The 54,392-nt window shown below is 40.5% G+C and carries 45 protein-coding genes, 2 tRNA genes and 3 riboswitches; of the genes, 38 read left to right on the top strand and 9 right to left on the bottom strand.

The annotated features are described in order from the left end of the window. The first annotated feature begins 108 nt into the window (after window positions 1-108). The 6 genes from N782_RS10565 to tsaD all read left to right on the top strand — a co-directional run bounded on the left by N782_RS10565 (window position 109) and on the right by tsaD (window position 3,287). Window positions 109-185, top strand: a tRNA-Met gene (locus N782_RS10565). A 114-nt stretch (window positions 186-299) separates the two neighbouring features. Continuing rightward, window positions 300-376, top strand: a tRNA-Asp gene (locus N782_RS10560). A gap of 260 nt (window positions 377-636) precedes the next feature. Then, window positions 637-1,095, top strand: a complete 459-nt coding sequence (gene tsaE, locus N782_RS10555; protein WP_036819354.1) for a tRNA (adenosine(37)-N6)-threonylcarbamoyltransferase complex ATPase subunit type 1 TsaE — start codon at window positions 637-639, stop codon at window positions 1,093-1,095. Next, a complete protein-coding gene (gene tsaB, locus N782_RS10550) occupies window positions 1,092-1,802 on the top strand; it encodes a tRNA (adenosine(37)-N6)-threonylcarbamoyltransferase complex dimerization subunit type 1 TsaB (protein ID WP_036819352.1) in 711 nt (236 codons plus the stop codon). Before tsaE ends, tsaB begins: the two co-directional genes overlap by 4 nt. Beyond that, window positions 1,795-2,241: a ribosomal protein S18-alanine N-acetyltransferase gene (rimI, locus tag N782_RS10545; RefSeq protein WP_036819349.1), complete on the top strand. Its 447-nt coding sequence runs from the start codon at window positions 1,795-1,797 to the stop codon at window positions 2,239-2,241. The genes tsaB and rimI overlap by 8 nt, the downstream gene beginning before the upstream one ends. Then, complete coding sequence (gene tsaD, locus N782_RS10540) at window positions 2,241-3,287, top strand: tRNA (adenosine(37)-N6)-threonylcarbamoyltransferase complex transferase subunit TsaD (protein WP_036819348.1); 1,047 nt, start codon at window positions 2,241-2,243, stop codon at window positions 3,285-3,287. Before rimI ends, tsaD begins: the two co-directional genes overlap by 1 nt. 835 nt (window positions 3,288-4,122) lie before the next feature. Here the strand turns inward: tsaD and N782_RS10535 are convergent. Beyond that, window positions 4,123-6,057 (bottom strand): ABC-F family ATP-binding cassette domain-containing protein, encoded by a 1,935-nt coding sequence (locus tag N782_RS10535; RefSeq protein WP_036819346.1) that lies wholly within the window; start codon window positions 6,055-6,057, stop codon window positions 4,123-4,125. A 287-nt stretch (window positions 6,058-6,344) separates the two neighbouring features. On the opposite strand from N782_RS10535, the gene moaC reads away from it, so the two are divergent. The 3 genes from moaC to N782_RS10520 all read left to right on the top strand — a co-directional run bounded on the left by moaC (window position 6,345) and on the right by N782_RS10520 (window position 9,116). Next, window positions 6,345-6,857: a cyclic pyranopterin monophosphate synthase MoaC gene (gene moaC, locus N782_RS10530; protein ID WP_036819344.1), complete on the top strand. Its 513-nt coding sequence runs from the start codon at window positions 6,345-6,347 to the stop codon at window positions 6,855-6,857. Further along, the gene (locus N782_RS10525; RefSeq protein ID WP_036819362.1) at window positions 6,854-7,516 is read left to right on the top strand and encodes a redox-sensing transcriptional repressor Rex; all 663 of its coding nucleotides are present in this window, start codon (window positions 6,854-6,856) and stop codon (window positions 7,514-7,516) included. The genes moaC and N782_RS10525 overlap by 4 nt, the downstream gene beginning before the upstream one ends. A 178-nt stretch (window positions 7,517-7,694) precedes the next feature. Continuing rightward, the gene (locus N782_RS10520; protein ID WP_036819342.1) at window positions 7,695-9,116 is read left to right on the top strand and encodes an MDR family MFS transporter; all 1,422 of its coding nucleotides are present in this window, start codon (window positions 7,695-7,697) and stop codon (window positions 9,114-9,116) included. 210 nt (window positions 9,117-9,326) lie between these two features. Here N782_RS10520 and N782_RS10515 read toward each other — a convergent pair whose 3' ends face one another. Together N782_RS10515 and N782_RS10510 are read right to left on the bottom strand one after the other, a co-directional pair. Beyond that, complete coding sequence (locus tag N782_RS10515) at window positions 9,327-9,524, bottom strand: YdiK family protein (protein ID WP_036819341.1); 198 nt, start codon at window positions 9,522-9,524, stop codon at window positions 9,327-9,329. Between the two features lie 7 nt (window positions 9,525-9,531). After that, complete coding sequence (locus tag N782_RS10510) at window positions 9,532-10,266, bottom strand: CPBP family intramembrane glutamic endopeptidase (RefSeq protein WP_036819340.1); 735 nt, start codon at window positions 10,264-10,266, stop codon at window positions 9,532-9,534. A 261-nt stretch (window positions 10,267-10,527) separates the two neighbouring features. On the opposite strand from N782_RS10510, the gene groES reads away from it, so the two are divergent. The 9 genes from groES (at window position 10,528) to N782_RS10465 (ending at window position 21,731) form a co-directional block, all read left to right on the top strand. Continuing rightward, on the top strand, window positions 10,528-10,812 hold the full coding sequence (gene groES / locus N782_RS10505; protein WP_036819338.1) for a co-chaperone GroES: 285 nt from the start codon (window positions 10,528-10,530) through the stop codon (window positions 10,810-10,812). Between the two features lie 117 nt (window positions 10,813-10,929). After that, the gene (gene groL / locus N782_RS10500; protein WP_036819336.1) at window positions 10,930-12,564 is read left to right on the top strand and encodes a chaperonin GroEL; all 1,635 of its coding nucleotides are present in this window, start codon (window positions 10,930-10,932) and stop codon (window positions 12,562-12,564) included. Window positions 12,565-12,872: 308 nt separating this feature from the next. Continuing rightward, entirely contained in the window at window positions 12,873-14,903 is a 2,031-nt protein-coding gene (locus N782_RS10495; protein ID WP_036819334.1) for a BglG family transcription antiterminator, read from the top strand. A 224-nt stretch (window positions 14,904-15,127) separates the two neighbouring features. Next, a complete protein-coding gene (locus N782_RS10490; protein ID WP_036819333.1) occupies window positions 15,128-15,589 on the top strand; it encodes a PTS sugar transporter subunit IIA in 462 nt (153 codons plus the stop codon). Beyond that, window positions 15,586-16,656 (top strand): PTS fructose transporter subunit EIIC, encoded by a 1,071-nt coding sequence (locus tag N782_RS10485; protein ID WP_036819332.1) that lies wholly within the window; start codon window positions 15,586-15,588, stop codon window positions 16,654-16,656. Before N782_RS10490 ends, N782_RS10485 begins: the two co-directional genes overlap by 4 nt. Before the next feature lie 21 nt (window positions 16,657-16,677). Beyond that, window positions 16,678-16,986, top strand: coding sequence for a PTS fructose-like transporter subunit IIB (locus N782_RS10480; protein WP_036819330.1), 309 nt, complete (start codon window positions 16,678-16,680; stop codon window positions 16,984-16,986). A gap of 30 nt (window positions 16,987-17,016) precedes the next feature. Then, window positions 17,017-18,300 carry a class II D-tagatose-bisphosphate aldolase non-catalytic subunit gene (locus tag N782_RS10475; RefSeq protein WP_036819328.1) on the top strand — a complete coding sequence of 428 codons (1,284 nt, stop codon included), beginning with the start codon at window positions 17,017-17,019 and terminating at the stop codon, window positions 18,298-18,300. Window positions 18,301-18,541: 241 nt separating this feature from the next. Further along, on the top strand, window positions 18,542-19,252 hold the full coding sequence (locus tag N782_RS10470) for an HAD family hydrolase (protein ID WP_036819326.1): 711 nt from the start codon (window positions 18,542-18,544) through the stop codon (window positions 19,250-19,252). Window positions 19,253-19,901: 649 nt separating this feature from the next. Continuing rightward, window positions 19,902-21,731: a hypothetical protein gene (locus N782_RS10465; RefSeq protein ID WP_036819324.1), complete on the top strand. Its 1,830-nt coding sequence runs from the start codon at window positions 19,902-19,904 to the stop codon at window positions 21,729-21,731. Window positions 21,732-21,914: 183 nt separating this feature from the next. On the opposite strand, the gene N782_RS10460 is transcribed toward N782_RS10465, so the two are convergent. Further along, complete coding sequence (locus tag N782_RS10460) at window positions 21,915-22,610, bottom strand: polysaccharide deacetylase family protein (RefSeq protein ID WP_036819322.1); 696 nt, start codon at window positions 22,608-22,610, stop codon at window positions 21,915-21,917. A gap of 157 nt (window positions 22,611-22,767) precedes the next feature. Between N782_RS10460 and N782_RS10455 the strand changes: the two genes are divergently transcribed. Together N782_RS10455 and N782_RS10450 are read left to right on the top strand one after the other, a co-directional pair. Next, window positions 22,768-23,436 carry an FHA domain-containing protein gene (locus N782_RS10455; RefSeq protein ID WP_052111293.1) on the top strand — a complete coding sequence of 223 codons (669 nt, stop codon included), beginning with the start codon at window positions 22,768-22,770 and terminating at the stop codon, window positions 23,434-23,436. A 468-nt stretch (window positions 23,437-23,904) separates the two neighbouring features. Further along, window positions 23,905-24,720 (top strand): alpha/beta fold hydrolase, encoded by an 816-nt coding sequence (locus tag N782_RS10450; protein WP_036819318.1) that lies wholly within the window; start codon window positions 23,905-23,907, stop codon window positions 24,718-24,720. Window positions 24,721-25,036: 316 nt separating this feature from the next. Here the strand turns inward: N782_RS10450 and N782_RS21825 are convergent, their stop codons facing one another. Beyond that, window positions 25,037-25,660 (bottom strand): hypothetical protein, encoded by a 624-nt coding sequence (locus N782_RS21825; RefSeq protein ID WP_202595688.1) that lies wholly within the window; start codon window positions 25,658-25,660, stop codon window positions 25,037-25,039. Window positions 25,661-26,207: 547 nt separating this feature from the next. On the opposite strand from N782_RS21825, the gene N782_RS10440 reads away from it, so the two are divergent. The 10 genes from N782_RS10440 to N782_RS10395 all read left to right on the top strand — a co-directional run bounded on the left by N782_RS10440 (window position 26,208) and on the right by N782_RS10395 (window position 37,904). Beyond that, the gene (locus N782_RS10440; RefSeq protein ID WP_036819316.1) at window positions 26,208-28,139 is read left to right on the top strand and encodes a fructose-1,6-bisphosphatase; all 1,932 of its coding nucleotides are present in this window, start codon (window positions 26,208-26,210) and stop codon (window positions 28,137-28,139) included. A 201-nt stretch (window positions 28,140-28,340) separates the two neighbouring features. Then, a complete protein-coding gene (locus N782_RS10435; protein ID WP_036819314.1) occupies window positions 28,341-29,192 on the top strand; it encodes a DegV family protein in 852 nt (283 codons plus the stop codon). A 450-nt stretch (window positions 29,193-29,642) separates the two neighbouring features. Then, window positions 29,643-30,155, top strand: a complete 513-nt coding sequence (locus N782_RS10430; RefSeq protein WP_036819313.1) for a pyridoxamine 5'-phosphate oxidase family protein — start codon at window positions 29,643-29,645, stop codon at window positions 30,153-30,155. Between the two features lie 148 nt (window positions 30,156-30,303). Beyond that, window positions 30,304-31,197, top strand: a complete 894-nt coding sequence (locus tag N782_RS10425) for a DMT family transporter (RefSeq protein WP_036819310.1) — start codon at window positions 30,304-30,306, stop codon at window positions 31,195-31,197. 234 nt (window positions 31,198-31,431) lie between these two features. Further along, entirely contained in the window at window positions 31,432-32,397 is a 966-nt protein-coding gene (locus N782_RS10420; protein ID WP_036819308.1) for an alpha/beta hydrolase, read from the top strand. Window positions 32,398-32,616: 219 nt separating this feature from the next. After that, a riboswitch (SAM riboswitch) is annotated at window positions 32,617-32,722 on the top strand. Between the two features lie 138 nt (window positions 32,723-32,860). Continuing rightward, window positions 32,861-33,895 (top strand): methionine ABC transporter ATP-binding protein, encoded by a 1,035-nt coding sequence (locus tag N782_RS10415; protein WP_036819306.1) that lies wholly within the window; start codon window positions 32,861-32,863, stop codon window positions 33,893-33,895. Further along, the gene (locus tag N782_RS10410) at window positions 33,864-34,526 is read left to right on the top strand and encodes a methionine ABC transporter permease (protein WP_036819301.1); all 663 of its coding nucleotides are present in this window, start codon (window positions 33,864-33,866) and stop codon (window positions 34,524-34,526) included. Before N782_RS10415 ends, N782_RS10410 begins: the two co-directional genes overlap by 32 nt. Window positions 34,527-34,549: 23 nt before the next feature. Then, a complete protein-coding gene (locus tag N782_RS10405; protein ID WP_036819296.1) occupies window positions 34,550-35,374 on the top strand; it encodes a MetQ/NlpA family ABC transporter substrate-binding protein in 825 nt (274 codons plus the stop codon). A gap of 287 nt (window positions 35,375-35,661) precedes the next feature. After that, complete coding sequence (gene rlmD, locus N782_RS10400) at window positions 35,662-37,158, top strand: 23S rRNA (uracil(1939)-C(5))-methyltransferase RlmD (RefSeq protein ID WP_036819295.1); 1,497 nt, start codon at window positions 35,662-35,664, stop codon at window positions 37,156-37,158. Window positions 37,159-37,304: 146 nt separating this feature from the next. Continuing rightward, window positions 37,305-37,904: a class I SAM-dependent methyltransferase gene (locus N782_RS10395; RefSeq protein WP_036819294.1), complete on the top strand. Its 600-nt coding sequence runs from the start codon at window positions 37,305-37,307 to the stop codon at window positions 37,902-37,904. Window positions 37,905-38,003: 99 nt separating this feature from the next. Here the strand turns inward: N782_RS10395 and N782_RS10390 are convergent, their stop codons facing one another. Further along, the gene (locus N782_RS10390) at window positions 38,004-38,894 is read right to left on the bottom strand and encodes a fructose bisphosphate aldolase (RefSeq protein ID WP_036819292.1); all 891 of its coding nucleotides are present in this window, start codon (window positions 38,892-38,894) and stop codon (window positions 38,004-38,006) included. 168 nt (window positions 38,895-39,062) lie between these two features. Beyond that, complete coding sequence (locus N782_RS10385; protein WP_338048258.1) at window positions 39,063-39,455, bottom strand: hypothetical protein; 393 nt, start codon at window positions 39,453-39,455, stop codon at window positions 39,063-39,065. A gap of 294 nt (window positions 39,456-39,749) precedes the next feature. Here N782_RS10385 and N782_RS20725 point away from each other — a divergent pair, with 294 nt between their 5' ends. Then, window positions 39,750-40,406, top strand: a complete 657-nt coding sequence (locus tag N782_RS20725) for a GGDEF domain-containing protein (RefSeq protein ID WP_052111292.1) — start codon at window positions 39,750-39,752, stop codon at window positions 40,404-40,406. A 167-nt stretch (window positions 40,407-40,573) separates the two neighbouring features. After that, window positions 40,574-41,662, top strand: coding sequence for an ethanolamine utilization protein EutH (gene eutH, locus N782_RS10375; RefSeq protein ID WP_084103053.1), 1,089 nt, complete (start codon window positions 40,574-40,576; stop codon window positions 41,660-41,662). A 134-nt stretch (window positions 41,663-41,796) separates the two neighbouring features. Here the strand turns inward: eutH and N782_RS10370 are convergent, their stop codons facing one another. Both N782_RS10370 and codB read right to left on the bottom strand, forming a co-directional pair. Then, window positions 41,797-43,062 carry a cytosine deaminase gene (locus N782_RS10370; protein ID WP_036819288.1) on the bottom strand — a complete coding sequence of 422 codons (1,266 nt, stop codon included), beginning with the start codon at window positions 43,060-43,062 and terminating at the stop codon, window positions 41,797-41,799. Between the two features lie 2 nt (window positions 43,063-43,064). Further along, a complete protein-coding gene (codB, locus tag N782_RS10365; RefSeq protein ID WP_052111291.1) occupies window positions 43,065-44,333 on the bottom strand; it encodes a cytosine permease in 1,269 nt (422 codons plus the stop codon). A gap of 602 nt (window positions 44,334-44,935) precedes the next feature. On the opposite strand from codB, the gene N782_RS10360 reads away from it, so the two are divergent. The 6 genes from N782_RS10360 to N782_RS10335 all read left to right on the top strand — a co-directional run bounded on the left by N782_RS10360 (window position 44,936) and on the right by N782_RS10335 (window position 54,098). Then, complete coding sequence (locus N782_RS10360) at window positions 44,936-45,697, top strand: serine hydrolase (RefSeq protein WP_036819287.1); 762 nt, start codon at window positions 44,936-44,938, stop codon at window positions 45,695-45,697. A 253-nt stretch (window positions 45,698-45,950) separates the two neighbouring features. Next, window positions 45,951-46,910: an AAA family ATPase gene (locus N782_RS10355; RefSeq protein ID WP_036819286.1), complete on the top strand. Its 960-nt coding sequence runs from the start codon at window positions 45,951-45,953 to the stop codon at window positions 46,908-46,910. Then, complete coding sequence (locus N782_RS10350; RefSeq protein ID WP_084103052.1) at window positions 46,864-48,177, top strand: DUF58 domain-containing protein; 1,314 nt, start codon at window positions 46,864-46,866, stop codon at window positions 48,175-48,177. Before N782_RS10355 ends, N782_RS10350 begins: the two co-directional genes overlap by 47 nt. Continuing rightward, window positions 48,177-50,378 (top strand): transglutaminase TgpA family protein, encoded by a 2,202-nt coding sequence (locus N782_RS10345; RefSeq protein WP_036819283.1) that lies wholly within the window; start codon window positions 48,177-48,179, stop codon window positions 50,376-50,378. The genes N782_RS10350 and N782_RS10345 overlap by 1 nt, the downstream gene beginning before the upstream one ends. A 28-nt stretch (window positions 50,379-50,406) precedes the next feature. Further along, window positions 50,407-50,508: riboswitch (purine riboswitch) on the top strand. 361 nt (window positions 50,509-50,869) lie between these two features. Continuing rightward, a complete protein-coding gene (gene guaA / locus N782_RS10340) occupies window positions 50,870-52,390 on the top strand; it encodes a glutamine-hydrolyzing GMP synthase (RefSeq protein ID WP_052111294.1) in 1,521 nt (506 codons plus the stop codon). An 87-nt stretch (window positions 52,391-52,477) separates the two neighbouring features. Next, a riboswitch (purine riboswitch) is annotated at window positions 52,478-52,579 on the top strand. 181 nt (window positions 52,580-52,760) lie between these two features. Beyond that, entirely contained in the window at window positions 52,761-54,098 is a 1,338-nt protein-coding gene (locus N782_RS10335) for an NCS2 family permease (protein ID WP_036819280.1), read from the top strand. The last annotated feature ends 294 nt before the right edge of the window (window positions 54,099-54,392 follow it).

The raw sequence follows: 54,392 nt of genomic DNA, 5'->3' as shown, positions 1-54,392 counted from the left end.
TCGGGGTTTCACCCCCGCAAGAGTAGGACGCCGCCATGCTTTCGTATCTATTTCTTCTTAAGAACATGAAGTTATGAGCATGTTCAGGATTTAGATTTTTAATATTACCGCGGGGTGGAGCAGTCTGGTAGCTCGTCGGGCTCATAACCCGAAGGTCGCAGGTTCAAATCCTGTCCCCGCAACCAAATTTTTATTTTCTTACTACGTCGATTAAACATCATTGTTAGAAAATAATAGTAGTGCTTTGGTGCAACCAATTTTTTTCTTACTACATATATAGTAGAGAATCACTTCAAAATGGTCCGGTAGTTCAGTTGGTTAGAATGCCTGCCTGTCACGCAGGAGGTCGCGGGTTCGAGTCCCGTCCGGACCGCCATTTTTTTAAAATGGATTACATATTCAATTGTTTACACAGCCTTAGGAATTTTCCTAAGGCTTTTCTAATGGACTTTTTTATCATTTAAGGCTTTGTACAGTAGGGTCAGTCTATGTCTAGCTTTACTGCCCAGCATCTAGTATGCTTCTGCTCATAACTCATCTGATAAAAAGAGATAAGGTAGAATTTTTCTTTTTCGCCTTGTTTTTGCTATGATATAGATTAGCATAATGGATTTTAAACGGAAGTTGGTGTTACGTATGAGCTCCAATTATACGATTCGTACCCAATCCCCTGAAGAGACAGCTAGCTTTGCAGAAAAACTTGCTTCCTTCTTACATGCTGGTGATGTTCTTACTCTAGAAGGAGATTTGGGTGCTGGTAAGACAACCTTTACGAAAGGGTTGGCCAAAGGGTTAGGTGTAAAACGAACCGTGAACAGTCCTACCTTTACGATTGTAAAAGAATATGAGGGTCGTCTGCCTCTTTATCACTTAGATGTTTATCGCTTAGAGGATAGTGATGAAGATATAGGTTTTGATGAATATTTTCATGGTGATGGGGTGTCTGTTGTGGAATGGGCACATTTTATAGCACCTTATCTGCCAACTCGTCGTTTGGATATTCGACTATCTTATAATGGAGAAACGGAACGTAAAATAGAATTGTCTCCGCTTGGAGAAGACTTTGAACGTGTTTGTGAGGAGTTAATGAAATGAATGTACTTGCCATAGATACTTCTAATCAGGCGTTAGGAGTTGCTTTAGTTAGAGAGAACGAGGTAATAGCGGAATACAGTACAAATGTGAAGCGAAATCATTCCGTACAGTTAATGCCAGCTATTGATCATTTGATGAAGGAAACCAATATGACTCCCCAGGACTTGGACCGCATTGCTGTAGCAAATGGACCTGGATCTTTTACTGGGGTTCGTATTGGTTTAACGACTGCGAAAACATTGGCATGGTCTCTTAGTATTCCTGTTGTAGCAATCTCGAGCTTAGAAGTTATTGCACGTAATGGACATTTCTTTGATGGATATGTTTGTCCTTTCTTTGATGCAAGAAGGGGAATGGTATATACGAGCTTATATGCTTCAGAGAATGGGGACCTAGTGCCAGTGGAAGATGAGGTAAATATGCTTTTGACTGATTGGATAGAGCGTGTCCGTAGTTATGAAAAACCAATTTTATTCTTAAGTAGTCAATTATCCATTCATCAACCTGTCATCAAAGAGCAACTTGGTAACCAGGCAGTTTGTCCACAGGATTTACCGGTGCATTTACCTCGTGCTGGAGAAATTGCGAAGCTTGCCATCTCTCGTGAACCTAGTTCTGTTCATGAGCTTACTCCTAATTACTTACGACTAGCAGAAGCTGAATCGAAATGGCTTGCTGCTCAACAGGAGAAGCAGAAAGATGAGTAATGCAATTGTACGGAGAATGGTCGATGAGGATATTGATAGTATTTTAACAATCGAGGAACAATGCTTCGCGACGCCATGGACTCGTGATGCATTTGATCATGAACTTCATGATAATCCTTATGCTTTATATTATGTAATTGAGATAGAAGGTACGATTATTGGATACTGTGGGTTGTGGTTAATTATTGATGAAGCTCATGTAACCAATATAGCCATCTTGCCTAGTTACCGTGGAAAACGCTTAGGTAATGCTTTGTTTAACGCCGTTTTGACACATGCAAGACAATTAGGTGCCATTCAACTTTCATTAGAAGTTCGAGTATCAAATGTTGTAGCACAAAAGATGTATCGTAGATTTGGGTTGATTCCAGGTGGGATTCGAAAAAATTATTATACGGATAATCATGAAGATGCTTTAGTAATGTGGGTGAAATTATAATGGAAAAAACAGCTCAATATGTATTAGGAATTGAAACAAGCTGTGATGAAACAGCTGTAGCAATTGTGAAAGATGGCAAAGAGCTTATTGCAAATGTCGTCGCTTCGCAAATTGAAAGCCATAAACGCTTTGGAGGCGTTGTTCCCGAGATTGCTTCTAGACATCACGTGGAGCAAGTTACGATGGTGTTGGAGGAAACACTTAACCAGGCGAATATGAGTATGGACGATATAGATGCGATAGCAGTTACAGAAGGTCCAGGACTCGTTGGAGCACTACTAGTAGGTGTAAATGCAGCGAAGGCGTTGGCATTTGCTCATCAGAAGCCATTGGTAGGAGTTCACCATATTGCAGGCCATATTTATGCCAATCGATTGGAACAGGAATTTGAATTTCCACTACTGTCCCTGGTCGTTTCAGGAGGGCATACAGAGCTTATCCTAATGGAGGAGCATGGATCTTTCGACGTTATAGGTGAAACACGTGATGATGCTGCAGGGGAAGCGTATGATAAAGTGGCGCGTACGTTAAAGCTACCTTATCCAGGAGGACCTCATATTGATCAGCTTGCCCATCAAGGGGAAGCTACGATTGACTTTCCTCGCTCCTGGCTAGGGGAAGGATCATTTGATTTTAGTTTTAGTGGTTTAAAATCTTCTGTTATTAATACGCTTCATAATGCAAAGCAAAAAGGGATTACCTATAAGGATGAAGATATTGCAGCGAGCTTTCAGGCAAGTGTGGTGGATGTACTGGCTACGAAAACCTATAAAGCTGCCAAACAATATAATGTCAATCAGGTGATTGTAGCTGGTGGTGTAGCAGCCAATAAAGGCCTTCGTGAACGCTTGAATGATCAATTCAGCGAGGAAGAAGGGATGAGTCTGCTAATCCCTCCATTATCTTTATGTACAGACAATGCAGCGATGATTGCTGCTGCTGGTAGTATTGCTTATGAGCAAGGTCACCGAGCAGGATGGGACCTTAATGGGAATCCTTCTTTAACGTTAGAGAAGTATGCTAGAAGAAGCACAGCTACAAACTAGATGAATGAAGATGCTGTTACTTTTGAAGTAACAGCATTTCTATTTGTACGTGGAAAAATGAAATAATCTTTGCTTGTGTATAACGTATGAAGCTAAAGAGATTATGCCTATATCCAACTCTAGCGCCAAGCTATTAATACAGTCTTGCTAACCGGGCGCCCTGAGCTTTTGCTTTTATCTAGGAAATTATAAAGTTCAATGCTTGAGTATACTGAAAAAGAGATGCGCCACGTCCAGCTCCAGCGCCCAGCGACTAGCAAACTTCCTGCACCTCCTTACGATAAGTCAACATCGAATCACTCATGTTTTCGTGTTGCCTTTATCTCCTACGGAATCAGGGGAAGTTCTGGGTTGAAGGAGGTTCGATTAAAATCGCTGCATCATGCAGCAACATCGAACTGACCTACGTCCTGTAGGCCCACATCACGTAGCAACATCGAACCAACCCACGTCGTGTGGGCCGGCTAAACGGGCGCTTACGCTTTTGCTTTTATGCATAGGATAAACGGCTTATGGGGGATAAGTTTTCAACAGGTTGTTCACAGATGTGTGGATAAGAATTTGTAGAGTTTTGTCATTGTGAGGTTGTGGATGTGTACAGAAATTGTGGATAAGTCTGTTGATAAATGTGGATAATGTGTATAAACCTGTGAAAAACCCACTATTTCAAAGATTAGTTGTGTAAAAAGTGGTGGATAACTTGTGTGTATTCACTTTTATCGCGATAAATCGACAATACATGCGCTTTCATGGGTATAAGTGTGCATATTCATCCACAATTGCATTCATGACAAATAAATCACCCTAGCCCATGATGTGGACTAGGGTGTGGATATTATTCCTCTTCTTGAAGCTGCTCCCATTCTTCCATGAGCGCTTCAATCTTTTGCTTGCACGTGTTGTTCTCTTCTGTCAGCTCGAGGGATTTCTCATGGTCTTGATAAATATCAGGCTGACATAATAAATCATCATTTTCTTCAATCTTCGCTTCGTGTTCCACAATTTCTGCTTCGATTTCTTCGATTCGTCGTTGTCGTTTTCTTGCTTCACGTTTTTGGGCTTTGTCTTGTTCATAGTCTAGTTTGTTATCAGATGTGGATTCTTGTAAATCTGGATTGGATTGTTGCTCAAACTCAGCAATTTCTTGTTCCTCTTGTTTCTTCTCTACATAATAATCGTAATTTCCGAGATAAAGGGTTGTGGAATCTCCTTGCATCTCTAAAATTTGCGAAGCGATTTTGTTGATAAAATAACGGTCGTGAGAAACGAAAAGAATGGTACCTGGATAATCCATTAATGCAGATTCCAATACTTCTTTACTATCTAAATCTAAGTGGTTGGTTGGCTCGTCTAATACAAGAACGTTAGACTTTTCTAGCATTAACTTTGCTAGCGCTAATCGTGCCTTTTCGCCACCACTAAGAGAGTTTACCGATTTTAGTACGTCTTCACCTGTGAATAAGAAATTACCAAGCACGGTGCGAACATCTTTCTCATCCATGTTAGGGTACTCATCCCATAATTCATGTAGCACTTCTTTGTTCGACTGAAGCCTGGCTTGTTCCTGGTCGTAGTATCCTATCTGTACGTTTGCGCCGTACTGTATCGTACCATCATTGGCTTGGAAGAAATCGGTGATCGTTTTGAGCAATGTTGTTTTTCCTACGCCGTTTGGGCCAACAAGCGCAAGCCGATCCAGGCGATTTACATCAAAGGTAACATTGGAGAAGACAGGCTTATTCATATCGTCATATTGGAATGTAAGGTCTCTAACCTTTAATACGTCATTCCCACTACGACGATTGATATCAAAAGAGAACTTAGCAGACTTCTCATCACCCGCCGGTTTTTCGACTGTCTCCATCTTTTCTAACTGTTTACGTTTGCTTTGAGCACGTTTTGTTGTAGATGCTCTGGCAATGTTCTTTTGAATGAAATCTTCCATTCGTTTCACTTCAGCTTGATGTCTCTCGTATCGCTTTAAGTCGCGCTCATAGTTGGCAGCTTTTTGATCAAGGTAGTTGCTGTAGTTTCCGAGGAATTTCTCAGAGGAATGGCGAGATATCTCATAAACAACATTCACGACTTTATCTAAAAAGTAGCGGTCGTGGGAAACGATAACGACGGCCCCTTCATACCCTTGTAGATATTGCTCTAACCAGTTTAGCGTATCAATATCTAAATGGTTGGTAGGCTCGTCCAGGATTAGAATATCAGGTTTGGATAAAAGTAGCTTACCTAGTGCTAACCTTGTTTTCTGACCACCACTTAGCGTTTCGATCTTGGTATTTAAATCGAACTCCTTGAATTGGAGGCCGTTTAAGACAGCTTTAATATCTGCTTCGTAATGATAGCCGCCCTCATTTTTGAAACGCAATTGTTTTTCATCGTAATCTTTTAATAGCTTTTGATAACGAGTTTGATCTTCTATTAGATCTGGATCAGCCATTTGCTGTTCCATTGTGCGTAATTCTTGTTCCATTTCACGGAGATGGGCGAAAACGTTAATCATTTCATCCCAAATCGTTTTATCCGATTCAAGGCCAGTGTGTTGTTCCAAGTAGCCTAATGTAGCTTCTTTAGGTTTATGGAGTTCTCCACCTTCATATGGAAGTTCTCCTGCCATTATTTTTAGTAGGGTCGATTTACCCGCACCATTTCGACCGACAATGGCAATCCGATCATTGGTGTGTACTTCTAATTTAATATTAGATAAAATAAGATCAGCGCCATAACGTTTTGTTATATTATTGGCTTGCAATAAAATCATGATCGTTCACCTCAATGAGTTAAGTGTATCTTATGCTTGGCGTTAGAAGCAAGATGATCGCTTTCATCATGCATGTCAGAATAATATACGATGAGGATCTTTTTTGGTACAATTTAGTGCATATAATAGATATAAATAATAGGCTACTTCGATCTTATCGAATGGAGTCTGTGCTTGTCACGAGGTAAAGACTGGGCGAGTGAGCTTTTTTAATAGAAAAGATCTAAGGCATCTTATCATCAAGTTGATTCTCCCCGCCTGCGCTCTTGGTATAAGGAGGTATTGATATGAGTGAGTTTACTCATTTTAATGAGCAAGGTCGTGCACATATGGTAGATATATCAGAGAAACAGGATAGTGTTCGTACTGCCATTGCATGTAGCAGTGTTTTGGTCGACGAAGAAATATTTCATGCCATTACAGAAAACAAACTAGAAAAAGGCGACGTATTGGGCGTAGCTCAGGTGGCTGGCATTATGGCAGCCAAAAACACTTCGAATTGGATACCTATGTGCCATCCATTGTCGTTAAAAGGAATCGACGTTTCGTTTGAATGGTCAGAGGAATCGAGAGGTCATCGTTTAACAATCCAAGCGAAGGTGAAAACAAAAGGGAGTACCGGCGTGGAAATGGAGGCGCTAACATCTGCGTCTGCCACGGCATTAACCGTATATGATATGTGTAAAGCACTTAATAAAGGAATGATTATTGGGGAAACGTACTTACTAGAAAAGACAGGTGGCAAATCTGGCGATTATCATAGATCGGCCGAAGACAAGGGGGAGGACTCATGGAAATAGATCAACATAAAATACCCCAGGCCACAGCCAAAAGGCTTCCACTATACTATCGGTTTATCAACAACTTACATAGTCAAGGGAAGCAACGAGTTTCTTCTAAAGAGTTGAGTGAAGCTGTCAAAGTAGACTCTGCTACCATCCGAAGAGATTTCTCCTATTTTGGTGCACTTGGGAAAAAGGGATACGGCTATAACGTGAATTACTTAGTAACGTTCTTCCGTAAAACATTAGATCAAGATGAAACAACGAAAGTAGCCCTAATAGGTGTCGGGAACCTTGGTACAGCATTCCTACACTATAATTTCACGAAAAATAATAATACAAAAATTGAAATGGCTTTTGATGCTAATGCTGAGAAAATAGGCAATGATATAGGAGGCGTCCCTGTCTATCATATTGATGAAGTAGAGGAACGCTTAAACGAGGATGTTTCTGTCGCGATTCTAACCGTGCCAGCACAAGCTGCCCAGGGAATAGCCGATCGTATGATTGAAGCGGGGGTAGTTGGGATTCTGAATTTCACGCCAGCACGAATCAATGTCCCAGCCCATGTACGGGTTCATCATATTGACTTAGCAGTAGAACTGCAAGCACTAGTTTACTTCCTGAAGCATTATCCAATGGATGAAGAAGAAGTGGAAGAGCCTGAAGAAGAATAATGTTTCACCAAAAGCTCGCATTTTGCGAGTTTTTTTGTTTGTTTAGCGAAAAAGAGCCTATTCATACTTTTCATAAGAATAAGCAATTGGGTAAACATTATATTATCTTTCCTATTTGAGCATATGGTATAGTAGAAAAATACTTCGAGTAGCGAAATAAAAGAGGAAGGGGGATACAATGAGTAGACTTCCAAAGAAATGGCTTGTTGTGGTCTCGGTTCTATTTGGAACCTTTACGGTCATTTTAAATAATAGTATGTTGAATCCTACATTGCCACGTTTCATTAAGATTTTTGATTCTGACGCGGTAAGTGTTGGTTGGATGCTAACCATCTTTATGGTAGCGATGGGGATGACCATGCCCCTGACTGGTTTTCTAGGAGACCGTTTTGGTAAAAAGAAAGTATATATTAGTGGACTTATTATATTTATGGTGGGTTCCATTTCAGGATCCTTATCGCCTAGTCTAGGCCTAGTTATCTTATCTCGTGCCATACAGGGAATAGCAGGTGGATTAATGATGCCCATTGCCATGGCGTTGATTTTTAATGCCTTTCCGAAGAATGAACGGGGACTCGCTGTAGGTGTCTACGGTGTAGCAGCTATGGTAGCTCCAGCAATAGGGCCTACGGTAGGTGGTGTGATTATTCAATACTTTGCCTGGCCGTTCCTGTTCTTATTTAACATTCCATTTGGTATTATAGGGATCATTTTATCCACGAAATTTCTAAAAGAAACAGAAAAGAATCCAGAACTCAAATTTGATTATATCGGATTTCTTCTCGTTACGATTGGTGTTGGGAGTGTCCTATACGCTCTTGGAAGAGGAAAAACACTAGAGGCATTAACGCAGTGGAGTAACATTGCTCTCATTGTAGGCGGTATAGTAGCGATTATTGCCTTTGTCCGCTTTGAAGATAAACAACAACAGCCGTTACTAAATCTTTCGGTGTTTAAGGTGCCTACCTATGCTATATCCACAATTGTAACAGGTTCCGCATCGATTGGATTATTCTCGGGAATCTTTTTACTACCGTTGTTGATTCAAGAAGTATATGGATTAAGTGAAGTGCTAACAGGATTATTATTCCTACCAGCAGCAGCTGCGAGTGGCATCTTTATGTCAGTAGGGGGACGCATATTGGACAAAAAAGGTCCAAAATGGGTCATTCCGATTGGCTTGCTTATACTGGCAAGTGCTACGACGGGATTAGGCTTCATTGGCTTATCTACCCCTTATTGGGTCATCTTAGCCCTCAATGCTGTCCGAGGCATGGGGTTAGGGTTCAGCAACATGCCAGCTACGACAGCAGGGATGAATGCTATTCCAGAACACCTCGTTGCCCAAGGCTCTGCCATGAACAACGTGCTACGACAGATAGCGTCCTCATTAGGCATTGTTTTCTTCTCTGTTTACTATGAAACAAGACGAGCACAAATTGCCGCTGGTCAGCCCAATATGACGGAAGCTACGCTACAAACGTTAAATGAGGCTTTCCTGGTTTCCACTGTGTTAGTGTTAATCGCCTTACCATTCTCCTTCTTTATGAAAGGTGTGCAAGATGATGAAGAAGAGGAAGAAGCAAAAGAAGCGCAATGACTGTGATGGTCATTGCGCTTTTTGTATGATGGCGTGGTTGGTATAAATGGTTTTGCGAATATATGGCGGTAATGGCGAATATCTTTAGTATTTCGCGAATATTTCAGGAATAACGCGAATAAACCATGAATTTTTGCGAATATCCTATCCCTTGGTATATGAAGAAAAAAAGACAGCCCCCTTTTGTTGAAGAGAGTCTGTCTAATCTGTTTATTTCTTTGAGTTTTTCATCTTAAAGTGCAATGTTACTAAACGGATGCATACTGCAAAATCAAATGTAGCAACGATGACTAGTAAAATCGTGATGAAATTCCAGATCGTCCCGTCTACACTTTGAATCGCAATATACGTGAAGATACCTCCCATAATGAAATAGAGGAAGGCCATCAAAAGAGGTGACGTTCGCATAAAGGATTTAGCCTCCAATAATTGTTTGAGCTTGTTCTAATTGCTTTTCCCATTGCTCAATTTGCTCTGGATCAATGGTAAATTGAATCAGTACTACAATTAAGTTCATTGCCATATGAGCAATGATTGGTACGATAATTCTCTTAGTTTGTACATATAAAAAGGCAAATACTAAGCCCATTGCAGTATATTTTATGGTGTGCATCAAATCCATGTGCACGACAGCAAAAATTAACGAAGAAATTAGTGCTGCAATAATGAAGTTAGTTTTCTTGTATATGGAGCCAAATAAAATCTTCCTGAATAAAAGTTCTTCAAGAATTGGCGCTAAGACTGTAATGATTATAATGAAGATTGGCATGCTTTTGGCGAAATTCATTAATTGTTGCGTGTTTTCTGATGCCTGAGGGATGCCAAGCCCCATTTCAATGAGTCCAGCTATAATTTGTGCTACATAGGCCAAAATGATACCTAATAAACTCCAGCCTAAAAGTTTACTTATTGGTAAATCTTTTCTTGTGAGGGAGGTTTCTTTCATATCAGGTCGAAGTAGTAATAGGATAATAATTAGAGCTGATGGAAAACTGATTAAATTCCATGTCACGATAAGTTGGCTTTTCTGATCGTCTGTAAGATTCTGAAGGTCGAAACCCCAGATTGCTCCAAGGAACGGAACCCCTACGAAACCAGAAAGTTGCATAAGTATATAGGTTAACATGACATACCAATATCGTCTTGGCAAAATACAACGACTCCTTTACACACACATTTCTTTCATTCTACGTATTGTAACACAAATTTAGACGAACTATTAAACGTTAGCACTCCGATTCTATAGAAAAAATAAAGAGGAAATTTTTATGGAAAAAATACATCTTTTTACTTGCAAATTTCTGAACAATTCATTATTATAATAAATGTGTTAGCACTCACACACAGAGAGTGCTAATAAATCAGATAACATGAGAAATCATATTGAAGACTAATGAGGAGGGTGTCTGATTTGTTAAAGCCATTAGGTGATCGTGTTGTAATTGAGGTTATTGAACAAGAAGAGACGACGGCAAGCGGGATTGTGCTTCCGGACTCTGCGAAAGAAAAGCCTCAAGAAGGTAAAGTTGTTGCTGTAGGTTCAGGCCGTGTAACTGACAATGGAGAAAAGGTTGCACTAGAGGTTTCTGAAAACGACCACATCATCTTTTCGAAATTTGCCGGCACAGATGTGAAATTCGAAGGCAAAGAATACTTAATTCTGCGTGAAAATGATATTTTAGCAGTACTTTCTTAATAAACTTAGACTGCTGCTTTTAGGGAGGAAAATGGGATAAGCCCATTCTCTACATAGCACAGCGAAATCGATAAATGAATATACGAAATACCTTACATTTCAAGGAGGTTATTTTTCATGGCTAAAGATATTAAATTTAGTGAAGAAGCGCGCCGTTCCATGCTACGTGGTGTGGACCGTCTGGCAGACGCTGTTAAAGTAACATTAGGACCAAAAGGACGTAATGTTGTTCTTGAGAAAAAATACGGTTCTCCCCTTATCACAAACGACGGTGTAACCATTGCGAAGGAAATTGAATTAGAAGACCACTTCGAGAATATGGGTGCTCAGCTTGTATCCGAAGTTGCTTCTAAGACAAACGAAATCGCTGGTGACGGTACAACAACTGCAACCGTACTAGCGCAAGCAATGATTACAGAAGGTCTTAAAAACGTAGCTTCTGGTGCAAATCCAGTTGGCGTACGTCGTGGTATTGAAAAAGCGACAGAGGTTGCGATTGAAGAGCTTAAGAAAATCTCTAAGCCTATCGAAGGCAAAGAGTCTATCTCTCAAGTAGCATCTATCTCTTCTTCTGACGAAGAAGTAGGTCAGCTTATCGCTGAAGCAATGGAGCGCGTTGGTAACGATGGCGTTATCACAATTGAAGAGTCTAAAGGCTTCAACACAGAAATGGAAGTAGTGGAAGGTATGCAGTTCGACCGCGGATATGCATCTCCTTACATGGTTTCTGACCAAGACAAGATGGAAGCGGTTCTAGAGAACCCATACATCCTAATTACAGATAAGAAGATCACAAACATTCAAGAAGTACTTCCAGTTCTTGAGCAAGTGGTACAGCAAAGCCGTCCACTGCTAATGATCTCTGAAGATGTTGAAGGCGAAGCACTTGCAACACTAGTTGTGAACAAACTTCGTGGTACATTCAACGCTGTATCTGTTAAAGCACCAGGATTCGGCGATCGTCGTAAAGCAATGCTAGAAGACATCGCGACAATCACTGGCGGTCAAGTTATCACAGAAGATCTTGGCCTAGAGCTTAAGAACACTACAATGGACCAATTAGGTCGTGCGAATAAAGTTGTTGTTACAAAAGATGATACAACAATCGTAGAAGGTGCAGGCACTGCTGAAACAATCGGCAACCGTGTAAATCAACTACGTTCTCAATTAGAAGAAACAACTTCTGAGTTCGATAAAGAAAAACTACAAGAGCGTCTTGCGAAGCTAGCTGGTGGCGTAGCAGTAATCAAAGTTGGTGCAGCTACAGAAACGGAGCTTAAAGAACGTAAACTACGTATCGAAGACGCACTAAACTCTACTCGTGCAGCAGTAGAAGAAGGTATTGTAGCTGGTGGTGGTACAGCACTAGTGAACATCTACAACCACGTAGCTTCTCTAGAACTATCTGATGACGAAGCAACTGGTGCGAAAATCCTTCTACGTGCACTAGAAGAGCCAGTACGTCAAATCGCTCACAACGCTGGTATGGAAGGATCCGTTATCATCGAGCGCCTTAAAGGCGAACAAGTTGGCGTCGGATTCAACGCAGCAACTGGCGAATGGGTGAACATGATCGAAGCAGGTATCGTTGACCCTACAAAAGTAACACGTTCCGCACTACAAAACGCATCATCCGTTGCGGCTATGTTCCTTACTACAGAAGCAGTAGTAGCTGACAAGCCAGGCGAAGATGACAACGGTGGCGGCATGCCAGACATGGGTGGCATGGGCGGAATGGGCGGCATGATGTAATACTTGGACCCCAGTCCAAATACCAACATCCCCATTCTTAACTAATAAAGCGATCAATCCAATTGTGGGTTGATCGCTTTTTTTATATTTATAAAAAAGATATTAATAAAATTCATATAAGTCTTGAAATGTTTCCTATCTTAACTTCCCTTAAGGTAGTGTGGGGTTGGACATACTATATATAACTTTTTATGTAAATTCTGTATAACAAAGCTACTATACCTCTTTTTAAACCTCATTTCAGATTAAGTGAGACCTTATTTTTTAAACCTGTAGGTGATATTCTATAAGTAGAAGAGGTGTTATATATGATTAGTGGAAGAATGATTCAAATCATGAAGTACTTAGAGGGGAAAGATGAGTCAAGTATTCGGGAATTAAGTCAGGAACTGGACTTCAGTGAACGGAAAATCCGCTACGATATAGACAACATTAATAGGCATTTAGAGACAAAGGGGTTAAAAGGGATTAGAAAGGAAAGTAAAGGGAGATTAGTTATTCCAGAAGACCTAACTTATAAAAATCTACAAGAGGAAGAAGAGTACTTTTTTAGCCAAGAGGAGCGAACTAGTATTATTTCCTTTCTTATCTTTTTTAATATCGAGCGCCTAAATTTGAATCAATTAACAGAGACGTTTAAAGTTTCTAGGACGACATTAAAAAATGATTTATCTATGCTCGAGTCTGATATGAAGAAAAAAGGAATTATTATTGAGTATGATCGAGGCTATAAGTTGATTGGAAATGAGACAAATATACTAAATGAGCGAGTGAGATTGTTCAGGGAGTATATAGAGTACTTTGATTCAGGTGAAGAGTTCTCTGATAGCTACTATCGTTTCTTATTAAACGAGATAAAGAAAGCGCTTAATCAAGTTGATTTGTTTGAAATAAACGATTGGACGAAAACATTCTTAAAGCAGATTGGCTGGGTGTTAAATGATGATTCGTATTATTGGTATTTAGCGAATATTTTTGTATTTACCTGGTATCTAAAAAATAAGGTAGACAACCCGCTTAAAGGTACGAATCTTATGTTTGGACCTTCGTTTGATATGAAAATTATCGAAGATTTAGAAGAGATTATACAATATAAATTAAATGAAGATGAATTAGAAGTACTAGTAGGTTTTGTATTCTTTACAAGTAAATATGCGAGCTTAAATGAAGAGCTAGACTTGATTACAACAGAAACAACAGTGAAAGAACTTATCTCTAATATGTCTGCTCGGTTAGAAATTCCGTTTGATCAAGATCCTATTCTTTATAAAGGGTTGCTGAATCATGTTGCTCCGTTATTACAACGCCTTCGTAGTAATGTGCAAATTTATGATGACGTGTTTAATGTAATCCCGGATGAGTATGAATACATTAGAGAAGAAGTGAGAAATTCAGTAAATGGCATTGAACTGCTGAATAAGATTAAAAATGAAAATGAACTAATACTATTAGCGATTCATTTTCTAGCAAGTACACAGCGAACCACCACATCACAATATAAAAATGTTTTGCTCGTATGTGGATTAGGATATGGTGCAATCACGATGATAAAGGACAAGCTAAATAGTACCTATCAAATAAATTATGTAGAAACGATTCCATTATATATGCTGAATGAATTCACTGATTGGGTTAATGTCGATTTAATTATTACGACATCAAAATTACACATAGATATCGATAAGCCAATTGTCCAGATTAATGCTGTCATGACGGAATCAGATTTTAAAAATTTAGAAAGTGCAGGATTACAAAAAAAGAATATCCTTACGAATTATTTCTCGATTAATAGAAGATTAGATTTCTTGGATGGGGAGACGAAAACAAAGGTAATGGATGTTATTAAAGAGGAGCTTGGTTATTCTCATGTTCGTATTCCAGAAAAATTATCCTTAAGTGATTTAATTGGAATCGATGCTATTCGGATAATCAATCAAGGCATGGAGTGGAAGGAAGCCATTAAATTAGGCGGTAAGATTTTGTCTGAAAATGGCTTTATAGATGATGCATATACGGATAACATCATAAAGATTCAGGATCAACTAGGATTTTATTCGGTGAAGGATCAGGAATTTGCCCTCTTACATGGGAATGATAGCAAGTTAGTAAAAGTAAGTAGTGTTAGCCTGTTAATCTGTAAAGAATCCATTTCCTTTGGCGATAAACAAGCGAAGGTAATCTTTTTATTAGCAAGCAAAGATAAAAAAGAACAAATCCCGGCTGTTACCGAACTTACCAAAATGACGTACCATACTGATTTTATTACCCAACTAGAACGAGCAGAAAATCCGATGGAGGCTAATCAGATTATAAGAGAGTATGAAAAGAAGATTAAATAATGAATGATGGAGATCAGGGACAATATGTTCCTGGTCTTTTTTTGATAAAAACGCCTCTACACAAACTCCCCCATTAATCTAAGTAGTATAAGGGATAACTTTTTGTAAAAAAATATTTCGAATTATTTGAATTGTTGAAGCGCTTTCACAGCATTTATGCTTAAGACATAGAAAAAACAACTTAATTTTTTATTAATACACGGAACATTAAGAGGGGGATAACAATGGACAAAACAAGTTTCGTAGATTTTCAAGTTGTCTCGAACATCAGTGGGACGAAAAAAGAAGAGGTGATTGAAACCTTAGTTAACAACCTAGATGAAAATAATTATCTAGCAAGCAAGGAAGTTTTCTTGCAAGACGTACTAGAAAGAGAAAACACGCTTCCTACTTATATAGGCTATGAAATTGGATTGCCTCACAGTCAAAGTGAAGGGGTGAATTATTCAAGTGTAACGATTGGTAGATTAGAAGAGGAGATTAAGTGGACAGAGGAGGGTGAGGAAGTTAATACTGTTTTTCTCATAGCTGTACCAAACAACAATGAAGACAATTTACATTTGAAGATCCTTTCTAAACTATCCAGATTGCTGATGCACGAAGAATTTAGAAATGAAGTGAGAAACTTAGATGAAAATGCTTTGATTGCTACACTTAATGAAAAAGTTAAGGGGGAACTAGAATGAACGCTCTTAAAAATTTACAAAAGCACTTAATGACCTCTACTTCTTATATGATTCCTTTCGTTGTAGCTGGCGGTATTCTATTCGCCATATCCGTCATGTTAAGCGGTGAGGCTGCTGTCCCGGATTCAGGATGGTTAGCGAAATTGAATCAAATTGGCGCTGCTGGTTTAACTCTATTTATCCCGATTTTGGGTGGGTATATTGCCTTCAGTATGGCGGATAAACCAGGTTTAGCTCCTGGTATGATAGGTGCTTACTTAGCTAATGAGATTGGCGCTGGTTTCATAGGAGGAATTATCGCTGGGTTTCTAGCAGGTTATGTAGTGAATGTATTAAAGAAAATCAAATTATCTCCATCTTTTAGGACAATTGGAACAATTTTTATTTACCCACTAGGTGGAACATTCATTGTAGGCTTTATCATTGTCTTTTTAATTGGCGAACCTATTGCAGTATTTATGGAATGGATGACAACTACTCTAAATAGCATGTCAGGAGCGGCCAAGGTCCCATTAGGAGGTATTTTAGGATCGATGATTGCTTTTGATATGGGTGGTCCAGTAAACAAAGTTGCTGCAACATTCGCGCAAACGCAAGTAGATACACTCCCATTCTTAATGGGTGGAGTTGGGGTAGCCATTTGCGTACCACCAATTGGTTTAGGGTTAGCTACTCTATTCTTTCCAAAGAAATTTACTAGTGTGGAGAAAGACTCAGGTATTGCTGCTCTCTTGATGGGAGGGGTAGGAATCACAGAAGGTGCCATTCCATTCGCGACAGCCGATCCGTTAAAGGTTATCCCATCACTTATGGCAGGTTCCGTAGTCGGTAATATTTCCGCATTCTTGTTCGGGGCACTAAACCATGCTCCATGGGGAGGACTTATTGTATTACCGGTTGTTGAAGGTCGGTTCGGTTATCTTGTCTCCGTATTGTTAGGAGCATGCACAACTGCTGTTGCATTATGGGTGCTAAAGAAAGATGCAGTACAAGAAGAATCGTCTACTAATGAAGAAACTGAAGAAGAGGATCTTGATGACTTAGAGATTACTATTGATCAACTATAAAAAGAAGGGGAGTTTAACATTATGCAAATTGTAGCGGTAACATCTTGTCCAAGTGGGGTTGCTCACACGTATATGAGCGCAGAATCTTTAGAGCTATCTGCAAAAAATTTAGGAGTTAACATGAAGGTGGAAACACAAGGTACTTCTGGTATAGAGAATCGCTTAGATTCAAGTGAGATTCAAGCTGCTGATTATGTGGTTTTAACCAATGATGTAGAGATTAGAGAGATGGAAAGATTTAAAGGGAAGAAAGTTGTAAAAATGAGTGTTGCTGACATCATTAAGAAATCGGACGCTCTATTGAAAAAGTTAAAAGCTACATCTGAATAAAATATTTTACTATATGGAGGGACATTTAAAATGAAATTACCAATAACAAAGGTAGTAGAAGGCATATTAGAATTAGAAAAAAAGGGCGAAAGTGGAACAATCCTGGGTATTGGACCAATGTCTAAAAATTGCCTACAAGCGGCACTTGAGCTATCTCACGATGATGATTATCCAATAATGTTCATCGCTAGTCGTAACCAAGTAGATGCAGATGAATTCGGGGGTGGCTATGTAAATGGATGGAACCAATTCACTTTTGCAGAAGCGGTAAGAGAAGTGGAAGAAAAAATCGGTTATGAAGGGCTAAGCTATATCTGTCGAGATCATGGTGGACCGTGGCAGCGTGATGAAGAAAGGAATAATCATCTTCCAGAGAAAGAAGCGATGGAGCGAGGTAAACAATCCTATATTGCAGATATGGAAGCAGGCTTTGACTTATTGATGATTGACCCAACGAAAGATCCATTTGAAGTAGGGAAAGTGATTCCGTTAGATGTGGTATTGGATAGAACAGTAGAATTAATTGATTTCTGCGAAATGGAAAGAAAAGCGCGTAACTTACCGGAAATTGGATATGAGGTTGGGACGGAAGAAACGAATGGTGGTTTAACTACCATGGAAACCTATGAAACGTTCATCCAACGATTGCATGCAGAGCTAGAGAAGCGCAACCTGCCAAAGCCAACACTTATCGTAGGGCAAACAGGTACATTAGTACGTAAGACAGATCAAATAGGAACGTTTAATTTTAAAAATGCTTATGATCTTTCTCAAATGGCGAAAAAGTATGGGGTTGGATTAAAAGAACATAACGGAGATTATTTGGATGATATTTCTCTGCTTGAGCATATTCCATCATCCATTACGGCTACAAATGTTGCGCCACAATATGGAACAGAAGAAACAAGAGCGTACTTAAAGCTAGCAGCTCTTGAAGAAAAATTGATGGAGAATGGTTTGGTTTCGGAAAAGTCTAATACAAAAGAAGTCTTATTGAAGCATGCGATAGCTAGTGGGCGTTGGAAAAAATGGATGGTTGATGAGGAACAAAAAAATCTATCTACACAAGAGATTATCGATAATCCTGAACTGTCGGAAGAAATATTAGATATTGCAGGTCACTATACGTTCAATAATACGGAAGTAAAAGAAGAAATAAATAAGTTATATGCTAATTTAAGCAAGAATAATGTAGATGGTCAGCGTTATGTAATAGATCACATTAAACGCCCAATTAGAGAATATGCAGAGTGCTACAATCTAAAAGGACTTACGACACGTATTCAAAATGTAGTAGCATCACATAGTGTGTAACCAAAATAAGAATAGTCAATCATTTGATTGGCTATTCTTAAATAGAATCTTTGAACCTATGATGTAAAAGCTATTTCATTATGTGGCTAGTTGTATTAGTAAGGTCGATTGATTCTATTATGATATAAAGAATATTGCTCCATTTGAGTCCTTACAGATATAGTTGAAAATAAGGCTTAGGGCAAATGCCTTAAGCTTTCTATTTGTTTACGTTCTCTGTGGTTAAAAGGAGGAGATATTCATGAACCTATTATTAGATGTAGATGATACATTATATGATCAATTAACCCCATTTGAAAATGCTTATCGAAGGGTTTTTAGTCATTACGATGTACCGATTGACCAGTTATTTATTAAAAGTAGATATTATAGTGATGAGGTTTTTGATTTAGTCAGAGATAGCAAAATGGATAAACACGAAATGCATATTTACCGAATTAGCAAAGCCTTTGCCCACTTGGGTTATACAATAACTAGAGAAGAAGCACAACTATTTCAATCATATTATGAGGAAATGCAACAGAAGATAGAGCTTGCTCCAGAGATGGAGGAACTTCTTAATGAAGCAAAATCGCAAGGATTAACATTAGGTATCATCACGAATGGTCCAGCAGATCATCAGGCAAATAAAATCAAGCAATTAAAAGTAAAGGAATGGGTGGAAGAAGATAATATTTTTATATCTGGTGAAGTAGGGATCTCAAAGCCTAACACAGAATTATTCCGACTTGTTGAGAAGGAAATGGGGATTGATCGCGAAAGAACCTATTACGTAGGAGACTCTTTTCGAAATGATGTCGTAGGTGCAAAAATGGCAGGCTGGAATGCGGTTTGGTTGAATAGGAGAGGTCATGATATACCTACAGACACTGAGTATCTACCAGATTATACGATAAACGGTCAATCGAGTCCGTTGTATCTGTTAAGGCGTATACAAGCAAAAGATTTTTAATGAGTATAAAAGTTATTATTTTATACATCGACCTAAAAGATTAGATGGAGTTAAAATTCACGTTAATTTAGATGGGCTTGGTCATAAAATTTTTGTTCTTTCAAACCTTGAGTTTAGTAGAAATTCAGTGTTTCCATGGCTTGGCTTGTGTAACAAATGAAAAAGTGGCTAACTATATTTGGAAACGAGGAGCGATGAAAATGGTACGTGTTCCTAAAGATGATAATCAAAGCGGAAGGTTCTGATGAGCAAGAAGTAATGGATGCAGTGTATGATAATAATTAAACAAGATGAACTAGGGGAATAGAGTAGGGCAAATCAAAAGATCGTGGTTGACTACCTACTTGTTTTTCTTTTTATGAAAAGTAAGTAGAAATCTAAGAAGCTTACTGTAAGACTAGCGAATAGTAAGCTTCTCTACTGATGATAGAAGTTTAAGTAATCCCCAGGGTTCAAATAACTAAATGCTAATCATAAAAAAGGCTTCTCATTAGTTTATTAAACTTTTGGGAAGTCTTTTTTAAAAGGAAGTGTGAAACATGTTAATAATCACTTCAACATAATGCAATTATTTGGGTGATTGCATATATCACTTCCTTTTTCTCCTGTCATAGACTAATCAAAATAGTGTTATTCAAGGAGGATGTGTGTGAAGAAAAATAAGCGAACGTCCCAAATTGATTGTAGACCTACTAATTTCCCGAATGGTTGTGCAGACATTTTCCCACATAAACTATGTAATAACCCAGTAATACAATTAGATAATCCAATTAATATTAGTTGTGAGGGACTTATTGCTGGTGTTCTCAAGTGTGATTTGCAACCTGTCTCCGGGGAAGTTGTGAAACTAAGCAGTTCTTTATCTGCTTTAACTTTTGATAATCCTAATCCAGTCACGGATAAACGAGGGCGTTTCTCTACTACGGTCTCGGTAGCAGATGGTACTCCAGTTCAGGGAGGGGTGACTATACAAGCTAGGGCCGTCGTTGATAGTAAGGAAGCTTCGGATACAATCATGTTAAGAGCGGGGTGTATTCAATGTACTGATCCAGTGTTAACGCTGAACCCTCAAGAAGGATTTCTTAGAAAGAGAGAGAACGCCTTGGAACAAATCATTACAGTAGGGTGTGGTGGAATTAACCTTGCGGGTAGGTTAGATTGTGAAGTGGAAGGACCATTAGCTGGTGTTCCAGTTCTTTTTTCTGTGGAAGGCAACACCCAAAACGTGTTGTTAATCCCAAATCCCGCTATAACAGACGCTAATGGTGATTACTCTACTTTGCTGGTTCCTTATTTTAGTGCTGATGAAACTGTTACGGTAAGAACCTCCGTTACGGTGGGAGGGAATACAGCTGTCTCTGACCCGATCACTTTACAGTTGGATTGCCGGGAATGCGATGCACCCATTATTGAGTTGGATAACCCTGGACCAATTAGCTGTGAAGCAACTATCACAGGACGGGTATTGTGTGATGAGGCACCTGTACCGAATATTGTAGTTTTTCTATCTAGTACATCCGACATATTAACTTTCCAGCCCTCTCTGGCAAAGACAGGGCCCGATGGGTCATTCTCTTCAGAGGTGATCGTAGAAGCGGGAACACCAGTTCAAGAGGGAGTGGATTATACGGCCAGTGCGACTATCCATGGTACATCGGTTTCCAATACAAATTTAGTTCGTGCAGGTTGTGTGACGTCTTGTACGAATCCGAGGTTGAGTTTGGATACACCGGAAGCTGTTGGATGTGAGGGAGGTGCCGTTACAGGGAGGCTTTTATGCGATGATGGTACTGTTCCAAACGAGCCTGTTTTCTTCGAAATAGACACGACAAGTGAAGATGTCTTCCTTGATCACAATCCCGCTATCACCAAAGAGGATGGTACTTTTTCGACTAACTTGGTCATTGGAGAAGTGGGCGTAGAGGAAACTATCACCATCACAGCGTCTACCACAGTAGGAGGAGAAACCGTCAGTGCTGGACCTAATACTGTTGAAGTTGATTGTCCTTCTCAGGATTGTCCGTGTAAATTTCGTTTAGACACGCAAGGAAATCCTCAACCTGGTGCTAACATAAGGATTACGCGCTTTGGACAACAACAGGATGTAACGGGGACATTGAATATTACGGTGGTGCAGTGTGGAGCTTCTCCGACTGGAGGGTGTAATCCGGCAGTTGACAACTTTAATTTTACATTTAACGCTCGAGGAGATACTTTTCAATTCACACGAGGAAGGAGAACAAGTATTTCTTGTAATGAGGAAGGAACGATTGCAAAGTTACAGGGGGAAGCACATGGTAGAATCAATAATGGGCCTCCGAGAACGTTTCAAGTAAGCATCACTGCTACGTTGGATGCAGTTACCGATGTCATTACATGGGAAATCTTTGCTGATGATTTAACTACTACTACCTTAGAAACAATTGTTCCATTTGTTGCACAAGGGTCTCCGCAAACATTTATTACGAGTTGTCCGTAGATGGCTTAATGGAGATATAAAAGATTCTTTTAGGTAAATATAAAAAATGGGGAGGATGCCTCCCCATTTTTTATATTGTCTACTAATTTCTAATCGAGTACGAATATATAGTTTTGTGTCATGCTAAGGGTATTTGCTTACGTTTAGAATAACTTTCTAAGTTTAACTGCTGACAGGCGCAGTTTATTGCTGTAATGTATTCACAGTTACAACCTCGTAGCCTTCTTCTGTTAAGTGGCGTAATATCCCCTTGAGTGTCTCCACGACTTTTTCGCTGTCGTCATACATGGGATGGAATAGGATGATGGAGCCAGGCTGCACATGTTCTATTACATATTGAATTTTATCGTTTGAAGTGGAAGCGTATGTATCTGGTTCTACGTCCCACATGATGGTTTCCATACCGATTTTGTTCAAATAGAAAGGTAAGCCGAATAGTTTTTTTCCAAATGGTGGACGGAAATCGATTTCTCCTTCGTATCCTGTATTCCGAATGAGTTTGGTCGTACTCTCCACCTCTTTTTTAATAAAGGAAGGGCTTTTCAGAACCATCTGCTCATGGGAATACGTATGGTTGCCTAGATCATGGCCGGCAGCAACAATCTCTTTACCAAGTTCAGGATTTTCCTCTAGAGCTTTTCCATTTACGAAGAAGGTCGTTTTGGCGTTGTATTTCTCTAGCAATGGGAGGACGTCTTGGATATTTTCGGTTGGGCCATCGTCAAACGTAAGTGCTACAAGCTTCTCATCTGTTTCTACTCTGTGTGTCAGGTCACCAAACAGCTGAAATGTTCTTGATTTGGATAACTTATATGTACCGAATAGTAATAGGATTAACACAAGAATAATGATTGCCGCTATAAGTAATTTCTTTATCATAGTATCCTCCTGTAACTCGATTTGCCTGAATGGAATCGGTATATTAGACTATAAATCTAAGTTCTTTTTAATCGTAGAAGAAACCTCACAAGCATACAATAGTAGAACTATGGTGATTGGATGATAGTTTAATTATAGTGACGTAGGAGAGAGTATGATGAGTTATTTGATTGTTCAGTTAGGCACACCGTTTGAGCAAGGTGCTATCATTCCTCTGACAAAATCTGAAACCATAATGGGGAGAAAGGTTCATCAGTGGCGACCAGATATTATATTCGAGAACATATTTGTATCGAGAAGACATGCCACCATTACAAAACAAGGCGAGCGCTATGTAATTAAGGATTTGGGCAGTAAACATGGTACTTATGTGAACAACAACCGCCTAATAGATGCGAAAGAATACCATTTACAAAATAAGGATCAAATCCATCTTTCTGACGGTGTGATTAAGCTTACCTTCACGACCGAGCTTATCGATCAAACTTCTGACTTTACAGCGCTGCAAGACATGCCGGATACAAACCGTGGATTAGAGCTCGTACCCAATTTCCACCAAGTGACTGTAAATGGTGCAACCGCCTCCTTCTCACCAAAAGAATATCGATGTATCGAACCACTTCTTGAGAATATAGATCAATTCATTTCCAAAGACGACATTAAGAAAGCCGCCTGGCCCGAACGCTCCTTTACGGAAGGCGATGTGCCAGACGTAACAACAGAAGAACTGAATGCAGTGATCTACCGTATTCGCAAAAAGATTGATAACCACATTAGTATTGAGAATATCCGGGGTCTTGGGTATGTGGCATCGTTAAAAGAGTGAATTAATAAGGCACCTGTTCCTGGGAGACTTGCTCACGTAGTTCATATTTACTTGAACTTTAAAAGGAACGATTTAATACATGTTGAGTAATATCAGAGGCTTCTCACTAGTTAAACAAACTTTTGAGAAGTCTTTTTTATCCTTAATGAACCGGGTATTTTTCCTCACTAGTTAATTCAGGGGTTAACATGCAGCTTTAGTTGAAGGCATGAAGTGTACCATCTCTATGCTTTAAGTCATAATACTAGATACCTGGACTGATCAATCAAGAACTAATAGTATTTGGATATTAAGCTTATTGCTCATATACCAAATTGCATTCACCTCAATTCTCTTTAATATAGATAGAACCTCCAAAATAGAATTTGTGTTGAATGTATAATAAAAAAATAAGAAAATGATAGAATGAAGAAAAAGAAATCAGGGAAAAGTCCATGATGGTTGGTTTTAAGAAAGGTGTTTTTTGGAATGCTTGAATATAAATTATTTGGAAATGACAAATCAAGGGATTACATCATACTTCTGCACGGGATAGGTGGAAGTTCAAGTATATTCTATAAACAAATTAAAGCGTTGAGAGATTCATATAATATCGTGGCTATCCATCTTCCTGGTCATAAAAAATCGCCAAGTACAGTTAGTTATAATAAACCTTTTTCGTTTGAAGTTGCTGCCAAGGAAGTCGTTCGTGTATTGGATGAACTTCACATCAAAAAAGCCCATTTTATAGGAATTTCCTTGGGTTCTGTTATTATACATAGTATTTTATCGAAATCGCCAGAAAGAGTGAAAACAGCCGTATTGGGAGGAGTGATTACGAAACTGACTCTTGGTTCCAAATTCCTCCTAACCCTTGGAAGAATGATGAAAAATGTAACGCCTCATATATGGTTATATTCCTTATTTGCACATATATTGATGCCGAAACAAAACCACAAAGAATCTAGGAACGCATTTATAAGAGAAGCAAAAAGCATGAAACGGGAAGAGTTTTTAGGTTGGTACAACTTAGTCCAGTTTATTCGTTCGACAATGAATGGGATAAAGGAGAATGCATCAAGCGTACCGAAGCTCTACATTACTGGAGAAGAGGACCATATGTTTAAAAAAGGATTAAAAAGCGATATAAAACATCTTGCAAATGCAGAATTAGTGATATTGGAACGTAGTGGACATGTGGTCAACATAGATAAGCCTGAAGAATTCAATGCCAACGTTATAGCATTCATTCAGAAGAATAGAGGGGGATTAAACAGTAACAAACTATTGACTACTTCTATGTAAACAAGAGTGCAGGAGTAGTAATAAAATCGTTAAGACTAAGAGTGTTAATAAATTTTCTGTTCTGACTAACTTTATAAAGCTTTCCTTTTCGATCACCTGAAAATAGAGATCTTCATAAGAAGTATTCGAATAGAGTGACTTGAACTTAAGAGACCCCCACGAACCAACGCTTGTTCGTGGGGGCGTTTTTATACACCTCTGCTTCGGGGAGGTTGCAAGTGCTTCTTCGAAGAAAGAAGCACTTAGCTAGAAAAGTCCTTTTTTTACCCTAATGAATGTGAACTTAGTCACGATAAAAGAATGTACAACGTAAAGGTTACTTTCTTTTTAATATTCTTGAACGCTTCTTTTCTTCCTTATGGTTGGTAGGTTCTTCACTATAGGTGTCCTCTTCATGGGTATGATGTTCATCAGTATAGTCAGACGTGCCTTCATGATTATGATGATCATCAGAGTAGTGAGATGTGTCTTCATGATTATGATTAGAAGTTTCCTCATAGGTATGTTGATTGTCTTCATGATGAGAAGTGTCGTCATGTGTTTGATAATAATCAGGATACATGGATTTGTTTTCTGTATGATTGGACAGGAATGTGCGGTAAACTTTGTCTTGTAATTTCTCTGTCGCTTCTACAATTACGATGATTTTCCCGTCTTTTAAATGGTTTTCGTACTGCTTTGCGTCCTGCTCAGACATGCCTGCTCCAACGAGGGCACCGACAATTCCGCCTCCACCTGCGCCAACTCCAGCACCAGTGAGTGCGGACGCAATAGGACCGGCTGCAGCAACTTGCCCAATACCAGGGATGGCAAGGAGTCCAAGACCTGCAATTAAACCACCAATTCCACCTAATGCACCTCCGGAGATTGCGCCTAATCCTGCTCCTTTTCCTGCATTCTTTCCACGACCGCCATGATCAGATGTAACAGATGTGTCCATTTCACTTTCTAGGACATTTACTTTGCTCTTGTCTTTAGCAAATACAGAAATATCATCAGAACCATATCCATGGTGCTATAAGTCTGATATGGCTTTCTCAGCATGTCCTACTTTAGAAAAAACGCCACCAATAATTCGTCTATCCATAATAAATTCGTCCTCCTTCATTCATTCAACAGTATTCCATACCCCCAAAAATGAAAGGGTAATCTACACATAATGGGAAAGAAAGGAAATGGGAGATATTTCTTATTTCTTTGTGTATAGAGGAGTAAGGATTCAATAGGCATCTAGCATTATTTGGATTAACATATTAATGGCTTCTCGTTAGTTAACCCATTTTTGTTACATAAATTCGAGCTTTCAACAAAGATTGGGCAACAGATCTCCTGTATCCCCCTTTGATGTACATGAAGGAAATAAAGGAAATGAAATATAACTATTGAATCTATTATGTAGTAGGGAGTCTGATTTATAATTGAATCATTTAACGGAATTTTTGGTGAATGATTGATAATCGAACAGGATTGAAGGGGGATGGAGTAATTTGGATTCGAAACTATTGGATTTAGTAGCTCAACGGTATGATAGTGAGGAAGAAATCGTTACGGAGATTGCGAACCGGGAAGCTATTTTACATCTGCCAAAAGGGACAGAGCATTTTGTTAGTGACTTGCATGGGGAATATCAAGCCTTTCAGCACGTGTTAAGGAATGGTGCGGGAAAAGTAAAAGAAAAAATATGGGATATTTTTAAGGATGAATTAACTGATCAAGAAATTAATGAATTTGCCACATTAGTGTATTACCCGGAAGAAAAAGTGAAGTTAATCAAGGTTAATATGAACAATGAACAAGAGTTAAATCAATGGTACACCGAAACAATTGACCATATGATTAAGCTCCTCCCCTATGTTTCATCAAAGTACACACGTACGAAATTACATAATGCATTGCCGAAACAGTTTGTTTTTATTATTGAAGAGCTATTGTATAAGACCGGCGACCATCTTAATAAGGAAGAATACTATACTAAAATTGTTCAACAAATCATTTCCCTAGGACAAGCCGAGAAGCTTATAATTGGCCTTTCCTATACGATCCAAAGGCTGGTGGTGGACCACCTTCATGTTGTGGGTGATATATATGATCGCGGTCCTGAGCCGGATAAAATTATGGATACACTGATCAATTATCATTCTGTTGATATTCAATGGGGAAACCACGATGTATTGTGGATTGGTGCTTTTGCTGGGTCAAAAGTGTGCCTTGCCAATATTATTCGTATTTGTGCGCGCTACGCCAACCTGGATATTATTGAGGATGCATACGGTATCAATCTTAGACCTCTTGTTAATCTTGCCGAGAAATATTACGAGGATAATCCAGCTTTTAGACCGAAAATACAAGCTGGTGAAGAAATGGCTGACTATGAACAAGTACAAATCGCAAAAATCCATCAAGCCATTGCGATCATTCAATTTAAATTGGAAAGTCCGATTATCAAGAGACGTTCTGATTTTCATATGGAAAGAAGGCTTTTACTAGAGAAGGTGGACTATGATAGCAACGAAATAACGATTCGAGGTAATACGTATTCCCTGGACAATACGTGTTTTGAAACGGTCAATCCAAAACAGCCCGCAGCATTGTTGGAGGAAGAGGCACAGGTACTAGATAAGCTGCTATTTTCTGTCCAGCATTCCGAGAAGTTGGCAAGGCATATGAATTTTTTGATGAAGAGAGGCAGTCTGTATTTGAAGTATAACGGCAATTTATTAATTCATGGCTGCATTCCGTTAGATGAAGAAGGTAACATGGTAGGAATGAAAATAGGAGATACCACCTATGCAGGTCGAGAGTTATTGGATGTTTTTGAGTGGTACGTAAGACACGCGTTCGCACATCCCGAAGAAACAGACGATCTAGCAACAGATATAATATGGTATTTGTGGGCAGGAGAATACTCATCTCTTTTTGGAAAAAAAGAAATGACCACATTTGAAAGATATTTTATTAAGGATAAAAAAACGCATAAAGAGATAAAAAATCCGTACTATTATTTACGGGAAAAGCAAGAGATTTGTCGTACCATTTTAACGGATTTCGGTTTAGACCCTGCTCAAGGACATATTATTAATGGACATACCCCTGTAAAGGAAATTGAAGGGGAAAATCCTGTAAAGGCAGATGGGAAAATGATTGTGATTGACGGTGGGTTTTCCAAGGCTTATCAGTCCACAACAGGTATCGCTGGGTACACCTTACTTTTTAATTCATACGGCATGCAGATTGTTGCTCATAAACAATTCACGTCAAAAGAAGAGGTCCTGGAAAATGGTACAGATGTTTTATCTGTAAGAAGATTGGTAGATGAAGAACTAGAGCGGAAAAAGGTACAAGAAACAAATGTTGGCGCAGAATTAATGCAGGAAATCTCGATTTTAAAAAGCCTGTTGGAGCATCGTTATATGAATTAATTTTTTCAATGGTTACTAGCAAAATTCTTGAGGGCCAAAGCAGTTAGACTGTTTCCCTGCAGTAGGTATCAATTCCCCCGAAGCGTACATTTAAATTAGCAAATAAAAGTTATCATCATGTGATAAGGGTCATCCATGTATAATGAAAACATAATGTAGGAAGAATGAACTTTTTTTAAATAGAACCAAGGGGGAAATAGAATGGGTAGAATCATCTTATCGACCGAAAGTGGTGCCGATTTACCAGTTGATTTAGCCGAAAAGTACGAGATTCAAGTAGTTCCCATGCACATCATTATGGATGGAGAAGACTATTTAGATGGTCATCTACCGGTCCAGGATATTTATGACTATTATGAACGCACGAAGAAAATACCCTCTACAACCTCCACGAATGCTTATGAGTATCAGGAGTTTTTTTCAAATATAAGAGAGAAATTCCCAGATTGCATCATAGTACATATTGGTTATACCTCAAAAGCGTCTTCTTCCTTTCAAAATGCTGTCATTGCTGCGGAAGAATTTGAAGATATCTTTCTCATTGATGCTCTGAACGTTACTGGTGGGTTAGCCGCAATTGTATTGTATGCCGCAGAATTATTACAAAAAGAACCTGGCATTGAACCAGCACATTTAGTTGAAAAAATTGAGGCAATTGTTCCTAAATCGAGGCTTGCTTTTATCCCAGGCAGTCTTGAGTTTCTTAAAGCGGGAGGACGAGTAAGCAATATGGCTTCTCTGATTGGCACAATGTTGAAAATAAAGCCATGTATAGAGTTGAAGGATGGAAAGCTTATGTCTACTAAAAAGTACCGCGGGAAAATGAGTGGCGCTACGGAAAAAATGTTCAGTGATTACTTAAAGGAATTCAACATCGATAGAAAGCAGCTTTATTTTATCTACTCAAAAGGGCTAGATGAAAGGGTCAAGCGACGGATGGATGAAGTTGCTGTAGAAAATGGGTTCCACGATATAAGGTGGATCCAAGCAGGCGGTATGATTTCGACTCATTCTGGAGCGGGTGGCTTTGGGGTAGCAGGATTAGAAGAATAATGCTGGCGGGAGACGACATGCCAGTAGCTATTGATGGAAATTATATGAAAACGTAGGGATGAATGAAATGAGGAGAGTATCCTCTTTTATTGCTAAGGGGGTCTAGTGAAAATATACCGTTAACTACTTCAATAAATTAAACCGCACTTTAGTGACACACCATTAAAGGTATTATACATTCTCATCACTTGGCAGAATGATTTAACCTCGCCCAATAAGGGTTTTCGGGAAATATGCTTATAAAATGTAGCTGCAAATTTTGAGACTTCTCATTAGTTTTTAGAACTTTTGAGATGTCTTTTTTTTTTGCTCGAATTACAAGGTGGTATATTCTCTGTTAATGAACTGTCAAAAGCAAGCTTGTGTAAAGTGTAATGTTTTGTCTATCCGGGAAAAAGACGAAAAAGATGTTGGTTGACTGCTATATTTTTTGAAAAGGAGCGTATCTAAATGGCTAACGAAAACACAGAAAATCAGGAAACAATCAAGAAGATTAAGGACTTGATTAAAGATGAGAAGGTGGCGATGCTTACTACGATGTCACCTGAAGGAAAGCTCCTGTCCCGCCCGATGCAAACAAAAGAAGTGGAAATAGATAATGAAGAGATTTGGTTCATTACAGAAAAAGATACAGAGAAATATCGAGATATCGAACATAACCCTGCTGTTAACCTGGCTTACGCAGGCAAATCCTATGTATCGATTAGCGGCACAGCTGAATTTGTACAAGATGAGCAGAAAAAGAAGGAATATTGGAATAAGATCATCGAAAAAGTGCTGAACGCCTCTGCCGATGACCCGAATGTTGTACTAGTAAAAGTAACTCCAGGCATCGCCGAATACTGGGAGTCTGGATTGAACGTTAAAACCGCCAAAGAGTTTGTGAAGAAAATGGCCAGCAGCGATTCCATTGAAGAAAGCAATGAGTTGAAAGATACTGTGTACTTTGATGAAAACAAGTGAAGTGGGACGAGGGGACAGGTCCCTCGTCCCAGTTTGGGATGGAGGGACCTGTCCCTCCATCCCATCTCTCCTACAAAGTCCCTAATAGTTAGTGGGTTAGGTGTTTAATAGTTTAATCCGGTGAAGATATGGGAAATCACCTTAAAAAATGCGTGATTGGAGCTTTGAATTGAAACATTTCGGTGTAGGATTAGTAGTTCTGGCGGCTATTTTCTGGGGTGTGTCCGGAGGTTTGGCGGGCATATTAATGGAGAGAGATTGGGATCCTCTAGTAATCTCTTTTTATAGAGGAGCTGTTGGATTAGTTTGTTTATTTATATGGATGCTTTTTCGCACTAGATATTATTCTTATGGTAGTCTACGAAAGATGCTTTTTTGGTCATTGTTATCTGGAATAGGGGTCACCGGTAATTTTAGTTTTTATTTTGTGAGCATCTCTCATTCCGGTGTAGCGATAGCATCAACCTTGATGTACACTGCACCAATTTTTGTTTTCATCATATCTTTTATTCTTAAGATGGAGAAAGCGACCACGTTTAAAGTTGTTGCCATGCTTATTGTGATGGGTGGTATTGGATTATTAACAGGAGTCTACCAAAATGGATTAGGGCAGTTGAATATACTAGGTATTGTTACAGGGTTATTATCAGGCCTTTCCTATGCCATTTTCATTTTCGGTTTTAACTATGCCCTTAAGTACGGAGAGCCCCCAGCTATTTTAAGTACAGCGCTTTTAGCTTTTACGTTGATATTACTTCCATTTATTGATCGCGGGCAAGCTGTTTCTGTACTTTTTTCTGAAGATATCTTCATGTTCATAGTGCTTGGCTTAATAGGAGCAGGTATATCCTTCTTCTTTTATGTAAAAGGCTTAAGAAACACCTTACCTTCAGTGGCTTCTGTCGTAGCTATGGTAGAACCTGTGACAGCTTCTTTATTTGGGGTTCTGGTTTTAGGACAATTCCTTAACCCAACCCAAATCGCGGGGATGGTCATCATATTAATTACCATCACGATTTTAACCACAAAAAAAACCGAATGACCTACTTAGTTTCTCTATATCATACACAAAGGGAAGGAGGCTTAAGAGGCCTCCTTCCCTTTTTTAGCTTCAAAGTGGGATGAGGGGACAGGTCCCTCGTCTCAGAATGGGATGAGGGACCTGTCCCCTTGTGTCATAGTCTTCATGGGATGGTGGATAGGTTATTAGTGTTCTTTTTGTTTCCAAAAAATCCCCTAAAAGTAGTATGATTCATATTATAAGGGAGATGGAAATATGAAGAAAAAATTAAGCATAGGCATTGCTGTCGTTTTAATATTGTTGGTCATTGGTTTATTTGGCGCTGGTAACTATTTTTATAGTGTTGCCATTAATAGTAATAGTGAGAGTGTTGACTTGCATGGTGGAGGAGAGTCTGAACGTGCTGTGGCTGTAAGTTCCTTTGAAGAAGAACAAGAGAAGGAAGAAGCGATAAAACGTTGGACGGAGCAACAGGATTTTGAAAAGGTGGAGATAAAAACAGAGGATGACCTTACCTTACGGGCACGTTATTTAGAGAATGAAGAGGTATCAAACAAAACGGTCATTTTAGCGCACGGTTATAAGGGAAATAACGAACAGATGAAGGGAATTACAAAGTTCTATTATGAGCAAGGGTTTAATGTATTAAAGCCTGATGCAAGAGGACATGGTAAAAGTGAAGGGGACTATATTGGATATGGTTGGCATGACCGATTGGATATGGAGCAATGGGTTACCCTTTTAATAGAGGAAAAGCAGGCAGAATCTCTATATTTACATGGATTCTCAATGGGAGCTTCTACGGTATTAATGGCTAGTGGACAAGATCTACCAGCTGAAGTGCAAGGTATTATTGCAGATAGCAGCTATACATCTGTGAAAGAAGAGCTTTCCCACCAGCTGACTTACCTATACGACTTACCCTCTTTTCCTATCTTAGAAGTGACAAGTATGATTACGAAGGTCCGAGCAGGCTACTCCTTTGAGGAAGCATCAGCTCTTAAGCAAGTAGAGAAAGCTGAGGTGCCGATTTTTTTCATTCATGGGGCTGAAGATGAACTAGTTCCGACGGATATGGCTCATCGACTCTATGAAGCAGCTTCTGGTAAGAACAGATTGTGGATTGTTCCAGGTGCTAAGCATACAGAAGGGTACACGGTTGCGGAAGAAGAATATAAGGAGCGGATAACGCAATTTATTGAAAGTGTTTCTACACAGTAGGATGGGATGAGGGGACAGGTCCCTCGTCCCACTTTTTCATTGAATAAGAGTTTCACCCTGGATGTTGAGTGAGATGAAGGGACAGGTACCTCATCCCAGAGTTGGACGAGGTACCTGTCCCTTCGTCTCATACGAAAGTTCAGAATATTATTTACAAATGTATTGAAAAGCGTTAAAGTAGTAAAGCATAAGCAATCAAATAATTTATAATTATGATGGTCCTTATCAAGAGTGACGGAGGGATGGGCCTTTGATGTCACAGCAACCTTCCTATTGGAGTGGTGCTAAGTCCAGCAGAGTGTGTAATCATTCTGGAAGATAAGGAGTTTGCAAATATTTTAAGGTCAAACTCTCTTCCAAATGGGAAGAGTTTTTTATATGTGTACTTAAGATATAGGCGATGTTTTCGAAATGGTGCTTTATGGAAGGATTAGAACGAATGACTGGAAAGTGAGGGATACGAATGATTTCAATACAACATCTGAGCAAATCCTATACATCTAAAGAAGAGATTGTCGTGGGTGTGGACGATGTATCTCTAGAAATTCAAGGGGGAGAGATGTTTGGTGTTGTCGGATATAGTGGGGCAGGGAAGAGTACGCTTTTACGTTGTATGAATATCCTTGAAAGGCCGACAAGTGGGAAGGTTACTGTTGATGGAATCGATCTCATGTCTTTATCATCTAAGGAACTTCGAGAGGCGAGACAGTCTATTGGGATGATTTTTCAAGGTTTTCATCTAGCCATGTCTAAAACTGTTGTAGAAAATGTGAGTTTTGCTTTAAAGGCGTCAGGTGTTGGGCGGATCGAACGAAAAGAACGAGCGGAGGAGCTCCTTAATCTAGTTGGATTATCTGATAAAGCGAACCACTACCCAGCTCAGTTGAGTGGAGGACAGAAACAGCGAGTAAGTATTGCCAGAGCTCTAGCGAACAATCCGAAGGTTCTCCTATGTGATGAAGCTACTTCTGCTCTAGATCCAAACACAACCCAATCGATTCTTCAACTATTGAAAAAAATTAACCATGAACTGGGATTAACGATTGTGTTAATTACTCACGAGATGGAAGTCGTAAAGGAAATTTGTCATCGTTGTGCAGTCATGGAAGATGGAAAAGTGATTGAAGAAGGTAACACTTATGACATATTTGCTGCTCCGAAACACCAAGTAACGCAGAAGTTTATTCAAACAGTTCTCGATTTCACTATCCCAGAGGTCCTTTTAGAGAAATGTAAAGGTACGATTGTGAAGATGAAATTCACCGGAGAATCAGCTGAGGAAGCTGTTGTGTCTGATTTGCTGCAAGAACACAACATACGTGGAAATATCCTTCACGGAAAGGTTGACTATATTCAAGAGCAACCGCTTGGAACCTTTGTTATGGAGTTGACTGGAGATGAACATGAAGTAAGACAAGCTCTACAAAGCTTACACACAACTTTGGCAGAAGTGGAGGTGTTGAAAGATGGTCGATCAGTTGGTTCAATTATGGCCTGAGCTAAGTAATTCCTTTCTTGAAACGTTAATCATGGTAGGGATTGGATTAACGGTAGCGTTACTTTTGGGATTACCCCTCGGAATTTTGCTGTTTGTTACAGACCGAGAGTTGTTTCTAGAGAATAAGTGGGTGAAAGGGGGAACTGGTGTCATTGTTAATTTAGTTCGCTCTATTCCGTTCATTATTCTATTGGTCTTTTTATTTCCATTCACCGACTTTTTATTGGGAACGACGACAGGTCCTGTAGCAGCATCGGTATCTTTATCGGTAGCTGCGATTCCCTTTTATGCAAGGATTGTTGAGTCCGCGGCAAGAGATATAGATCGGGGTGTGATTGAAGCAGCTATTGCTTGCGGAGCCTCACCATGGTTAATTATAAAAGACATGATTTTACCAGAAATCAAGCCAGCTCTAATCAGTGGTTTAACAATTACGGCTATTAGCCTGATTGGTTTTTCAGCAATGGCTGGAACCATAGGGGGCGGTGGAATTGGAGATTTGGCCATTCGATATGGGTACTACCGCTATGACAACTTTGTGATGTTTACGACCGTCATCCTGTTAATTGTGATGGTCCAAGGAATTCAGTATATGGGAGATATTGTAGCAAAATCCGTTAAAAAGAGTTAATTAAAAATGAAGGGGAGATTGAGATGAAGAATATTGTAGGAGTATGGATTGCCATTTTAACATTAGCAGTTTTAGCCGCTTGTGGTGGTGGTGATGACAATGCTGATGCATCTGGAAAAAAGACGATTCAATTTGGGGCTACATCTGGCCCATATAGTGACATGGTGAACGAAGCAATCGCACCACTTCTTGAAGAGAAGGGATATGAGGTGAAAAATAAAGAATTCACAGATTATGTACAACCGAACAAAGCATTAGCAAATGGTGATTTGGATGCGAACTTATTCCAACATGGCGTGTATTTAGAGTCTTTTGCGAAAGAGCATGATTTAGAGCTTTCAGAGGTCATTATTGTTCCTACTGCGCCTATGGGAGTTTATTCGAATGAATTCAGCGATATAGAAAGTATTGAGAATGGCAGCACAATGGCTGTACCCAATGACCCTACCAATTTGGCTCGAGCTTTGTTGATTCTAGAAGATGAGGGACTAATAACAATGAAAGAAAATATAGATCCCCTTCGTGCATCTCTTCAAGACATACAAGAAAACACAAAAGAGCTGGAGTTTGTGGAAGTAGAAGCGGGCCAGCTACCGCGTCTGGTGGATAGTGAAGACCTTTCCATGGTACCGGGTAACTATGCCCTTGCAGCTGGAATGGACTTACTAAATGCACTAGCTTTAGAGGATATGCCGGACCAATATCGAAACCGAGTAGCTGTCAAAACCGAAGATATGGATGCTCAATTTGTTAAGGATATCAAAGAAGTAATCCAATCCGAAGAGTTTGAAAGCATCATAGATGAAAAATTCCAAGGCTTCGGTAAACCCAAGTGGATGAAGGAATGATATTAGTGGGATGAGGGGACAGGTCCCTCGTCCCACTTTTTCAATCTGTAGCCTCTTACCCAGAAAATGAAGAATGCCGTACCACTATTTAAAGTGGTGCGGCATTTCTTTTCGAGTAGAATTAACTCTAGGTGCCCTGTTGAGATGGGGGTGATGAGATGAAGGGACAGGTACCTCATCCCAGAGTGGGACGAGGTACCTGTCCCTCCGTCCCACATTTTACTCTATGCTGCTAGTAGGATATAATGGGGTGTCAAAGAAGAACGAACAAGGGACGGGAAGTGCCTATGACGAAACGAAAGAATAGTGGATATAAAAAATCCGGGAAAAAACCAAATAAATCAGAAAAGCCTTATGGTAAAAAGAATGCACCGCCTGGGAATCAAAAAGGTGGCCAAGGCCCATCTAAAGGTAAGAGTAAAGGAAACGATGGTCGACAGCGTGGTGGAAAAGCTGTAACTGCTGAGGTGACTTGCACAGGGCTGACCACTGATGGCAAAGGGATAGCGCAGTGGGATGGAAAGCAACTGGAAGTAGAGCATCTGTTGCCTGGTGAAAAGGCTGAGGTTATGGTGTCGAAAAGTGGTAAGTTTGTGAACGCGGAGTTGAAGCGGGTTATTAGCTCATCTGAAGACCGAGTTACGCCGCCATGCCCGTATTTTTATGAGTGTGGAGGATGTCAGATCCAACATATGAGCAATGATGCACAAACGCGTTTCAAGCAGAAAACGATTGATGCGCTTATGAAACCGTTTGGCAAGCCGGAGCCTATTTTGACGATGGATCATCCTTATGGTTATCGGAATAAGAACAATATGACCTTCGGATTGAATAAAGAGCGTAAGGTGATTGGTGGGCTGTATGCTCAGAATAGCCATCACATTATTCCGATGGATCGTTGTCTTATTCATGATCCGAAAGCGGACGAGATTGTGCAATCCATTAAGGATTATATGAAGAATACGAAAATGCAGCCGTATAATGAAGATACAGGACAAGGGTTCTTGCGCCACGTGCTCATCAAGGTTGGTAAGGTTAGCGGTGAGATTATGGTCGTGCTCGTAGCAGCATCATCTGTTTTCCAGGGTAAAAACAACTTTGTAAAAACGCTTCGCAAGGCTCACCCAGAAATTACGACCATGATTTTGAACGTAAATACGCGGAACGACAGTATGGTGCTTGGCAATCAGGAAAAAGTGCTGTTCGGGAAGGGAACCATAACAGACACCCTTTGTGGGCTAGAGTTTGAGATATCGGCGAGATCCTTTTATCAGATTAATCCCGTTCAGACGGAAAAGTTGTACTCAAAAGCTATCGAAATGGCTGAGTTGAGTGGGAACGAGACCGTGATAGATGCGTACTGTGGAATCGGTACGATAGGTTTGATTGCCAGTAAAAAAGCTGGAAAAGTCATTGGTGTAGAGGAAAATAACGATGCAGTGAAAGACGCCATCCGGAATTCCAAACGCAACGGTGTAAAAAATGCTCGTTTTCATCAAGGGGATGCTGGCGAGTTTATGGTGCAGATGGCGGCGCGAGGTGACAAAGCCGATGTCGTGATTATGGATCCTCCTCGGAGCGGTAGTGACGAAGCATTTTTATCAAGCGTTGTGAAGCTGAAGCCGAAGCGGGTTGTGTATGTATCCTGTAACCCCGAGACCCAAGCGCGTGATTTGAAGTATTTGGTGAAGAACGGCTATGAGGTGGAAGGAATTCAGCCAGTAGATATGTTTCCGCAAACGGTGCATGTAGAAGCTGTTACAAAATTAGTACGGAAAAAATAAGCAGAAACCCGATGGTGGGTTTCTGCTTTTTTTGGAATGGGACGAGGGACCTGTCCCCCCATCCCATTCCCCCCATCCCATTGTTTGTTCCTATTGGTATGGGGTGATATACTGGTGATACTTTATATACTGTAGGGGGTAGTTTGATGTCCAGGGAATTCTGGGATGAGAGTTTTTCGCAGGAAGGCTATGTATATGGAAAAGATGCGAATCAATTTGTTCAGGACAAGAGTTCGCGTTTACCGGAGAATAGTCATATCGGATGTTTTGCTGAAGGAGAAGGGCGTAATGGGGTGTACTTGGCTAAGCTTGGACACCACGTCACCATTCTTGATCAATCGGAAGCTGGATTAAGTAAAAGCAAAGAGCTTGCGGATGAAGCGGGGGTTCAGGTAGAGACTGTTCAATGTGACCTCACTACGGAAAATATACAGCCTAATCAATTCGATGCGGCTGTTATGGTCTTTGGTCACGTTCCCAAGCAGGATCAACCGTTCTTATTAGAGCAGATGTTTCGATCTGTTAAGCCTGGTGGAGTGATATTGTTTGAGGTTTATTCGGAAGAACAATTGTCCTATGGTACTGGTGGGCCACCTGCTAAGGAGATGCTTTTTTCTCCGGAAGATGTACTAGGTTGGATTAAACCTTACAAATGCCTTCACTTTTTCTATGGCGAAGCAGAGCGGAATGAAGGGGAAAGGCATAATGGTGTTGGGCATGTCATTCAGGCTATGGTGCAGAAGTAGCGGAGTCTTTTTATAAGTACAAAAAATAAGCAGGAACCCAAGATCGTTCCTGCTTTCATAAAAGAGCCTCTCAAAAGGTGAGAGGCTCTTTTTTAGCTTTTATTTTTTATTTACAGAAGCATCATAGATCTTATCTACAGCCAGGTTCATGGATTTGTTGAACTCTTCATCTGTTTGATTAGCGTTTAAGTCAGCAATCAATGCACGGGAGAAGCTTGCGATTAAGCCTTCATTTTCTTTTAGCTTTTCGTTTGCTTCTTCACGAGAATAACCACCAGAAAGAGCGACAACGCGCACGACACGTGGATGATCGATTAGTTCTTTAAAGGCGTTCGCTCTCGTAGGAATAGAAAGCTTCAGCATCACATTTTGATCTTCTGATAACTCGTTTAAGTGTTTTAGAATTTCATCTTTTAGGATTTCTTCAGATTTTTCCTTATCAGTGCTATGAATGTCTACCTCAGGTTCGATAATTGGAATGAGGTCATATTCCAAGATGCGCTTCGCAACGTCAAATTGCTGATCTACGACTTCTTTTATTGCCTCTGGGTTTGGTTCATGGATAACAGAACGCATTTTAGTACCGAAAATGTTGCGCTCGTTCGCGCGCTTAAGTGTCTCGTCCAGGTCATGAATCGGCTTCATTAACTGAACGCCATTTTCTTTTTCTGCTAGGCCTTTGTCGACTTTAAGGAAAGGTACGATGCCGTTGTCAGAAAGGTAATCAGCTGTATATTTACCTTCTATTTCACGGTCCATTGTTTGCTCGAACAAGATAGTACCAAGAATCTTGTCAGAATCAAATGCTGGGGCTGTCATGATCCTTGTCCGCATTTCGTGAACGCGGTCAAACATCTCATCTTCGTTGGCGTAAGCATCTTCAGGTACACCGTAATCTGCTAATGCTTTTGGAGTACTTCCTCCGCTTTGATCTAGTGCTGCGATAAATCCGTTTCCATTTTTCATTCTTTCGAAATGAGTTGTGTTCATGTTCACCACTCCTTATCTTAATGTAAAGAATCCATTGTTATCCTTCCCCATCTCTTCTAGAATAACACCTTATCCCTAAATATACATAGTAACAGGACTTGATTGTTGAAAATGTGGGGTGGACCGTAACGTATGACTATCCTAATGAGAGCTTCACGATAAAATTAATTACAATCCTTCTATAAGCATTCCATCAAGTTCACGGACCTTGTCGTAGGATTCAACCAGATGCTCTGGTGCTAATGTTCTTCCATATTCCCAGGCATTTTTCTCGATAACAGCTTGCAGCTCTGCTTTTTCGTCCTCACCACCATAAATGAGCGTACGTAAATCATGTTTGTTTTTCTTGAAGGTTACATAAAACCCCATCTCGCGAAAGAGGATGATTTTGACCAGGTTTTCCCCGGTTTCTTTAATATTTATTTTGTTAATATATCTGTTCACTTCAAGATAATTAAATTTAATTGTATTGGTAGTCACGTTGTAATTCATTGGTGAAGCTAATTCGTTATTGAATTCATAATTTATTTTCATATTGTGCTCTTGCAATGTATTTTTCACAATTTCCTCAATATCCCATATGTATAGCATCTTTAGTTGCGACCCTCTCTAGTTGTGATTGACTTAAAATTTTAGTATCTAGGCGATTAGTATAACAAAAGAGAAAAGGGCGGGACAATGAGGTGGGATGGAGGGACAGGTCCCTCCATCCCAAAAACGGCACAATGCACCAAAGTGGGATGAGGGACCTGTCCCTCCGTCCCAAAACTTAATAGTTGAAAAAAACGTGAAATTATGACAAAATACCTAGTATAATAGAACTAACAAATTTACCTTTCAAAGGGGATGGTTGGAATGAATGCTCACCGTCCAATGATTATTGGTCTAAGATATAAGGGAAGAATTATTAGCATTCTTCTAGTCATCTCTTTGTATATATTTTGGAGTGTGTACACGTACTCATTTCAAGGAAATTTGCCAAAGCTAGATGGACCAAGGTTCTGGGTGACTCTCATTGTTTCGGTTTTAGAAGGGATGTTAGCTTGGTGGATTGGTAAAAGGTTCGACCTTGTCCGATTTTATTCTGAAAGAGATTGTCTGACAGGAGCGTATAATCGAAGGTGGGTCTATACTCATTTTTATAAGTACGTCCATCATGTACACCAAGAAAAACATACACGTGTAACGCTAGTTGACTTGAATGATTTCAAATCCATCAATGATCAGTATGGTCATGAAATGGGTGATTTCGTTTTAACGGAGATTGCTGGTATTCTAAATGAAAGAGTTACGGGAACCGGGGTAGTATCGAGGTGGGGTGGGGATGAATTTTTAATGATTGAGGTTCTACCAAACCACTCTACCAAAGAGACTGATGCAATGGAGACCTTTGTTCTATCCAATGGATTGGAAGTGTCGGGAGCAAAGGGGATAGTGTATTGTAATAACGGCAATTGTGATTTAGATCAGTTAGTATCTGAAGCGGATAAAAAAATGTACGAGCATAAATAGAGACATGAATACAAAGCTTCTATCTTTTCAGGATGGAAGCTTTAGTAATGGTTTTATACCGTTCTAAAAGGCGGCCTACCCAACCAGCGTTACATTTTCATTTTCACATCCCATTAAATGATATACGATAGAAAAAAGTATCGAGGAACGGTTCGGAGGGATGATGGTTGTGGTTTAATGAAGGGTTGCTTATAGTCATGTGTTTATTTATGGTGATTGGTGCTGTGGATCATTATGTATTACATAATCGACTATCGCTAGGAGAACATTTTCGTGAAGCGTTTATGATGATGGGGCCGTTAGCGTTAGCCATGATCGGGATTATTTCCCTTGCTCCTGTGTTAGCGGAACTGCTAGCTCCTGTGGTTGTACCCGTTTTTGAGTGGTTTGGGGCGGATCCTTCGATGTTCGCTTCTATGATTCTCGCGATTGATATGGGTGCTTATCCGCTATCAAAATCACTGGCATCATCGGAGGATGCTGCTATATTTTCGTGGGCTTTCCTTGGGACGATGGTAGGTCCGACATTGGTTTTTACCATCCCGGTAGCGTTATCCGTTGTTCAACAAAAAGATCGGCCATTTTTCGCGAAGGGCATCTTGATAGGCGTGATGACCATTCCGGCTGGTGTTCTCACAGGAGGTGCTGTAGCGGGGTATGAATGGGGGTGGATGCTAACAAATTTAATCCCAACCATCATTCTTTCGTTTTTCATAGCAATTGGTTTGGCCTTTTTTACAAATGCGACGATTCGGGTATTCTCTATGTTTGGTAAGGGTGTTGAGTATGTCGTTATAGTTGGATTGGTCACGGTTACCATTCAGACGCTTACGGAGATTGAATTCCTTCCTGGGATTGCCCCGCTAAGTGAAGGGGCTATTATTGTTGCGAAAATTACCGTCACACTTGCAGGAGCTTATCCGCTAGTAGCTTTTATTAATCAAAAAGCGGAAAAACGCTTTTCAAGATGGGGGCAAAAAGCAGGGCTAAATGCTACCTCGATGACGGGCTTAATTGCTTCCCTCGCTCATGCTATCCCGATGTTAGGCACGATGAAGGATATGGATGAGAGGGGCAAAGTGATGAATGCGGCCTTTGCTGTTAGTGGGGCGTTTGTTGCTGGTAGTCATCTTGCATTTGTCGCTGGAGTGGAAAAAGAGATGATTTTGCCAGTTATAATAGGGAAGCTAACTGCAGGAGTGTTGGCTGTTGGCGTGGCTTTATTAGTAACGAAGGATTTGAAGCATAATGATTAAAAAATGCAACGAATGATTCTGGGGCTCACATGTTTAGCTACAGCGTCTACTTTCACCAAGTCCTCTCCATGGCAAAAATAACCCCGACGAGGCTTTGCTTAAGCCTGTCGGGGGTGAGTAAGATATGTGCGCTTTTATTTTCGAAAATCAATATCCTCTTCTTCATTCAAATGAATGCTCGTCTCGGCCGGCTTCGTTTCTGCCAATACGTTTCCGTGGCGCATGGAATAACGGACAGGGGTTTGGCGGCGGACGGCATCGAATTCATCCTCGGCATGGAGTAGGATGAAGTTCGCTGGCTTGCCTTCTTCAATGCCATATTCGTCTGCGATGTTCATAGCTTTGGCGCTATTGATGGTGATGAGATCAATGGATTTCACAATGTCATCGTAGCCCATGAGATGAGTGGCGTGGATGCCCATTTGCAGGACTTGTAGCATATTGCCTGTGCCTAGTGGGTACCAAGGGTCGAACACGTCGTCATGGCCGAATGCCACGTTTAATCCTTCATCAAGCATCTCTTTTACGCGCGTGATGCCTCGTCGTTTTGGATAGGAATCAAAGCGTCCTTGTAGGTGAATGTTAACAAGCGGGTTTGCGATAAAGTTGATGTTCGATAGTTTTAGTAAGCGGAAGAGCTTGGATACATACGCATCATTGTATGAGTGCATCGCTGTGGTGTGGCTGGCTGTTACTTTTTCTCCCATACCGGTACGATGTGCTTCTGCTGCGACAACCTCTACAAATCGTGATTGCTCATCATCGATTTCATCGCAATGAAAATCAATTAATCGGTCGTATTTCTGTGCTAGTTCGAACACCTTTTTCACGGATTCGACGCCATATTCTCTCGTGAATTCAAAATGAGGGATGCCACCAACAACATCTGCTCCTAATTGTAGAGCTTCTTCAAGAAGGGATTCCCCATTTGGATAAGACAAGATTCCTTCTTGAGGGAACGCCACGATTTGTAGTGTTACATAAGGCGCGAAATCTTCTTTCACCTCTAGCATGGCCTTCAGTGCTGTTAGGTCAGGGTCTGTCACATCCACATGAGTGCGGACGTGTTGAATGCCTTGTGCAATTTGCCATTTCAATGCTTTGGTAGCACGGTTTTTCACATCATCATGCGTTAACGATTCTTTTCGTTCAGACCAGCGCTCAATTCCCTCAAATAGTGTTCCGCTTTTGTTCCAATCAGGTTCCCCAGCTGTCAAAATCGTATCTAAGTGAATGTGGGGTTCCACAAAAGGGGGGAGGAGGAGCTGACCATTGGCTTCAATGATATGCTCCTCATACGTTGTGTCCAGTCCTACCCCGATTTCAGAGAACATTCCATTCTCAATTTTGATATCCATTAAGTCTTCAAAGCCTCGAATATTTGCTCGCTTAATAATCATGATTAACTACTCACCTTTGTTGGTTTGTATTGGGTTGATGGTTTCGTAGATAGGAATTCTCCAGCAAAATGGATGAGTATATAGGAAGCCGCTGCCCCGATAATGGCGTTAAGCGGTGCGATACCTGGTGCGAATTTTGCTAGAAGAATCGCTATCCCCCATGCAGAGAGGGCGGACCATCTCACCTTACTATATGCTTTCTGTTGTACGCCTTCATATTCCTTCCGACGTGCGATGAAATAATCGGCTAGAATGATTGCCCCTACAGGCGGAAGTGTGGATCCTAGAAAGGTTAGGAAACCGACGAAGTTGTTGTACAACCACATTGCTAGTAGGGTTCCCACCACTCCGTTGAAAAGAACGACTTTATTTTTCGTGATTTTGGTAATGTTTGAAAAGCCTAGTGCTGATGCGTACAGAGCATTGTCGTTTGTCGTCCAGATGTTCAGCCCGAGAACTAACACTGCTGGAATGATGAGCCCTTGTGTGAACATAACTTCAGAGATGTCCGCATTACCTGTGGCGATGGAGCCTATGGCACCGAATAAGAACATAAGGGAATTTCCGATGAAAAAGGCTATGACAGTTGTGATGAGCCCATGGCGCTTCGTTTTTGCAAAGCGAGCGAAGTCTGGTGTGAGTGTGCCTCCGCTAATAAAGGAACCGATGCAGATGGTTAGCGCAGCGGCCAAAGTAATGGAAGAGTCCGGTGTGTAGGACATCAATCCATTTATGCCTCCGACACTATCTGTAGCTTTGAATACAGAAAAACTACCAAGCACGGTGATGGCTGGTACTGCGATGAAGCTTAAGATCATGAGCGCCTTCATGCCAAAATAAGCTGTTACGGTCATGAGAATTCCGGCTACTGCAATGAGCAGGGTGGTGTCCATGCCAGTTGCTTTTTGAACAGGAAAAGCGAACATGGCAACGCCTACTCCGAACCATCCAACTTGGGTAGCACCTAGTAAAAGAGAAGCAAGGTACGATCCTTTTTCACCAAAAGCGCGGCGTGCAAGTAAATGGGTAGACAGGCCAGTGTCGGCTGCGATATAGCCGAGAAGCCCAGTGTATAGTCCGAGGATTAGGTTACCTGCCATTACTGTAACGATGAATTGGGTCATGGTAAGCCCTGCACCTAGCTCTCCCCCAGACCACATACTGGCCGAGAAGAAGGTGAAGCCTAGCATCACCATAAACATCTTCCAAAATCCGTTGCGGTTTGATTGTGGTACTGCTTGTAAGGAAAAATCGCGGTCTACTGTTTTCATGAAGAATACCTCCAGTAATTCAAAAAGGATTTGAAAAACTGGTACCAGTGCGTTGACTATGTCGTATTTTCCCATGCATGAATAAAAAAGGCTTCTTGTCAGTCGTTCCTGACAAGAAGCCTATACGTGTGCATATAAGAAAATAGACGAGCGCTACGCATTTACGTCTAATATCATATAAATTCCGACTTACCTTGTCAGCCTCACGGGACTGCATTTAAAGGTACCAGTATTCAGTTATTGGCATTATTACAGACACCCCAGCCATGTGTCAAGGTGGGACGGAGGGACAGGTACCTCGTCCCACTTTTATTGCATCAACAGTACGATACCAACTACTAACAAAACTATTACGCTAGTCAGCATAAGGATTTTAGTTAATCGATTTGCTTTATGGAATATTCTCATGAACATAGGTCGTCACCTCCATTTTTGTAAAGGAGAAGCGTATAGTCTCTATACGCTTGAGCATATAAAAAGGATTCGTTTGCAGAGAAAAATGGGACGAGGGACCTGTCCCTCCGTCCCAAAAGGGGCAGCTCTCCCGTCTCACTTTTTTGTTTCAGGTGTAGGGAATATAATGATGGAAAGAGGTGAAGCTGATGAATCTATCAAGTCTGGAGAAGAAAGTGACTAACATTGTATCAACACTAAATGCGAAGGCGAGTGTTGTGATTAGAACAAACTATGGCACGATAGCTATCAATGAAAAGGAAATAATGCCAGCTGCAAGTGTGATTAAAATTCCGATTATGATGGAAGCATTTCGCCAAGCAAGAACAGAAGGCGGCGATCTTTCAGCGCCTGTAACCATTCCGCAACATAATAAAGTTGGCGGAGCTGGAGTGCTACAATTTTTATCCCAGGATACGTTTTCCTTATACGATTTAGTAAAGCTGATGATTATCGTTTCAGATAACACAGCTTCCAATGCAGTGATACGTAGTGTTGGCATGGAGGCTATTAACCGTATGATAGAAGAGTTAGGCTGTTGGAACACGAAATTGAGAAGAGAGTTTATGAATCTTAAGGCTCAGGGACAGGGGTTTGATAATACGACAACAGCTGAGGACATGGTGAACCTCTTAGAACAACTAGCTCTTCATGATAGAGAAATGGTAGAGATTCTAAAAGGGCAGCAACTCACATCACAATTACCTGCCTATAATACATATGAGGACCTTGAAATTGCGAATAAAACAGGAGAACTAGATGGTGTGCAGCATGACGTTGGTATGTTTGTAGATTCCTATCAATCAGTGTATGTAGCCGTGTTACTAAATGAGGTAGGGGAGGCTGTTGAAGCGCAGAGAGCCATCGCGGATATTGGTCATCAGGTTATGCAATATATGAAATTGGGATGAGGAGCCCCCGATTGGGACGAGGGACCTGTCCCCCCATCTCACTCTCCCCTCTCAGCACATTCACTGGAAAAAATGGGACGAGGGACCTGTCCCTCCGTCCCAACCTTTCACACCAGTTTTCGCTAGAGTTTGCATGATTTTTCCTGTGCATCCTATTGCGTTTAAGTAGGCGTTTTGTAGTATAGTTGAATTATACGAAATTTTTGAATAACAGGGATTGAAAGTGCACCCATTTTAGGAGGAATCAATTTACATGTCCCAGCAAGCTTTTCTCTATCATTCGAAAGTACACGATCTTTTTAATAACATCCAAAAAGTGATGATCGGTAAAGAAGAAGTAACGACGTTAAGCATTGTCGCGCTGTTAGCTCAAGGCCATGTGTTGCTAGAAGATGTGCCGGGTGTGGGGAAGACCATGCTCGTACGAACGTTATCGAAGTCTGTTGATTGTGAGTTTACGAGAATACAGTTCACACCTGACCTTCTTCCTTCAGATGTGACAGGTGTTTCGATTTATAATCCGAAAGAAATGCAATTTGAATTCCGTCCTGGTCCTATACTTGGAAATATTGTGCTTGCTGATGAGATCAATCGTACAAGCCCAAAGACTCAGTCCTCTCTCCTCGAAGGGATGGAAGAAGGAAATGTAACCGTCGACGGAAATACAGTTGAATTAAAAAGACCGTTTTTCGTTATGGCGACGCAAAACCCTATTGAATATGAAGGAACGTATCCATTGCCAGAAGCACAACTGGATCGCTTCTTATTAAAATTAAATATGGGCTACCCAACAGCCCAGGAAGAAATGAAGATGCTTGGCATTGTATCTGGTGAACATCCGATTCATAACGTGGAAGCTGTCATGACGCAGGATGAATTAATCGGCTTACAAGAAGAAGTCCAAAACGTTTATGTCGATGAACATATTCGTCGTTATATAATCAATCTTGTAACGGAAACGAGACACCATCATTCTGTCTATCTAGGTGTGAGTCCTCGTGGTTCGATCGCCCTTATGAAAGCCTCCAAAGCCTTGGCCTTTATCCAAGGTCGCGATTATGTATTGCCTGACGATGTGAAGTATTTGGCTCCGTTCGTATTAAGTCACCGCCTTATCCTATCATCAGAAGCAAAGTTTGAAGGAATGACAACAGCAAGCCTAATCCATGAGCTATTGGAGAAAGTCTCAATCCCAGTGCATCGTGAAAAATAATATGAAAAATTATGCTGGTCTAATTGGGAAGCTGTTGTTTGTTGTTGTCCTTTTTGCCATTTTGTATTCCTATGCTATGTTTCAGGGTGGATTTGTGAGTTGGTTTTTATTCTTCGCCATGCTGCCATTTGTTGTGTACATGTTTGGACTAACGTTTTATCCCTTATCAAGTTGGGAATTTGAGCGTTCTTTTTCCAAGCAGATTCTTCAAACGGGGGACAAGGTGAATATCGAGTTAACGATTCATCGGAAAATTCCATTTCCGCTCTATTACTGCATTGTCGAAGAGTATCTTCCACCAACATTTGATCGTGTAGGCATGAAGGCAGGGGGCTATCAATATTTAGCTAACCCCACTGCCCTTACGGCGGAGCAAAAAATCAAGCGAGTGTCCTTCCCTTGGTTTAAGAGGAAAATTCGTTATCAGTATGCCTTTGATGATGTTCCGCGCGGAGAGCACCATTTTCATACCATTCGTGTGAAAACAGGAGACTTCTTCGGGTTTATTCGCAAGCAGCATTATTTCACAGTTCCGAGCTCCATTCTTGTGTACCCAAACCAGAGAGCTGTCGGGATCAGCAAACGAATGAACAGCTTTGAAGAGGGAGCGACTCCTACCTCCTCTCCAATGAAAAAAGATACGACAATCGTGACGGGGATTCGAGAATACACTCCAGGAGATCGTTTCTCATGGATAGACTGGAAAAATACTGCCAAGAAAAATAGTATGATGACAAAAGAATTTGAACCGCAAAAAAGCTCTGATGTTATGTTGGTGTTGGATGCCAGTCAGGTTGAATCCTCTAAGAGTCTAGCATTTGAGGGGAGTGTGGAACTGAGTGCGTCGCTCATTCAAGCGTACAAACGCATGTCCTCCCAACTCGGATTCATGATCCTTGGCGAGGAGCGGAAGCTATTTCCTTTTACAAAAGATGTGAACCAGCATAACAACATGAACCATTACCTGGCTCGAGTGGAAGCAAACGGGCAAATGTCCTTTCCCGAATCGTTGTTGCTTCAGCATAACTCCATGCCAAACAACCTGGTATTAATGATTGTGACGAATTCTCTCACCCCAGAGTTGAAAGGGACATTAACGAGATTGAAGCAAACGCATGCTCATATTGTGGTGTTCTACATTGATGCGAGTGAACGAGTTGGGCCAAATGAACAGCAGTTAGTCCGCGAATTGACGATAAGTGGAATTGTTGTCAATGTGCTTACGGAGAATGAGATGTCACAAAACGCATTTGAGGTGAACACCTAATGGATCGCATGTCTCTAGATCAGCGGGAGTGGCTATATCGGTTTATTGTCTATTTAGCTGGTTTCTTCCTTTTTTGGGAATGGTTACGTCCGCTTGAACAAATCACTGACACCCAGAGTGTTACGGTCTTTATTGTGTATGCAGCTTTTTGTTTCTTTTTATCATTTCTGCAACTGCCGTGGTTTTTGTCTATACCATTGAAAACGGTAGGCTTGGCCTTCATTCTTGATGGTTTGTTTATGCCACAGCGCTTCTTTAGCAAGTCTTGGTTTGCCTATTTTTATGAGCATATGCAGTATAATGTGCAAGTCATGCTCGATTACCAATGGTGGGAAATGACACCATTATTCAGAAGTTTATTGTTCTTGTTACTGCTATGGCTTATGAGTTATCTGCTTTACTACTGGTTCGTTGTTTCGAAACGGATAAACTTTTTTGTAATTCTAACGTTTATTTATCTAACGATCTTAGATACCTTTACGGTGTATGATGGAAAAGTTGCGATTATCCGTGCCTTCTTAATCTCCTTGATTGTCATGGGGCTATCCAGTTTTATTAAGGAATTAGACCGCGAATCCATTCAGCTAAAAGGAAATCGGGCTTATCAAGCGTGGCTTGTACCTTTAGTAGTCCTGGTCTTTGCCTCGACTGTTATTGGGTATGCAGCTCCGAAGCAAACACCACAATGGCCAGACCCTGTTCCTTTTATAAAAAGTGCCGCTAATAACGTAGGCGGTTCAGGGGATAAAGTCCAAAAAGTGGGATATGGTACGAATGATTCAAAACTAGGTGGCTCGTTCGTTCAAGATGATACACCTGTTTTCCAAGCAGCTGCCCAAGATAAGCACTATTGGAGAATTGAAACGAAGGATACCTACACAGGGAAGGGCTGGGTGAATTCAGATGATCCCAATGTTAAAGAATTCTCAAGTGAGTCTAATCTTCCCGTCGATACCTTTTCTTTAGAAAATGTAAAAACAGAAGAGCGAACAGCAACTATCGCATTACGAGATAATGCTACGTTTTCAAAGGTGGTGTATCCTTACGGTATCCAAAAAGTAACGCAGAGTGATGCGTCAAGTTTTGAAGTAAACCTTAAGACTGGTGTTATTCAACCATTCAACAACGGGAAGTCCATTCAGCTTGGTGAATATAAAGTAGAATACAATAATCCTTCTTACTCCTTCCAGCAGTTACAAGAGGCGAGTGGAGAAGACCCTCAATACATTGAAGATTCCTATGAACAATTGCCTGATTCGTTACCAGAGCGAGTGGTTAATCTCTCCGAAGAAATCGTGTCTGAAGAAGATAACCGCTATGATAAAGCCCGTGCAATTGAACAATATTTTTCAAACAATGGATTTGATTATGATACACAAGATGTAGCTGTACCAGGTGAAGATGAGGATTATGTAGCGCAGTTCTTGTTTGATACGCAAAAAGGATATTGCGATAACTTTTCATCTTCAATGGTTGTCATGCTAAGAGCTGTAGGAATTCCAGCTAGGTGGGCAAAAGGCTTCACTGGAGGGGAACAGATTGATTCCATCACCAAAGATGATACAAGCTACAATGTATATGAAGTGACAAGTGGAAATGCGCACTCTTGGGTAGAAGTCTACTTCCCTAACGTTGGCTGGGTACCATTTGAGCCAACAAAAGGCTTTGGTAACCATACGGATTTCTATCTAGAGGAGACAGAAGAGGAAGAAGATTCTGAGGTACAACAAAACCTTGAGGACAAGCTCAATGAACAGCAGCCAGAAAAGCCCGAAGTGAACCAAGAAGACTTGAACCCTGGTGGTAGCTCAAGCGAAGGAAAATCACTGTTTAGTAGAGTTACATTCTGGGTTGGTATAGTACTTCTAGCTGTACTTTCTATTGTACTCTATATTTATCGCTACCATTGGTTGATGTATTTCTACAAACGTCGTTTCCAAAAAGAGCCGAATAAAGAAAACTATGAAGCAGCCTATCATTTCCTTTTAAAGGCATTGGATGATAAAGGTGGCATGACGCGTTCGTCAGATCAAACGTTGAGAGAATTCTCTAAAGAAATTGATCGTCACTTTCAGTCCAATGAAATGGGGATTTTGACGCATCATTATGAGCGACTACTGTATCGTAATGATACGGAAGATCAACCTTGGGACAAAGTAACAGAATTATGGGAAAATTTAATTAAAAAGGCACTGTCTTGACCGGCCACGCTGGGGTTGTTAGAATGAGTTCAACTTAATTGAATACCTTCATATATACTCGATAATACGGTTCGAGAGTCTCTACCGGAGCACCTGAAATGCTCTGACTATGAAGGCAGAAGTCAAGCGCGTGGTGTATAACATCAAGGGATTTCTGTCTTCCTATGTCTTCATGTAGGGAGCGGAAGTCCCTTTTTTTTTTGAAAGTAAAGAAAGTATAAGTTTCTGGCGCATACACGTCTAGCTCCAGCGCCTACCCCCTCGGGGTCTTAAGTCAAGCCTCGCTGTGGCAAAAAGCGCCACTTCGAGGCTTGTCTTAAGCCTGTCGGGGGTGACCAAGGCGCCCTGAGCTTTTCTTATTGCATAGGGAATTATAAAAATCGATGATTGTGTATAACTAAAAAGTGATGAAGCCATGACCAGCTTCAACGCTTTTGTTCATAATATAGTTAATAGAAAAGGAGTGGGATTAGGTGGCACAAGTTAATGAAATGATTCTAGTATTAGATTTTGGTAGCCAATACAATCAGCTAATTACAAGGCGTATTCGTGAGTTTGGTGTATATAGTGAATTGCATTCCCATCGACTTACAGCAGAAGAGATTCGCGAAATAAATCCGAGTGGGATCATCCTGTCTGGTGGTCCAAACAGTGTTTATGAAGAAAATAGCTTTCGTTGCGACCCAGAAATTTTTGAATTAGATATTCCTGTGCTAGGAATTTGTTATGGTATGCAGTTAATGTCTCATCATTTTGGTGGAAAAGTGGAAAGTTCAAATGAGCGTGAATATGGTAAAGCTGACATTACGCTTAATGGTTCCTCGAAACTCTTTGCTGAAACACCAGAGAAGCAGGTTGTGTGGATGAGCCACCGCGATAAAGTCATCGCTCCACCGGAAGGATTTACGGTGGATGCTACAAACCCTTCATGTCCTGTTGCATCCATGAGTAATGAAGCAAGGAAGATGTACGGCGTTCAATTCCACCCTGAAGTTCGCCACACAGAGTATGGGAATCAACTTCTAAGGCATTTCGTTTTTGATATATGTGAGGCTGAGGCTGACTGGTCCATGGAAAGCTTTATCGATATTGAAGTGAACAAAATAAGAGAGCAAGTAGGCGACCGAAAAGTCCTTTGCGCTCTAAGTGGCGGAGTGGATTCCTCTGTTGTTGCTGCTTTGATTCACCGCGCTATTGGTGATCAGTTGACGTGTATTTTTGTAGACCATGGACTGCTTCGCAAACACGAAGGACAATCTGTAATGGATACATTTAGCGAAGGGTTCAACATGAATGTGATTAAAATTGATGCTCAAGACCGGTTCTTATCAAAGCTTGAAGGCGTATCAGACCCAGAAGAAAAACGAAAAATTATCGGTAATGAATTTATCTATGTATTCGATGATGAAGCGGACAAGCTGAAAGATATAGATTATCTTGCTCAAGGTACCCTGTACACGGATATCATTGAAAGCGGAACGGAAACAGCTCAAACCATTAAATCCCACCATAACGTCGGCGGACTGCCTGAGAACATGCAATTTGATTTAATAGAGCCGCTTAATACACTTTTCAAGGATGAGGTTCGTGCCCTAGGGACGGAACTAGGTGTACCCGATCATATCGTTTGGCGTCAGCCGTTCCCGGGACCAGGGTTAGCCATTCGTGTTATCGGCGAGATTACCGAAGAAAAGCTAGAAATCGTAAGAGAATCCGATGCTATCCTTCGCGAAGAAATAAAAAATGCTGGTTTAGACAGAGAAATCTGGCAATATTTCACCGTGCTACCTGATTTCAGAAGTGTCGGTGTGATGGGAGATGCTAGAACGTACGACTACACAGTAGGTATTCGCGCGGTCACATCCATTGATGGAATGACGTCCGATTGGGCAAGAATCCCTCATGATGTACTAGAAAAAATTTCGAACCGAATTGTGAATGAGGTCGACCATGTGAACCGCATTGTCTATGATGTAACCAGCAAGCCACCTTCCACAATTGAGTGGGAATAATCGAACAATTTTATTGTATTTTTAAAAAATGTTCGTGTTTTGTGTTGACGATTTCTGAAACGACTAGTACAATAGACTCTGTAATCATAAAAATCATACATGCACCGTCGTATAATATTGGGGATATGGCCCAAGAGTTTCTACCGAACTACCGTAAATGGTTCGACTACGAGGTGAATTATCGATGATTCCTTTCTATTGTATTTTAATGAGTAGGAAAAGTGGATAATTTACTTTGGACGTTTACTAGAGACTCCTGGCCATTATATGGTCAGGAGTTTTTTTCTTCATATAAACCTTTTGTTCTAGCTAAAGGTAAAGAAGAAAGATGCTTAGGTAAGAAACGACAGGTGAGAGGGAGGAATAATCGATGAAGAAGTTCTTTAAGTTTGATGAATTAGGCACGAATTTCCGTACAGAATTTATTGCGGGTCTCACCACATTTTTATCTATGGCGTATATTTTATTTGTAAATCCGAATACGCTAGCATTAGTAGGTATTGAGCAACTTCCAGAAGGAGTAACACGAATTGATAAAGGAGCTGTATTTACAGCGACGGCTATAGCTGCCGCGATCGGTTCACTCATCATGGGATTGTTTGCGAGGTATCCGATAGCCCTTGCTCCGGGAATGGGTCTGAACGCGTTTTTTGCTTACACAGTAGTATTGTCCCAAGGGATTAACTGGGATAAGGCGCTTGCTGGAGTACTTGTATCAGGACTTATTTTTATTGTATTAACGGTCTCTGGCTTGCGAGAAAAAATCATCAATGCGATTCCTTCCAACTTAAAGCTGGCAGTTGGAGCGGGTATTGGTCTCTTCATTGCATTTATCGGATTCCAGAATGCAGGTATTATTGCCAACAGTGATGCAACATTGGTTGAGCTAGGGAACCTATCAACCCCAACAACGCTATTAGCCATATTCGGGATTGCTATTTCTATTATTCTATTGGCCCTTGGTATTAAGGGTGGCATCTTTTATGGAATGGTGCTTACATCTATCCTTGGTATTATAACTGGATTAATTTCAGCTCCGTCAGGCTTTGGTGGGATCGTTGGTTCTGTCCCTTCTGTTGCGCCGACATTTGGCGTTGCCATTGAACAATTGCCTTCTGTTCTTGTATCAGGGGAAATGTGGATCGTCATCTTAACGTTCTTATTCGTAGACTTTTTTGATACAGCAGGTACATTAGTTGCCGTTGCTACTCAAGCTGGTTTGATGAAAAATGATAAATTGCCAAGAGCCGGTCGAGCATTATTTGCTGACTCAGCCGCAACAGTTGCAGGTGCAGTTGTAGGAACATCAACAACGACTTCCTACATTGAGTCTACAGCTGGAGTAGGAGCAGGTGGTCGTTCAGGATTTACCGCCGTCGTAACGGCAGGCTTTTTCCTTCTTGCTCTCATTTTCTCTCCATTGTTAAGTGTGGTAACGCAAGAAGTGACGGCACCAGCACTGATTATCGTAGGCGTGCTTATGTCATCTTCCTTGAAAAATATAGACTGGGATCAGTTTGAAATTGCCGTTCCAGCTTTTCTAACCGTGATTGCAATGCCCCTAACGTATAGTATTGCAACAGGGATTTCTATTGGATTCATTTTCTATCCGATTACAATGGTATTAAAAGGAAGAGCGAAAGAAATCCATCCGGTTATGTATTTCCTTTTCGTTGTATTCCTAATGTACTTTATATTCTTAAGTTAATAGAGATGAATGAACACCTCCATGACGGGGGTGTTCTTTTAATGTATATAATTCTTTTAAAAAAATATAAAAAATCCATTGCATTCAAAGGAAAGTGAATGGTACATTAGTAAACGTTGCGCTAACGACGGCAACAAAAAACACCATAAACGAAAGAGAAAAGCCAAAAAAACTTCAAAAAGTTATTGACGGCACTTTCGATAAAATGGTATATTTATTGAGTCGCTGTTTTGAGGCGACGACATAAAACAACGAAACATTTGATCTTTGAAAACTGAACAAAACAACTTGTAA

The organism is Pontibacillus yanchengensis Y32 (genome assembly GCF_000770635.1).
In the GTDB taxonomy this organism is placed as follows: Bacteria; Bacillota; Bacilli; order Bacillales; family BH030062; genus Pontibacillus; species Pontibacillus yanchengensis.
Note: the sequence above shows the minus strand (reverse complement) of the source record. Positions and strands in the feature narration are given on the sequence as shown.

What these genes read in the sequence shown, in the direction of transcription:
- tsaE (WP_036819354.1), top strand. Translation starts at nt 637, where the DNA reads ATGAGCTCCAATTATACGATTCGTACCCAATCCCCTGAAGAGACAGCT.
- tsaB (WP_036819352.1), top strand. Translation starts at nt 1,092, where the DNA reads ATGAATGTACTTGCCATAGATACTTCTAATCAGGCGTTAGGAGTTGCT.
- rimI (WP_036819349.1), top strand. Translation starts at nt 1,795, where the DNA reads ATGAGTAATGCAATTGTACGGAGAATGGTCGATGAGGATATTGATAGT.
- tsaD (WP_036819348.1), top strand. Translation starts at nt 2,241, where the DNA reads ATGGAAAAAACAGCTCAATATGTATTAGGAATTGAAACAAGCTGTGAT.
- N782_RS10535 (WP_036819346.1), bottom strand. Translation starts at nt 6,057, where the DNA reads ATGATTTTATTGCAAGCCAATAATATAACAAAACGTTATGGCGCTGAT.
- moaC (WP_036819344.1), top strand. Translation starts at nt 6,345, where the DNA reads ATGAGTGAGTTTACTCATTTTAATGAGCAAGGTCGTGCACATATGGTA.
- N782_RS10520 (WP_036819342.1), top strand. Translation starts at nt 7,695, where the DNA reads ATGAGTAGACTTCCAAAGAAATGGCTTGTTGTGGTCTCGGTTCTATTT.
- N782_RS10515 (WP_036819341.1), bottom strand. Translation starts at nt 9,524, where the DNA reads ATGCGAACGTCACCTCTTTTGATGGCCTTCCTCTATTTCATTATGGGA.
- groL (WP_036819336.1), top strand. Translation starts at nt 10,930, where the DNA reads ATGGCTAAAGATATTAAATTTAGTGAAGAAGCGCGCCGTTCCATGCTA.
- N782_RS10495 (WP_036819334.1), top strand. Translation starts at nt 12,873, where the DNA reads ATGATTAGTGGAAGAATGATTCAAATCATGAAGTACTTAGAGGGGAAA.
- N782_RS10490 (WP_036819333.1), top strand. Translation starts at nt 15,128, where the DNA reads ATGGACAAAACAAGTTTCGTAGATTTTCAAGTTGTCTCGAACATCAGT.
- N782_RS10485 (WP_036819332.1), top strand. Translation starts at nt 15,586, where the DNA reads ATGAACGCTCTTAAAAATTTACAAAAGCACTTAATGACCTCTACTTCT.
- N782_RS10480 (WP_036819330.1), top strand. Translation starts at nt 16,678, where the DNA reads ATGCAAATTGTAGCGGTAACATCTTGTCCAAGTGGGGTTGCTCACACG.
- N782_RS10475 (WP_036819328.1), top strand. Translation starts at nt 17,017, where the DNA reads ATGAAATTACCAATAACAAAGGTAGTAGAAGGCATATTAGAATTAGAA.
- N782_RS10470 (WP_036819326.1), top strand. Translation starts at nt 18,542, where the DNA reads ATGAACCTATTATTAGATGTAGATGATACATTATATGATCAATTAACC.
- N782_RS10460 (WP_036819322.1), bottom strand. Translation starts at nt 22,610, where the DNA reads ATGATAAAGAAATTACTTATAGCGGCAATCATTATTCTTGTGTTAATC.
- N782_RS10455 (WP_052111293.1), top strand. Translation starts at nt 22,768, where the DNA reads ATGAGTTATTTGATTGTTCAGTTAGGCACACCGTTTGAGCAAGGTGCT.
- N782_RS10450 (WP_036819318.1), top strand. Translation starts at nt 23,905, where the DNA reads ATGCTTGAATATAAATTATTTGGAAATGACAAATCAAGGGATTACATC.
- N782_RS21825 (WP_202595688.1), bottom strand. Translation starts at nt 25,660, where the DNA reads ATGGACACATCTGTTACATCTGATCATGGCGGTCGTGGAAAGAATGCA.
- N782_RS10435 (WP_036819314.1), top strand. Translation starts at nt 28,341, where the DNA reads ATGGGTAGAATCATCTTATCGACCGAAAGTGGTGCCGATTTACCAGTT.
- N782_RS10430 (WP_036819313.1), top strand. Translation starts at nt 29,643, where the DNA reads ATGGCTAACGAAAACACAGAAAATCAGGAAACAATCAAGAAGATTAAG.
- N782_RS10425 (WP_036819310.1), top strand. Translation starts at nt 30,304, where the DNA reads ATGCGTGATTGGAGCTTTGAATTGAAACATTTCGGTGTAGGATTAGTA.
- N782_RS10420 (WP_036819308.1), top strand. Translation starts at nt 31,432, where the DNA reads ATGAAGAAAAAATTAAGCATAGGCATTGCTGTCGTTTTAATATTGTTG.
- N782_RS10415 (WP_036819306.1), top strand. Translation starts at nt 32,861, where the DNA reads ATGATTTCAATACAACATCTGAGCAAATCCTATACATCTAAAGAAGAG.
- N782_RS10410 (WP_036819301.1), top strand. Translation starts at nt 33,864, where the DNA reads ATGGTCGATCAGTTGGTTCAATTATGGCCTGAGCTAAGTAATTCCTTT.
- N782_RS10405 (WP_036819296.1), top strand. Translation starts at nt 34,550, where the DNA reads ATGAAGAATATTGTAGGAGTATGGATTGCCATTTTAACATTAGCAGTT.
- rlmD (WP_036819295.1), top strand. Translation starts at nt 35,662, where the DNA reads ATGACGAAACGAAAGAATAGTGGATATAAAAAATCCGGGAAAAAACCA.
- N782_RS10395 (WP_036819294.1), top strand. Translation starts at nt 37,305, where the DNA reads ATGTCCAGGGAATTCTGGGATGAGAGTTTTTCGCAGGAAGGCTATGTA.
- N782_RS10390 (WP_036819292.1), bottom strand. Translation starts at nt 38,894, where the DNA reads ATGAACACAACTCATTTCGAAAGAATGAAAAATGGAAACGGATTTATC.
- N782_RS20725 (WP_052111292.1), top strand. Translation starts at nt 39,750, where the DNA reads ATGAATGCTCACCGTCCAATGATTATTGGTCTAAGATATAAGGGAAGA.
- N782_RS10370 (WP_036819288.1), bottom strand. Translation starts at nt 43,062, where the DNA reads ATGATTATTAAGCGAGCAAATATTCGAGGCTTTGAAGACTTAATGGAT.
- codB (WP_052111291.1), bottom strand. Translation starts at nt 44,333, where the DNA reads ATGAAAACAGTAGACCGCGATTTTTCCTTACAAGCAGTACCACAATCA.
- N782_RS10360 (WP_036819287.1), top strand. Translation starts at nt 44,936, where the DNA reads ATGAATCTATCAAGTCTGGAGAAGAAAGTGACTAACATTGTATCAACA.
- N782_RS10355 (WP_036819286.1), top strand. Translation starts at nt 45,951, where the DNA reads ATGTCCCAGCAAGCTTTTCTCTATCATTCGAAAGTACACGATCTTTTT.
- N782_RS10350 (WP_084103052.1), top strand. Translation starts at nt 46,864, where the DNA reads ATGAGCTATTGGAGAAAGTCTCAATCCCAGTGCATCGTGAAAAATAAT.
- N782_RS10345 (WP_036819283.1), top strand. Translation starts at nt 48,177, where the DNA reads ATGGATCGCATGTCTCTAGATCAGCGGGAGTGGCTATATCGGTTTATT.
- guaA (WP_052111294.1), top strand. Translation starts at nt 50,870, where the DNA reads ATGATTCTAGTATTAGATTTTGGTAGCCAATACAATCAGCTAATTACA.
- N782_RS10335 (WP_036819280.1), top strand. Translation starts at nt 52,761, where the DNA reads ATGAAGAAGTTCTTTAAGTTTGATGAATTAGGCACGAATTTCCGTACA.